This window comes from Candidatus Accumulibacter sp. ACC003 (assembly GCF_907163085.1).
Lineage (GTDB): Bacteria > Pseudomonadota > Gammaproteobacteria > Burkholderiales > Rhodocyclaceae > Accumulibacter.
This window is the reverse complement of sequence record NZ_CAJQTX010000006.1, coordinates 56715-114385: the sequence shown is the minus strand read 5'-3', so window position 1 is coordinate 114385 and position 57671 is coordinate 56715. Positions and strand designations below refer to the sequence as shown.

Genomic DNA, 57671 nt, shown 5'->3' with positions numbered 1-57671 from the left:
CACAACGCCGGCTGAATCTCGCAGGCCAGGGTACGCGCACGCAAGCCCTTGATGATGTCGGCCTCGTCCAGGTCGCCCTGCTCTAGGTACTTGTCCATCAGCTCTTCGCAAGACTCGGCGGCAGCCTCGACCATCTTGCTGTGCCATTCGTCAGCGCTGGCCTGCAGCTCGGCGGGAATTTCGCTGTAGTCGAACTTCATTCCCAGCGAAGCCTCGTCCCAGATGATCGCCTTCATCTTGATCAGGTCGACGACGCCCTCGAAGTACTCTTCCTTGCCGATCGGGATGACCACCGGCACGGGATTGGCAGACAGGCGCAGCTTCATCTGCTCGACGACCTTGAAGAAATCAGCACCCTGCCGGTCCATCTTGTTGACGAAGGCCAGACGCGGCACCTTGTACTTGGTGGCCTGACGCCAGACGGTCTCGGACTGCGGCTGCACGCCGCCGACCGCGCAATAGATCATGCAAGCGCCGTCGAGAACGCGCATTGAGCGCTCGACCTCAATCGTGAAGTCGACGTGACCCGGCGTGTCGATGATGTTGATTCGGTGCTCCGGGCGATCGAACTGCATGCCCTTCCAGAAGCAGGTCGTCGCCGCTGACGTAATGGTGATCCCGCGCTCTTGCTCCTGCGCCATCCAGTCCATGGTCGCGGCGCCGTCGTGCACCTCACCGATTTTGTGGTTAACACCCGTGTAGAACAGGATGCGCTCGGTCACCGTCGTCTTGCCGGCGTCAATGTGAGCGCTGATACCGATGTTACGGTAGCGCTCGATAGGGGTTTTACGTGCCACAGTAATCAACCTTCACGAATAAAGAGCGGTCGTCGACCGGAAAACGGCGACGCTTTGGACTGCGACCTAGAAGCGGAAGTGGGCGAAGGCCTTGTTGGCTTCGGCCATGCGGTGCACTTCGTCACGCTTCTTGACCGCACCGCCGCGACTCTCCGACGCCTCGAGCATTTCAGCAGCCAGGCGCTGCCCCATCGACTTCTCCGAACGCTTGCGAGCAGCTTCCCGCAGCCAGCGCATGGCCAAAGCCATCCGGCGGCTCGGACGAACCTCGACCGGAACCTGATAGTTTGCGCCACCGACGCGGCGACTCTTGACTTCGACCAGCGGCCTGATGTTCCCGAGAGCCAGGCTGAACACCTCGAGCGGGTCCTTGCTGGTCTTGGTTACAATCTGCTCGAACGCACCATAGACGATGCGCTCGGCGACCGACTTCTTGCCGCTCATCATGATCGTATTGACAAATTTCGAGACATCGACATTGCCGAACTTGGGATCCGGCAGAATGTCGCGTTTTGGTACTTCACGGCGACGGGGCATAACAACCTCTCATGGTCACAATTCAGTTGAAGAACCAGGCGGCACGCCCGCTTCTCCCGGCCGCCCATCTGGAGCGGCCCTTACTCGGACGGAAATCAAGCCGCTTTTTGGCGCTTGGTACCGTACTTGGAACGACTCTGCTTGCGCTTCTTGACGCCCTGGGTATCCAAGGAGCCGCGCACGGTGTGGTAACGCACACCCGGCAAGTCCTTGACACGGCCGCCACGAATCAGCACCACCGAGTGCTCCTGCAAGTTGTGCCCTTCACCGCCGATATACGAAATGACTTCGAAGCCATTCGTCAGACGGACCTTGCAGACCTTGCGCAATGCAGAGTTCGGCTTCTTCGGCGTGGTGGTGTACACGCGCGTGCAGACCCCCCGTTTCTGAGGGCAATTTCCCAGCGCGGGGACTTTGCTCTTGGTGCGAATAGCCTCTCTAGGCTTGCGCACCAGCTGGTTAATGGTTGGCATCTTTCCACCTTATGTTCAGTGCAGCGACCATCGTGAGGTCCACACGGCGTCTGCAAAAAACCAAGGCGGACCCTAAAGGCCGCCTCGGCGATTTCAGTGACAAGCCGACGCAGCAAGGGCGTCGGCGACAAAGACCGGCGATTCTATGGCCTATCACGCGCCAAGTCAAGCAATCGGCTCGTCTTGAGCGCTCTCTTCGCTGCTGGGTAGATCGTCGCCGACCAGTCCGCTGCCCGCAGCCAGATCTTCACCAGCGGCATTCTTCTTGCGTGTGTTGTGGTAAGCCAGGCCGGTGCCTGCCGGAATGAGGCGACCGACAATGACGTTCTCCTTGAGGCCGCGTAGTTCGTCACGCTTGCCCATGATCGCCGCCTCGGTGAGCACCCGCGTCGTTTCCTGGAACGAAGCCGCGGAAATGAACGAATCCGTTGACAACGACGCTTTGGTGATGCCCAGCAGGACATGCTCGTAAATCGCCGGCAGCTTACCCTCGGCAGTCATGATGTCGTTTTCATCGAGCAGATGAGCACGTTCGACCTGCTCGCCCTTGATGAATTTGGTATCGCCCGGATCGGTTACATTGACCCGCCGCAGCATCTGACGAACGATCACTTCGATGTGCTTGTCGTTGATCTTGACGCCCTGCAGCCGGTACACATCCTGAACCTCGTCGGTGATATACACCGCCAGCGCCTCGACGCCCAGCAAGCGCAAGATGTCGTGCGGGTCGGGAGCGCCATCGACGATCGACTCGCCCTTGTTGACCACCTGACCGTCATGCACCAGGACGTGCTTGTCTTTCAGGATCAGATATTCATGGGCGACACCTTCGAAGTCGGTAATCACCAGCCGCTGCTTGCCCTTGGTATCCTTGCCGAAGGACATCGTCCCGGTGAACTCGGCAAGCATGCCCGCGTCCTTCGGAGTCCGAGCTTCGAAGAGTTCCGCTACGCGTGGCAGACCACCGGTAATGTCCCGCGTCTTGGCCGACTCCTGCGGCAGGCGAGCCAACACATCACCCACGGAAATCTGTTGGCCGTCGTAAACGTTGATAATCGCGCCGACCTGGAAGGTAATGGTCACCGGGTGATCGCTGCCGTGCATCCTGACTTCTTCGCCGTCGGGGTCGAATAGCCGGACCTGCGGCCGTAGGCCCTTGCTCGGAATCTTGCCACCGCGCTTGGGATCAATCGCCACCAGCGTCGACAGGCCGGTCACGTCGTCGATCTGTTTGGCGACGGTGACCCCCTCCTCAACGTTCTCGAACTTCACCAGCCCCGAGTACTCGGCGATCATCGGCCGCGTATGGGGATCCCAGGCGGCCAGCCTGGCGCCGGCTTTTACCTGTTCGCCGTCAACGGCCTTCAGGGTGGCGCCGTAGGGTACCTTGTGCTTTTCGCGCTCGCGACCGCTATCGTCGACGATCAGGATTTCACCGGAGCGCGTAATGACGATCTTCTCGCCCTTGGCACTGGTCACGTAGCGCATCGTCGAGGTGAAACGCACGACGCCGGCACTGTGTGTCTCGACCTGGCTGGCAACCGCCGCACGCGAGGCCGCGCCACCAACGTGGAAGGTGCGCATCGTCAGCTGTGTGCCGGGCTCGCCGATCGATTGCGCGGCCATGACGCCAACCGCTTCACCAACGTTGACCGGCGAACCACGCCCGAGGTCGCGACCATAGCACTGGGCGCACAGGCCGTAGCGCGTGTCGCAGGTCAGTGGTGTGCGGACCTTGACTTCGTCGATTCCCAGGCGGTCGATCAGATCGCAGTGGTCCTCGCAGATCAGCGTCCCCTGCTCGATCACCGTCTCTTCGGAGTCCGGGTCGACGACGTCGGCAGCCGTCACCCGACCGAGAATCCGCTCGCGGATCGCCTCGATGACTTCGCCGCCTTCGATCAAGGCTTTCCGGGTGACGCCGTTGCTCGTTCCGCAGTCGTTCTCGATGACCACCAGGTCCTGCGTCACGTCGACCAGCCGGCGCGTCAGATAACCCGAGTTGGCGGTCTTCAGGGCGGTATCGGCCAGGCCCTTGCGCGCGCCGTGCGTCGAGATGAAGTACTGGAGAACGTTGAGACCCTCACGGAAGTTGGTGGTGATCGGTGTTTCGATGATCGAGCCGTCAGGCTTGGCCATCAAACCCCGCATGCCCGCCAACTGGCGAATCTGCGCTGCCGAACCACGCGCCCCCGAATCGGCCATCATGAAGATCGAGTTGAATGACTCCTGCCGCTCCAGTTTGCCATGGCGATTGGGGACTTCCTCGTGGCCAAGCTGATCCATCATCACCTTGGCGACCTGATCGCCGGTACGCCCCCAGATATCGACCACCTTGTTGTAGCGCTCACCATTGGTGACCAGGCCGTTGGTATACTGGTTTTCGATTTCTTTGACTTCTTCTTCGGCAGCGGCAATGATCTCGCGCTTCTGAGCGGGCACCAGCATGTCGTCCGAGCAGATCGAAATACCGGCACGAGTCGCCAGGCGATAACCATTCTGCATCAGCTTGTCGGCAAAGACGACGGTCTCTTTCAGACCACAGCGGCGGAAGGCCGCGTTGATCAGCTTTGAGATTTCCTTTTTCTTCAGCGGCTTGTCGATCAGGCTGAAAGGCAGGCCCTTGGGCAGAATCTCGGAGAGCAGAGCGCGACCAGCGGTCGTCTGGTAACGCGTGATCTTCTGCTGCCAGCCGCTCTCGGCGTCGCCGTCGTATTCGGTAATGCGCACCGCTATCCGGGCGTGCACGTCGAGCTCGCCGGCCTGCATGGCGCGCGTCACCTCGGCGAGGTCAGGGAACATCATGCCCTCGCCTTTGACGTTGATCGCCTCGCGGGTGGCGTAGTAGAGGCCGAGAACGATATCCTGCGAAGGAACGATGATTGGCTCGCCGTTGGCCGGCGACAGGACGTTGTTGGAGGCCAGCATCAGCGTCCGCGCTTCCATTTGCGCCTCGAGCGACAGCGGCACGTGAACGGCCATCTGGTCGCCGTCGAAGTCGGCATTGAAGGCCGCGCAGACCAGCGGGTGGAGCTGGATCGCCTTGCCCTCGATCAGCGTTGGCTCGAAGGCCTGAATTCCCAGACGGTGCAGCGTCGGTGCCCGGTTGAGCATGATCGGGTGCTCGCGGATGACCTCTTCCAGGATATCCCAGACGACTGCCTCCTGCGTCTCGACCATCTTCTTGGCCTGCTTGATGGTCGTCGCCAGGCCCATGCCCTCGAGGCGGTTGAAGATGAAAGGCTTGAACAGCTCGAGCGCCATCAGCTTCGGCAAGCCGCATTGATGCAGCTTCAATTGCGGACCGACGACGATGACCGAGCGACCCGAATAGTCCACACGCTTGCCGAGCAGGTTCTGGCGGAAACGACCGCCCTTGCCCTTGATCATGTCGGCCAGCGACTTCAGCGGACGCTTGTTGGCGCCGGTCATTGCCTTGCCGCGGCGGCCGTTGTCGAGCAGCGAGTCCACCGCCTCCTGGAGCATCCGCTTTTCGTTGCGAACGATGATTTCCGGCGCTTTCAGCTCGAGCAAGCGCTTCAGGCGATTGTTGCGGTTGATCACCCGACGATAGAGGTCGTTGAGGTCGGAAGTCGCAAAACGGCCACCGTCGAGCGGCACCAGCGGGCGCAGATCGGGCGGCAGTACCGGCAGGACTTCGAGCACCATCCACTCCGGCTTGATCCCCGACTTCTGGAAGCCTTCGAGGATTTTCAGTCGCTTGGAGAACTTCTTGCTCTTGGTTTCCGAGGTCGTCGTCTCGAGTTCCGAACGTAGCGTTTCGACTTCACGCGGCAGGTCGATCGAGCGCAGGAGTTCACGGATGCCCTCGGCGCCCATCGCTGCATAGAAGTCGTCACCGTACTCTTCGACCTTCGCCAGGTAGTCGTCTTCGGTCAGCAACTGCGCGCGAGCCAGCGGCGTCATGCCCGGATCGAAGACCACGAACGCCTCGAAATAGAGCACCCGCTCGATGTCGCGCAGGGTCATGTCAAGGACCATGCCGAGACGACTCGGCAGGCTCTTGAGGAACCAGATATGCGCCACCGGACTGGCCAGATCGATGTGCGCCATTCGCTCACGGCGAACCTTGGCGAGCGTAACTTCGACGCCACACTTTTCACAGATCACACCACGATGCTTCAGCCGCTTGTACTTTCCGCAAAGGCACTCGTAGTCCTTGATCGGGCCAAAGATCTTGGCGCAGAACAGGCCATCGCGTTCGGGTTTGAAGGTCCGATAGTTGATCGTCTCCGGTTTCTTGACTTCGCCATAAGACCAGGAGCGAATCTTCTCCGGCGAGGCCAGACCAATGGTGATCGCGTCGAACTGCTCTTCCTGCGTCACCTGCCTAAACAAATCAAGCAGTGCTTTCATCTTTTGCTCCAGTAAGGAGTGAGGTGTCCGGGGGCAGGAATGGCGAGGCGGGAAAATCCACGCGCCTCACCGTTCCAGGCCTTGGCAAACAATCAGAAACGCTCGAGGTCGATATCGATCGCCAGCGACCGGATTTCCTTGACCAGGACGTTGAAGGACTCGGGCATGCCGGCCTCGATCTTGTGGTCACCCTTGACGATGTTCTCGTACACCTTGGTGCGGCCATTAACGTCGTCTGACTTGACGGTCAGCATTTCCTGCAGCACGTAGGAGGCGCCGTAAGCCTCAAGTGCCCACACTTCCATTTCGCCGAAGCGCTGACCACCGAACTGCGCCTTGCCGCCCAACGGTTGTTGGGTGACCAGCGAGTACGGGCCAGTCGAACGCGCGTGCATCTTGTCGTCGACCAGGTGGTGCAGCTTCAACACGTGCATATAGCCCACCGTCACCTGCCGCTCGAACTTTTCGCCGGTGCGACCGTCGTAGAGCGTCATCTGACCCGATTCAGGCATCTCTGCCAGCGCCAGCATGGCCTTGATTTCCGATTCCTTGGCGCCGTCGAAGACTGGCGTCGCAAACGGTACGCCCGCTTCGAGGTTGCCGGCCATTTCAATGATCTCGCCGTCGCTGAGCTGATCGAGATCTTCGGACTTGCCGGTGCTGTTGTAGATCTGCTCGAGGAAGCCACGCACTTCCTGCGCAGTGGCCTGCCGACGCCGCATTTCCTCGATCCGCTGGCCCAGGCCCTTGGCGGCCAGTCCGAGGTGGACCTCGAGAATCTGGCCAACGTTCATCCGTGACGGTACGCCGAGCGGGTTGAGGACGATATCGACGGGCCGACCATCGGCCATGTACGGCATATCCTCGACCGGCACGATACGCGACACGACACCCTTGTTACCGTGCCGTCCGGCCATCTTGTCACCGGCCTGCAGGCGGCGTCTGACGGCCACGTAGACCTTGACCATTTTCTGCACGCCGGGCGGCAACTCGTCGCCCTGGGTGAGCTTCTTGCGTTTTTCCTCAAAAGCGACGTCGAAGCCCTTGCGGGTCTGCTCCAGACCGTCACGCAGAGACTCGAGCTGATGGGCAACCTCATCGTCGGCCATCCGGATATCGAACCAATGGTGCGGATCGATACCATCGAGATAGTCCTGAGCGACCAGCGTACCCTTGGCCAGGCGCTTGGGTCCGCCGTTGGCCGGCTTGCCGATGATCATCCGCTCGACCCGCGCGAAGGCATCACGCTCGACGATCCGCAGTTGGTCGGCGAGGTCGAGCTTGTAGCTGCGCAGGTGGTCATCGATGATCGACTGCGCGCGCTTGTCACGCTCGATACCCTCGCGGGTAAACACCTGCACGTCGATAACCGTGCCGGCGATGCCTGACTGAACGCGCAGCGAGGTGTCCTTCACATCGGACGCTTTCTCACCAAAGATCGCCCGCAGGAGTTTCTCTTCGGGGGTCAATTGCGTTTCGCCCTTTGGCGTCACCTTGCCGACCAGTACGTCACCGGCTTCAACCTCGGCGCCGATATAGACGATTCCCGATTCGTCGAGCCGCGACAGTTGCGACTCACCGAGCGAGGCGATGTCGCGCGTGATTTCCTCGGGGCCGAGCTTGGTATCACGAGCGACAACAGTCAGCTCTTCGATGTGGATCGACGTGAAGCGATCTTCGGCGACGACGCGCTCGGAGATCAGGATCGAGTCCTCGAAGTTGTAGCCGTTCCAGGGCATGAAGGCGACCAGCATGTTCTGGCCGAGCGCCAGCTCGCCCTTGTCGGTCGACGCACCGTCGGCGACGACGTCGGCCTTGGCAATGACATCGCCGACGCGGACCAGCGGCCGCTGGTTGATGTTGGTGTTCTGGTTGGAGCGGATGTACTTGACCATGTTGTAGATGTCGACACCGACTTCACCCGGACCCGTCTCGTCATCATTGACGCGGACCACGACGCGTGCCGCATCGACGTAGTCGACGACGCCGCCGCGCAAGGCCTGCACTGCCGTACCCGAGTCGACCGCCACCGTTCGTTCGATGCCGGTGCCGACCAGCGGCTTCTCCGGACGCAGGCAGGGAACCGCCTGGCGTTGCATGTTGGCGCCCATCAATGCGCGGTTGGCGTCGTCGTGCTCGAGGAAGGGAATCAGCGACGCCGCCACCGAAACGATCTGGCTTGGCGCAACGTCCATGTACTGGACGCGCGCCGGCTCGGCAAGAATCGTCTCGCCCTTTTCGCGGCAGGTCACCAGGTCGTCGGTCAGGACGCCGGCGTCGCCGAGATCGGAGTTGGCCTGGGCGATGATATAGGCGCCCTCTTCGATCGCCGACAGGTACTCGATCTGGTTGGTCACCCGACCGTCGACCACCTTGCGGTAAGGCGTTTCCAGGAAACCATACTCGTTGGTGCGCGCGTACAGCGCCAGCGAGTTGATCAGGCCGATGTTCGGTCCTTCCGGCGTTTCGATCGGGCACACCCGGCCGTAGTGGGTCGGATGCACGTCGCGCACTTCGAAACCGGCACGCTCGCGGGTCAGGCCACCCGGGCCGAGCGCCGAAACGCGCCGCTTGTGCGTGATCTCGGACAGCGGGTTGGTCTGGTCCATGAATTGCGACAGCTGGCTGGATCCGAAAAACTCGCGGACGGCAGCGCTGATCGGCTTGGCGTTGATCAGATCGTGCGGCATCAGATTGTCGGACTCGGCCTGCGACAAGCGCTCCTTGACCGCGCGTTCGACGCGTACCAGGCCGGCACGGAACTGGTTTTCGGCCAATTCGCCGACCGAGCGAACGCGGCGATTACCGAGATGGTCGATGTCGTCGACTTCGCCGCGGCCGTTGCGCAACTCGACCAGCAGCTTGATCACTTCGACGATATCTCGGGGCGACAGCGTCAGCTGTTCGCGCGCCTCACCGGTCACACCGGCCGCTTTTAGCTGGTCGAAGAGCGCCACGGCGGTCGCTTCGGTCAGGTTTTCGGCGACCGCGCGCGGACCATGGCCCAGCTCGCCGAGGATCTGTTCAGCCGGGGCCACCGAGTTGGTCAGGGCTTCGCTGAGCAGCTTGACGATCGCCTCACGCTTGGACGGCACATGCTTGACCATGATCTTGTGTTCGACGACGTCCTGGCGGCCGACGCGGCGATTGAACTTCATGCGACCGACGGCAGAAAGGTCATAGCGGTCGTCGGAGTAGAACAGGCCGTGGAACAGGATTTCGACCGCATCTTCGGTCGGCGGCTCGCCTGGCCGCATCATCCGATAGATGGCAATGCGCGCCGCCTGCCGGGTAGCGGTGTCGTCGGTACGCAAAGTCTGCGAGATGAAGCCGCCGCGGTCGAGGTCGTTGATGTACAGGGTATGCAAGGACTCGATCCCGGCTTCGACCAGCTTGGCCACCAGCGTTTCGGTAATCTCGTCATTGGCGTTGGCCAGGATCTCGCCGCTGCTCGGGTCGATGATGTCTTCGGCGACTACCCGGCCGATCAGGAAGTCATCCGGGACGGCAACCTGTTTCAGTCCGGCCGCATCGAGTTCACGAATGTGCTTGGCGGTAATCCGCTTGTCTTTGGCGATGATCAGCGTGCCGGACGCGTCGTTGAAGTCGAAACGCGCCACTTCACCACGCAGGCGCTCGGGTACCAGTGCGAATTCGATCACGTTCTTGCCGAGCAGGAAAGTGTCAAACTCGAAGAACTCGCGCAGAATCTGTTGCGGCGTCAGGCCAATGGCTTTCAGCAGCGTCGTTACCGGCATCTTGCGGCGACGGTCGACGCGGAAGAACAGCAAGTCCTTGGGGTCGAATTCAAAATCCAGCCAGGAGCCACGGTAGGGAATCACTCGCGCCGAAAAGAGCAGCTTGCCCGAGCTATGCGTCTTGCCGCGATCGTGCTCGAAGAAGACCCCCGGCGAGCGGTGCAACTGCGAGACGATGACGCGCTCGGTGCCGTTTATGACGAAGGAGCCGGTGGTCGTCATCAGCGGGATTTCGCCCATGTAGACTTCCTGCTCCTTGACTTCCTTGATCGTGTCGGGCGTTTCGCGATCGAGAATCACCAGGCGAACCTTCGCCCGCAAGGCCGACGCGAAGGTCAGGCCACGCTGGTGACATTCCTTGACGTCGAAGGCCGGTTCGGAGAGGGCAAAGCTGACGAACTCCAGGCGCGCGTTGCCGCTGTGACTGACGATCGGGAAGATGGACGAAAACGCAGCCTGCAATCCCTGATTCTTGCGCTGCGCTACGGGAACCGTTCGCTGCAGGAAAGCAGAGAAGGACTCCAGCTGGGTTGCCAGCAAGAACGGCACTTCAAGCACGCTGGCGCGCTTGGCGAAGCTCTTGCGGATACGCTTTTTCTCGGTGTAGGAGTAGTTCATGGTTGCTCCGAACTCAGAATGCAAATCCTCTAGTGCACACCAGCGACGGTCGAGAGACCGGCTGGTGGGCAACGGACAAACGCAATACGATTAGCACGCAACACCACAGAAGACGACAAATGCTGGATCGCCGTGGCCGCTCTACTCATTCTTGCGTTTGCGCGCTGCAGCCGCCCGCGTTGGCGAAACGCGGCGACGTAAACATGTTTCCGGAAAAGCACAAACGGGCTGACAGCCGAAAGGCTGTCAGCCCGAAGCGCACGGCCGGAATTACTTGACCTCGACCTTGGCTCCAGCGTCCTCAAGTAGCTTTCTGAGTGCGTCAGCATCGGCCTTGGAAACGCCTTCCTTGACCGCCTTCGGTGCGCCATCGACGAGGTCCTTCGCTTCCTTCAGGCCAAGGCCGGTAGCGGCGCGGACGACCTTGATCGTTTCGACCTTCTTCTCACCGCTAGCCATGAGCATCACGGTGAATTCGGTCTGCTCCTCGACCACTGCCGCGGCGGCGCCTGGCGCAGCGACGGCCATCGAAGCGGCGGAAACGCCGAACTTCTCTTCGAACGCCTTGACCAGATCATTCAGGTCCATGACCGTCATCGCGCCAACGGCTTCCAGGATCTCTTCTTTACTAATAGCCATAATCAATAAACTCCTAAATCTCTAAATCCGAATACTCGAAAAAACCAACGGGCGATCAGGCGACCACTTCTTCTCGCTGTTTGGCCAGCGCCGCCAGCGCACAGGCAAAACCGGTCACCGGCGCCTGCATCATCCCCAGCAACTGCCCGAGCAGCTCTTCGCGACTTGGCACCGAAGCGAGCTTCTGCACGCCGGCCTTGTCGAGCAGCTCACCGGCGTAGCTGCCGGCTTTCAGGATCAGCTTGTCGTTGGTCTTGGCAAAGTCATTGAGCACTTTCGCCGCTGCCACCGGATCCTCGGAGATGCTGTAGATCAGCGGTCCCGTCATCTGCTCGGCCAGACAAGCAAAGGCACTGCCTTCGACCGCCCGCCGCACCAGAGTGTTTTTCAGCACGCGCAAATAGACACCGGCAGCGCGCGCCTGCGCCCGCAGACGGGTCAGGTGAGCAACCGGCATACCGCTGTACTCGGCCACGACCACCGTCTGGGCGGCAGCTATTCTGGCCGACACTTCGGCCACAACAGCTTTCTTTTCATCAAGATTAAGACCCACAGGCCCTTCCTCCCTTCAAGTCAACAGACGACGCATCCGGCTGGACGCGCCGCACCCACGGCGACCTTGGATCAGGGCTGGCGGCAACCGGCTTACGCCGTTCACCGCGAAATCCTTCTCGGGGCACACCGTCTATGCAGGCTGCTTGCGCGCTTAAGCCTCTGGCCATGATGACCGTCGGCACCTGCGGTCTTTGACGATCCGTCAGCGGCGCTGCAAGGCACCGCCGACAGCCCAACAAAGTTCCTTGCCGGAGCACGTCAAAAACGTTCTCCGGAACATTTTTCACAGCGTGGACGCGTCCACGCGAACGCCTGGGCCCATCGTGCTGGATACCGCGATCTTTTGCAGGTACTGGCCCTTCGCGGTGGCCGGCTTGGCCTTCATTAGCGCCTCGACCAGCGCCTTGAGGTTGATCGTCAGCTTATCGACGTCAAAAGACGCGCGGCCGATGGTGCTGTGGATGATGCCGCCCTTGTCGGTACGGTATTGGACCTGACCGGCCTTGGCGTTCTTCACGGCGGTGGCCACGTCCATCGTTACCGTACCCACCTTGGGGTTCGGCATCAGGCCGCGCGGCCCGAGGATCTGACCCAACTGGCCAACTACCCGCATCGCATCCGGGGTGGCAATGACGCGATCGAAATTCATCACGCCCGCTTTGATCTCGGCAGCGAGATCCTCAAAACCGACGATATCGGCGCCGGCCTCGATAGCCGCCGCTGCCTTCTCACCCTGGGCAAAAACGGCGACACGGATGGTTTTGCCGGTACCCGCCGGCAGGACCACCGAGCCGCGCACGATCTGATCCGATTTGCGCGGGTCGACGCCGAGCGAAACGGCGACATCGACGGATTCGTCGAATTTGGCCGTCGCCAATTCCTTGACCAGTTTCAGCGCGTCGGCGACGGCAACGCTGGTACCGCGGTCAACCTTGCCCGCAAAAGCTTTTTGACGCTTGCTAAGACTTGCCATTTCAGACTCCCTCCACCGTGACGCCCATCGTCCGGGCGCTGCCGGCGATGGTGCGAACTGCGGCGTCCATGTCGGCAGCCGTCAGGTCAGGCATTTTCTGCGTGGCGATCGCCTCGCACTGCGCACGCGTCAAGTTGCCGACCTTGTTGGTCAGCGGCTTGGCGCTACCCTTCGCCAGAGCAATCGCTTTCTTGATCAGAACGGTCGCCGGCGGCGTCTTCATGATGAAGGTAAAGCTCTTGTCCGCGAACGCGGTGATCACCACGGGAATCGGCAGACCCGGCTCCATGCCCTGCGTCTGGGCGTTGAAAGCCTTGCAGAACTCCATGATATTCAGGCCACGCTGACCCAGTGCCGGGCCAATCGGTGGCGACGGGTTCGCCTTGCCCGCAGGCACCTGTAGCTTGATGTAGCCAGTGATTTTCTTTGCCACGGTAGGACTCCTTTAGACGGGTTCAAGCGCGCTCGTGACAGCGCTCCCCAAATGACAAACGCGGCCCGCGAGCCGCACTACTGCAGTGCGTCATAAAAATCGCGCACCGCAACTTGCTTGCAGCGTCAGGCCTTCTCGACTTGAGCAAACTCCAACTCGACAGGCGTCGGGCGACCAAAAATGGTCACCGATACCCGCAGACGATTCTTCTCGTAGTTCACCTGTTCGACGGCACCATGAAAATCGGTAAAAGGCCCTTCCTTGACGCGAACAACCTCGCCCGGCTCGAACAAGACCTTCGGACGCGGCTTTTCGACGCCTTCCTGGATTTGCTGCATGATTTTTTCGACCTCTTTTTCGGAGATCGGTGTCGGCTTGTTGGCAGTGCCGCCGACGAAACCGGTAACTTTTGGCGTGCTCTTGACGAGGTGCCACGACTCGTCGTTCATTTCCATTTCGACCAGCACATAGCCCGGAAAGAACTTCCGCTCAGAAATGCTTTTCTGACCCATCTTGAGCTCGACCACTTCCTCGACGGGCACCATAATCTTGCCGAAGGCGTGCTCCATGCCCTGTCGCTGGATGCGCTCGAGCAGGGCGCGATGGACGCTCTTTTCGAACCCCGAATAGGCATGTACGACATACCAGCGCATGCTCATAATTGTCTCCAGCCAAGAACCAGGTCGTACAAAACCCACTCCAGACCCTTGTCGGTCAACCAGAGAAAGAGCGCCATCACTACCACAAAGGCGAACACCAGGCCGGTGGTCTGGACGGTTTCCTTACGCGAAGGCCAGACGACCTTTTTTCCCTCGTTGCTCGCCTCTTTGGCGAAAACGAAGAAGTTACGGCCCGGCTCGGTTTGCCAGGCGACAGCGGACGCAAGCCCCGCACCGACGAGGACCGCGAGGACGCGCAAGATCATTGCCTGCTCGGCGAGCAGGTAGAAGCCAGCGATGCCGGCGACGAGTAGCAATACCGCCAACGCAAACTTTAACTTATCGGCCATGTGGTCCGCTTTGCTTACTTCTTGCATATTGTGGCAGGGGCAGAGGGAATCGAACCCCCAACCTTCGGTTTTGGAGACCGACGCTCTGCCAGTTGAGCTATGCCCCTGCAGCAGAGACCAGAGCGTACCGCGAACAGCCCGCCCCGTGTCTTGAACTGACCTGTTGTTACTCGATGATCTTGGCGACGACACCAGCGCCGACGGTACGACCGCCTTCGCGAATGGCGAAACGCAGACCTTCTTCCATGGCGATCGGTGCAATCAGCTTGACCGTCATCTGGATGTTGTCACCAGGCATCACCATCTCGACACCTTCCGGCATGGAGATCGCGCCGGTCACATCGGTCGTGCGGAAATAGAACTGCGGACGATAGTTGTTGAAGAACGGCGTGTGACGACCACCCTCCTCCTTCGACAGCACGTACACTTCACCCGAGAAGTGGGTGTGCGGCTTGATCGAACCCGGCTTCGCCAGCACCTGTCCGCGCTCGACGTCTTCGCGCTTGACGCCACGCAGCAGAACACCGACGTTATCGCCTGCCTGACCTTGGTCGAGCAGTTTGCGGAACATCTCGACGCCGGTACAGATGGTCTTCAGAGTCGGCCGAATGCCGACGATCTCGACTTCCTCACCAACCTTGACGATGCCGCGCTCGACACGACCGGTGACCACCGTACCACGACCGGAGATCGAGAAAACGTCTTCGATCGGCAACAGGAAGGGCTTGTCGATGGCCCGCTCGGGAGTCGGGATGTAGTTATCGAGAGCATCCGCCAGCGCCATCACCGACCCTTCGCCCTGCTCACCGGTATCGCCTTCGAGCGCCTTCAACGCCGAACCCGGGATGATCGGTACGTCGTCGCCCGGAAAGTCGTACTTCGACAGCAGCTCGCGCACTTCCATGTCGACCAGCTCGAGCAGCTCGGCATCGTCGACCATGTCGCACTTGTTCAGATAGACAATGATGTACGGCACACCGACCTGACGCGCCAGCAGAATGTGTTCGCGGGTCTGCGGCATCGGGCCGTCGGCCGCCGACACGACCAGGATCGCGCCATCCATCTGCGCAGCACCGGTGATCATGTTCTTGACGTAGTCGGCGTGACCCGGGCAATCGACGTGCGCGTAGTGCCGCTTGGCGGTCTCGTACTCGACGTGCGCGGTGTTGATCGTGATGCCGCGCGCCTTCTCTTCCGGCGCTGCGTCGATCTGGTCGTAAGCCTTGGCGGTACCGCCATATTTCTTCGACAGAATGGTCGTGATCGCCGCCGTCAGCGTCGTCTTGCCGTGGTCAACGTGCCCAATCGTGCCGACGTTAACGTGCGGCTTGTTACGTTCAAATTTTCCCTTGGCCATTACCGGTACCTCAAGACGTTAGAAGTTAATGAATCTACAGCAGCAAGCAGTGGTGCCCATGGACAGAATTGAACTGTCGACCTCTCCCTTACCAAGGGAGTGCTCTACCGCTGAGCTACATGGGCGTCGCGCAAGATACTTGAAGCAATTCCGCGGCCGCAGCGTGGAGCGGGTGAAGGGAATCGAACCCTCGTCATAAGCTTGGAAGGCTTCAGCTCTACCATTGAGCTACACCCGCAAAACCATTACCCGAAACACGATCAATCAAGCTTGCCAACAGCGGCATAATTTGGTGGAGGGAGAAGGATTCGAACCTTCGAAGGCAGAGCCGTCAGATTTACAGTCTGATCCCGTTGGCCACTTGGGTATCCCTCCAGCTCAGAGCCGACAATTCTGACGCCCAATCAGAATGCTGTCAAATGATTTTTCGAGCAGGGCAGTAGTATATTGCAGAATGCATGCCGCCTTACGCTTCTTTCGCTGGCTTCGGGCACTCTCGGCGTAGAATCGCGCCTTGCCCGCCAGCCACACGGGAAGCATCCGCCGGAGGCCGCCATGAACACCCCCTACCCTGACCACCAGCCCCTCGCCGACGAGCTCGTCGCCAGCCTGAAAAGTCGTTTTGGCATGCGTTTCTCGCAGGGTGAGTCGATCCGCGTGCAACACGGGCGAGACGAGTCCGCGCACCCGCCAGCGCTGCCCGATGGTGTCTTCTTTGCCGAGACCACCGACGAAGTCGCCGAGGTCGCTGGCCTTTGCCATCGCTATCGCGTGCCGATGATTCCCTACGGCGTCGGCAGTTCGGTCGAGGGACACGTTCTGGCGATCCACGGCGGCATCACCATCAGCCTGGCCGGAATGAACCGGATTCTCGCCACCCATGGCGACGATCTCGACGCCAGCGTCGAGGCCGGCGTCACGCGCCTGCAACTGAATGCGGCACTCAAGGGGAGCGGCCTGTTCTTCCCGATCGACCCGGGTGCCGACGCCTCGCTCGGCGGCATGGCGGCGACCCGCGCATCGGGGACCAACGCCGTCCGCTATGGCACCATGCGCGACAATGTGCTGGGCATGACGGTCGTTCTCGCCGATGGTCGGATCATCAAGACCGGCGGCCGGGCGCGCAAGTCTTCTGCCGGCTACGACCTGACCCGCCTGCTGATCGGATCGGAAGGAACGCTCGGGATCATCACCGAATTGACGGTCAAGCTGCAGCCGCTTCCCGAAGCCACCGCGGCGGCGGTGTGCGCCTTTCCTGACGTCGAGTCGGCGGTCAATACCGTTATTCAGACCATCCAGCTGGGCGTACCCGTAGCCCGCAGCGAACTGCTCGACGCGCTGACCCTATCGGCGGTCAATCGCCATAGCGGCACCGCTCTGAAGGAACTGCCAACGCTGTTCTTCGAGTTCCACGGCAGTCCAGCGGCGGTCAGAGAACAGGCGCAGATCGTCCAGGAAATCGCCACCAGTCTGGGCGGCGAGGATTTTGCCTGGGCGACTCGTGGCGAAGATCGTTCGCGCCTGTGGCAGGCGCGGCACAACGCCTATTTCGCCTGCCTGCAACTGCGACCGGGCTGCCGCGCTTTCCCCACCGACGTCTGCGTACCGATTTCTCGCCTCGCCGAATGCATCCGCCGCACCACCGAAGACATCGCCCAGGTTGCGCTGCCGATCGCCTTGTTCGGCCATGTCGGCGACGGCAACTTCCATCTGGTGGTCCTGGTCGACCCGGCCAGCGCGGAGGACCTGCGCGAAGCCAAATGGATCAACGAGCGCCTGGTCGAACGCGCGCTGGCGATGTCTGGCAGCTGCACCGGCGAACACGGCGTTGGTATCGGCAAGACGCGCTTCATGGTCCGCGAGCACGGCGACGGCGCGGTCGACGTAATGCGCGCGCTCAAGGCGGCGCTGGACCCCCGGCAGCTCCTCAACCCGGGCAAGATTCTGCCAGCCGACGACGCGCCGCCAGCCGCGGCGAACGGCCAGGTCGCGCGCTGAGCCGGCGCAGGAACGGGAACAGCGCCTTGTCTTTGCCGCCACCCGAGCCTACCGACACGACGCCGCGGCTGTTCGGCTCACAGCTGCGTCAATTGGCGCTGCAACTGGCCGCGGTACTTGCCGTTGTTTCGCTGGCCTGGCCCTACTACGGCATCCGCACTGAACAGCTGCCCTGGCCGCAGACCGCTTTCGCCATCGGCGGCGTCGCCCTGTCCTTGGCCGCATTGACCCGCCAGCGCTGGTGGTGGTGGCTGATCCACGCGCTCTTTGCGCCGCTCGCCTGGGCGGCATCGCAACTGGCCATCGACCCCGGCTGGTATCTGCTGTCACTGATCATGCTGCTGCTTGTTTATCGCGGGGCGCTTGACGGTCAGATCCCCTTGTACCTATCCAACCGGCCGACCGCCGCGGCGCTCGCCGAGTTCACCGCCGACCTGCCCGGGATGCGCTTTATCGATCTCGGCGCCGGCATCGGCAGCGTCCTTGGCCCGCTCGCCAGGCAGCGCCCGGACGGCCGCTTCGCCGGCGTCGAGAACGCACCGGCGACCTGGCTGGTCGGTCGCCTGCGAACTGCCGGCCTGGCCAATTGCGACTGGCGCTGGGGCGACATCTGGCGAACCGACGTCGCCGACCAGGACGTCGTCTACGCCTTCCTGTCACCAGCACCGATGGCCGATCTATGGGAAAAACTGCAGCGCGAGATGCGCCCTGGGAGCGTCTTCATCAGCAACAGCTTTGCCGTACCCGAAATCACCGCCGAGCGTGTGCTCGAAGTTGACGACGCGCGCCAGACGCGGCTCTACTGCTATCGTTTGTGAAGCGCCGCCGACGGCGACACTCGGCGCAATGAAACACCACCGACCGCTGCGCAAACTTTGCTAAGATGGCCGATCCCAATACGACTGGAGTACCAACAATGTCCGATCACGACTCGATGACCGATCCCATGAGCTTTGCCAAGAAAATGTGGGGAAGCATGGGCTTCTCCTCTCTGCAAGGAATGGTCACGCCGACCTTCGACGCTGATGAGATCGAGAAGAAGGTGAAGGATCTCAAGGCCGTCGAGAGCTGGCTGAAAATGAACCTGTCGATGCTGCAGATGACCATCCAGGGCCTGGAAATGCAGGCCGTGACGCTCAACGCCGTCCGGGCGATGAGCCACATGGGCAGCAATCTGGCACCCGGCGCGACCGTTGCCGACGACGCCCAAGGCGCCGCAGGCAGCGCTGACGGACTCAAGCAGGCGGCGCTGTTTCCCTGGACGATGATGCAGCAAATGCAGGAGCAAATGCAGAAAGCCGCCGCCGCAGTCCGCGAAAAGCAGTCGCCGGACGAGCCGAAAACCTGAAGCCACGCTAGCCGATCGGCTCGCACCGGTCGGTAAGCTGGCAACCGGCAACAGCGCCAACAAAGATCCAGATGGCGGCCGCCGCGCCTCAGATAATCGCCGCCGCGCGCAGGCCGCTGATCTCGGCGGCAGACCATCCGGCCTCAAGCAAGATCTCGTCGCTGTGCTCGCCGCGTTCAGGGGCGGCGCGCTCGACAGCGAAAACCCAACCGGAAAGTTTCACCGGTGGCGCGTACTGGGTCAGCCCGTCGGCGCGCAAAACCATGCCGCGGGCGCGAAAATGTGGATGTTGGAGGGCCTCGGCGACGTCGAGCACCGGCGTTACACAGCAATCGATCGCGGCGAAGAAATCGACCCAATAAGCCTGCTCGTGGGCGCTGAAAACGCTCGCGATTTCGTCAGCCAGTGCTCTGGCAGCAGCCCCACGCGCCGCGTGCGAGGCTTTCCAGTCGGGACGTGCGAGAGCGTCGCAAAAAACGTCCCAGAACTTCTTCTCGAGCGGCGCCACGGCCATGTAGCGCCGGTCGGCCGTGCCATAGACGCGGTAGCCCGGGTCGCCACCGGTCAGCGCATCGGCGCCGCGCGCCGGCACCGCGCCAGTGCTCTGCCAGGCAAACATCGGGAACAGGTTGTGCGCCAGCACGGCCTCGCTCATCGCCACGTCGACCAACCGACCCTGGCCGCTGCGCTGGGCGTCGAACAAGGCCGCCAGGATGCCCATCACGGCGCTCATCGCGCCACCCAGCAAGTCACCGATCTGCAGATTGGGAATCGCCGGCGGGCCACCATCGACGCCGATCTGATCGAGGACGCCGGCCAGGCCGATGTAGTTGAGGTCGTGCCCGGCAGCCATCGCCAGTGGCCCACTCTGACCGTAGCCGGTGATCGCACAATAGACGAGCCGCGGATTGAGCGCCTGCAGATCCTGATAGCCGATGCGCAGCCGATCGCTGACCCCCGGCCGAAAGCTTTCGACGACGACGTCGGCGGCCGCCGCCAGACGCAAGAAAACCTCGCGCCCTTGCGGACGTTTAAGGTCGAGGCGCAAACCGCGTTTGTTGCGATTGACGCTGCGATAGAAGGCGCTGACGCCGTCCGGGCCAGCACCGAGCAGGCGCGCGTAGTCACCAGCGCCATGATCCTCGATCTTGACGACGTCGGCACCCAGATCGGCGAGATGCAGCGTCGCCACCGGGCCGGGAAGCAGGCGCGTCAGGTCGAGTACGCGCACGCCACGCAAAGGTGCGCCGCTCATCGGCCCGACTCGCAGCGCTCGAACCAGGCCGCATCGACGTCGATCAGCGCACCTTTTTCCAGCGGCTGGTCGAGAAACTGCCCGCGGTACAGCCATCCCGTCGTGCCGTGCTGCGGCGACCACGGCGTCTCCCAGTCAGCAACCCGCAAGCGCACGCGCAGCACCTCGACAGTAAGCGGAACGCCACCGGCAAGCTCTGCTACGCAGGGCATCGCGGCGGCCAGTAGCGCGTAATCGGCTGGCGTATAGGCCGCCGCCGGCTTGCCGATGCGCGGGCAAAGCCCGAGCTGGCGCTGCTCGCGGGCAATCGCGGCGATGCTCCCCTGCAGCCAGTAGGTCGGCGTCTTGAGCAGCAAGCCCGCAGCGCCTTCGCGAAAGATCACACAGTCGCCGACCTGCGGGCCAGGCGCGGCGCCCGACGTCGCCGCTGGCGCCACTTCTGCCGCCCCTACTGCAGCCACCAGCAAGCCGGCGGCGACCGCCACGAGAGCGCGCCTCACGAGTACTCGCGCAGGTCTTCGATCACCTTGCCGTCATTTGGCAAAGCGCCGGGAGCATGGAAGACGACCTCGCCACGCAGCTTGGTAAGGTCCCGAATGCTGTCCACAACGGCGGCCATGAGCTCGCCGGACGGCACCGCGACGGCACAATGCAGAGTCATCCGATCGTCACCGCCGGGGTTGTCGACGACCAGCCGCGCGACGCCGATTGGTGCGTGCCGGGCGACGATGGCAGCAACCTGCGATGGGCGAACGAACATCCCCTTGACCTTGGTCGTCTGATCGGCACGTCCCAACCAACCCTTGATACGAACGTTGGTCCGGCCGCAGGAGCTGCCGCCGGGCAAGAGCGCCGAAAGGTCGCCGGTGGCAAAGCGAATCAGCGGGTAGTCGGCATTGAAGCTGGTGACCACCACCTCGCCGACCTCGCCCTCGGCAACCGGGTCGCCGGTGCCCGGGCGAACGATTTCGAGGAGAACGTCTTCCTCGACAAGCAGCCCCTCGTCGCTCGTCGTTTCGTAGGCGATCACGCCGACGTCGGCCGTCGCATAGGCTTGACGAACGACCACGCCGCGGTCACTGAACAGCTTTCGCAGCGCTGGCGGCAAGGGCTCTCCCGAGACGACGGCCTTCTGCAGCGAGCCGACGTCGGCGCCCAGCTCATCGGCTCGGTCGATGATGATGCGCAGGAACGACGGCGTGCCGACGTAGGCCACCGGCCGCAGATCGGCGATCGCCTGCACCTGCAGGTCGGTCTGTCCGACGCCCGCGGGAAAGACCGGGCAGCCCAGTTTCTGCGCCGCGCCTTCGAGCATGAAGCCGGCCGGCGTGAAGTGGTACGAGAAGGTGTTGTGCACCAGCTCGCCCGCTCTGAAGCCGGCGGCGTACAGGACCCGGGCAAAACGCCAGCAGTCCTGGCCACGGCCCTGCGGATCGTAGATCGGGCCCGGCGACGCGAAGACGCGTGCCAGCTCGGCCAAGGGCGTCGCCGTCAGCCCGCCGAACGGTGGTTGTGCCCGCTGCAGCTCGGTCAGATCGCTCTTGCGCGTCAGTGGCAGACTCGCCAGCGCGGCACGCGAAGTCACCGACTCCGGCGCCTGCTCGGCGAACAGCCGGCGAAAATAGGGCGACTTCCTTTTGGCGTGCGCGACCTGCTGCGGCAGACGCGCCATCAACCAGGCTTCGCGCTCTCGTGGCAGGCGCGTTTCCAGCGAATCGTAGTAGCTCATGGACTTGTCACTTACACCCCGGGAAAGTTTGCGCCAGACCAGCCGGACACGGCGTCGGGGCACACGGAAAAATGGCTGATCAGCTGCAAGACCGCGTGTCCGGGCGACGACTCAGGAAAGCCAGCGCTTGCGCCGCCGATAGTGCTTGACGTCGCGGAAACTCTTGCGCCCGACCGACGAAAGACCCAGGTAGAACTCCTTGACGTCTTCGTTGGCCGCCAGATCGCTGGCTGCCCCCTCCATCACGACACGGCCGTTTTCGAGGATGTAGCCAAAATCGGCGTAGCGCAGCGCCATGTTGGTGTTCTGCTCGGCGAGCAGGAAAGTCACTCCCTCCTTCTGGTTCAGGTCTTTGACGATGGAGAACACCTCGTCGACGATCTGTGGCGCCAGCCCCATCGACGGCTCGTCGAGCAACACCATGCGCGGGTTGGCCATCAGCGCCCGACCGACAGCGCACATCTGTTGCTCGCCGCCCGAGGTGTACGCCGCCTGGCTGCCACGACGCGTCTTCAGGCGTGGAAAGTACGAATACACCTTCTCCAGCGTACTATTGATCGCTCCCTTGCCATCGCGGCGGGTGTAGGCGCCGGTCAGCAGGTTTTCTTCGATACTCAGATGGCCAAAGCAATGCCGCCCCTCCATCACCTGAATGACGCCGCGCTTGACCAGATCGGCCGGCGTCAGCGCTTCGATGCGCTCGTCGCGCAACTCGATGGTGCCTTTGGTCACTTCACCGCGCTCGCCGTGCAGCAAGTTGCTGACGGCGCGCAGGGTCGTCGTTTTGCCGGCACCGTTGCCCCCCAGCAGGGCCACCACGCCGCCCTCGGGAACGCTGAACGAAACGCCTTTGAGAACCAGGATCACGTGGTTGTAGATGACCTCGATGCTGTTGACTCGGAGAAGAATGTTGGCGGTGCTCATGGCGTCTCGTCGCTTGGCGTTCGGCTTCGCCCTGCCGCATGCGGCAGGGCGAACACAGGATTCAGGGCTCGCCGTGACGAGCCCGGCGGGACTTAGGCGATTTCTGTCAAAGAACATACCACCTTGCTTGTCTTTTCACCCGTCTTCTGTGTTGCGACAAACAGTTGCATAGTTCGACTATGCGCCTGTTGTCGCGCCTTGAAGACGACCGAAAATCCGGCGCAATCTGGTACGTCCTTTTCCGGCAATCGCCTTACTTGTTACACTCCTCGGGAGTGCGCGGCGCCTGCTTCTTCTCCTCCGCATACTTGCCGGAGGCCAGCATCACCATCGGGCGCAGCGTATTGGCATCGGCCTGGTACCAGTCGGGTGACAAAAACTCCCACTTCTTGCCGTTCCAGGTGTGAATGCGCACCCACGACGATCCCATGTGGTCAAGGCACGAGGTCTGCACCGGCCGCATCACGCCGGCAAAGCCCATCGCATCGAGCGCTTTCTGGTCGAGATCGAGATGCTCCAGCCCCCAGCGCACCTGCTCGCCGGTCATCACCTTGCCCTTGCCGTAACGCTCTTGCGCCTTGCGGACGCCTTCGACGGCGAGCATCGCCGAAATCAGGCCACGCATGTAGAGCACGTCACCCACTTCCTCTTTCGGCCCGGTGCCCAGTCCCTTGGCGTGCAAGGTCGCGAGAATGTCCTTGACGACCTTCGAATCGGGCTCGGCGCCATGCTGCAGGGTCATCGCGCTATACCCTTTGGCACCTTCACCAACGTCCCTGACGTCGGGTTCGGCACCCGACCACCAGTTGCCCAGCATCTTGTCGCGCGGATAGCCGGTCGCCTGCGCTTCACGCAAGGCGGTCAGGTTCATCACCCCCCAACCGGAAAGCAGAACGAAGTCTGGCCTGGCCTGGCGGATCTGCAGCCAGGTCGCTTTTTGCTCGACGCCCGGCGCGGCCACCGGCAGGAGTTGCACGCTGTAGCCGTATTTCTTGCTCAGCTCCTCGAGCACCGGGATCGCCTCCTTGCCGTACGGACTGTCGTGATAGACCAGCGCGATCTTCTTGCCCTTCAGATTGGCCACACCGCCCATCTTCTTGGCGATGTACTGGATGGCGACTTCGGAACCGACCCAGTAGGTCCCGAGCAGGGGAAAGTTCCAGGCAAAGACGGCGCCATTTTGCGATTCGCTACGGCCGTAACCCGCCGTAATCAGCGGGATCTTGTCCTTCGGCGCTTTCTCGGTCAGCGCGAAGGTGCCGCCCGTCGACAGCGGCTGGAACACCGTCGCGCCGCCGTGCATGCCCTTCAGGCGCTTCTTCAAAGCATTCCGACGATTTACCCGGGTCCCCGGCCCCGCGGTAACCCTCGCGCACATCCGCGAAAACGTTTCCCCTTCCCCACTCCCCTTTGAATCTCCCGCCCTCTGTCGGTTTGTTTTTTTTTCACAATTTTTGGAGGTAAATTCCGATATAACCCGTTTTCCCCAGGATTTGGGCATTCTGGGCGCGATGCCGGCCCCCGGTTTACGGGCACCACTAAACCGAATAACTGGGCTTCCCTTGGCCTGAACGCCCTGCGGGACCGCCCCGACCGCGGTTGGGCCCGCGACGACGACGACTGCCCGCCCTGACGCCGCCTGTTTTATAATGCGAAGGCTTGGCTTAAGTCTTAATTTGGTCCCCCCCCTCCTCCTATTTGAAAAATGGAACCTGGCTTGGCTGCGAACCTGCCCGAAAAACTCCCTTGACCGGGTGCCGCGGACACGCCCACCGCCACGGCCTCCGAATGCGGAAAACCGCCAGAAGCCCCCTGTCCTTTTTCCTTTGGTTTTACTTGCCGTGTGACCCCCAGACGAGCGATGCCCCCGTGGGGGCGTTCCCCTTTTGAATCAGAAAAATAACATCGGAGCCCCCGCCCAAGACGATCATTTTTTTTTCTGCGTGTTGACACGCCGGCCGTGTTTCCGAGAAAGTTCCGACCGCCAATTTCTGCCGCCAGCTTCCGGTGCATAGACGATTTCCGCCCGGAATCCTGCAAGGACCGAACCTATTGAAATCTGCCCCCGAAGAAAACTTGCCCATGAAAAATCGAAACCTATGCCCCGCCGATGAATGACGCCATGAACCACAACTGGAAAAAAAACGCGAATTCGCCCGAAAAAGCCGCCCGGCTCCCCGAAACGAGAATAAATGGCGGAAATCCCCACAGCGGGGCGGCCGGGCAGTATGGCCCGTACGCAAAACACTAATCTTGACGGCCCAAAAAACGCCGACCCAGCTTGGCCAAAAACTCAGGCAGAACAGGTACTTGCTCAACGGGTTGTTGATCTGCCAACCCATCACCTGCAAGTTCGAGACCGAAACCGAGCCCGACAGCGAGTCGTCCGTAAACCAGGTAATCCGCAGAAAAACCCAGTCGGTGAAAAACTGCGCGGCGAGCGTCGCGACGGCCAGGTAAAGACCACGCACGCGCAAGCTCGGGATGCCGAAAAAAATCCCGACGACGGCGGCAGTCAGGCCACCGAGCAGCAGCGACACGAGCAGCGGCATGCCCTCGATACGAACGTTGAAGTTGTACGCGGCGTACGCGCCGACGGCCATGAAAGCCCCGGCACCGAGCGTGATCTGGCCGCAGTAGCCGACCAGGATATTGACTCCCAGGGCAGCCAGCGAAAGGATCAGGAAGGGAATGAGAATGGCCCGGAACATGTACTCGTCGACCAGCAGGGGAACGGCGACGAAAGCAAACAGCAGCAGCCCGATGATCGCCCAGCGGTCCTGCGCAATCGGGAAAATCTGCTGATCGGCCGCGTAGGACGTCTTGAACTGACCGTTTTCTCTATAGAGCACTTGCCTTCTCCCCGGTTAAACGCGGTCGATGATCTTCTCGCCGAACAGACCCTGCGGCCTGAACAGCAAGACCACCAGAGCCAGCTGGTAGGCAAACCAGATCTCGATACCGCCGCCGACCAGCGGTCCAAGATAGACCTCCGAGACCTTTTCGCCGACGCCGATGATCAGCCCGCCGACGATCGCACCGGGAACCGACGTCAGGCCACCGAGGATGACCACCGGCAGCGCGCGCATGGCCACCGTCGTCAGCGAAAACTGCACGCCGAGCTTCGAGCCCCAGATGACGCCGGCGACCAGGGCCACGACGCCGGCCACACACCAGACGATCACCCAGATGCGATTGAGCGGGATACCGATCGATTGCGCCGCCTGATGGTCGTCGGCAACTGCCCGCAACGCCCGCCCGGTGGTCGTCTTCTGGAAAAAAAGCGTCAACAGCCCGACCAGCACGGTGGCGATCAGCGCCGCGATGAAGTCCTCCTTGTTGATCAGCAAGCCGCCTTCGAAGATCGAATCGAGGATGAACACCGGGTCCTTGGGCATCCCGACGTCGATCTTGTAGATGTCGTTTCCGAAGAGACTCGAGCCAACACCTTCCAGGACGTAGGAGATTCCCAGCGTCGCCATCAGCAGCGTCGCACCGTCCTGATTCACCAGGTGACGCAAGACCAGGCGCTCGACCAACCAGGCGACGACGAACATCAGCGCGCCAGCGACCACGAAGGCCGCGGCGGTCGCCAGGTACGAAGCCTCGACACCGAGCCAGGCCGGGAGCCACTCGGCGAAACGCGCCATCGCCAGCGCCGCGAACAGGACCATCGCCCCCTGCGCAAAGTTGAACACCCCGGAGGCCTTGAAGATCAGCACAAAACCGAGCGCCACCAGTGAGTACAGCATGCCGGCCATCAGGCCACTGATCAACGTTTCCAGGAAGAAACCCATCACTGCACTCCTCAGTGGCTGGCGCCAAGATACGCGCTGATGACTTCGGGATTGGCACGAACCGCGTCGGGGTCGCCGTCGCCAATCTTTTTGCCGTAGTCGAGAACGACGACACGGTCGGAGATATCCATGACCACCGCCATGTCGTGCTCGATCAGAACGATGGTCGTACCGAACTGATCATTGACGTCGAGGATGAAGCGACACATATCCTGCTTCTCTTCGACGTTCATCCCGGCCATCGGCTCGTCGAGCAGCAGGATGCTTGGCTCCATGGCCAGCGCGCGACCGAGGTCGACGCGCTTCTGCAAGCCGTAGGGCAGACGGCCAACCGGCGTCTTGCGAATGTGCTGGATTTCGAGAAAATCGATGACTTCCTCGACCTTGGCGCGATGCGCGAGCTCTTCGCGGCGTGCCGGTCCCCACCAGAATGCCTGCTGCAGCAGGTTGCTGCGGATCTTCAGGTTGCGGCCGGTCATCAGGTTGTCGATGACGTTCATCCCCTTGAACAGGGCGATGTTCTGAAAGGTGCGCGAGATGCCGGCCTTGGCCGCTTTGTAGGGATTCATCTTGCTGAAGTGCTGCCCACGCAGGATGATCTCTCCTTCCTGCGGCCGATAGACGCCGTTGATAACGTTGAGCATCGAGCTCTTGCCGGCGCCGTTCGGGCCAATGATTGCCCGGATCTCGTGCTCGCGGACGTCGAAGGAAATGTCGGTCAGTGCCTTGACGCCGCCAAACGCCAGGGAAACCTTTTGCAGGTCGAGAATCACCTCGCCGATCTGCCGACTCATGCTGTGGCCCTCCCGGCAACGGCGAAGGTCTTCAGGTCCCGGATCACCAGATCAGCGGCGACCTTGCCTTGCCGTCCGTCCTCGAACTTCACCGCCGTCTCGATGAACTGGCTGTCCTTGCCGCCGTACAGCGCGTCGATCAGTACGCCGTACTTCTCGGCGACGAAACCACGCCGCACCTTGCGCGTTCGCGTCAACTCGTCGTCGTCGGGATCGAGTTCCTTGTGCAGGATCAGGAAGCGATGGATTTGCGAATCGGCCAGCGCGCCTTCCCCCACCAGTTCGGAATTGATCTGCTCGATCGACTCCTGGATCAATCCATAAACCTCCGGCTTGGCCCCCAGATCGGTATAACCCGAATACGCGAGGCCACGCCGTTCGGCCCAGTTGCCGACCGCGCCGATGTCGATATTGATGAACGCGCAGACCATCTCGCGGCGGTCGCCGAAGACCACCGCCTCCTTGATGTAAGGGAAGAACTTGAGCTTGTTCTCGATGTAGTTGGGCGCGAACATCGCACCGTTGGTCAGCTTGCCGACGTCCTTGGCACGATCGATGATCTTGAGATGGCCGTCGCCGTCGAAGATACCGGCGTCGCCGGTCATGAAATAGCCGTCGGCGTTGAGCGCTTCGGCGGTCGCATCGGGCCGCTTGTAATACTCCTTGAGCAGCATCGGGCCGCGCACCAGGATCTCGCCGTTGTCGGCGATCTTCACCTCGACGCCCGGCGCCGGCTTGCCGACGCTGTCGAACTTGATTTGGCCGTCGGGCTGCAGGCAGACGTAGGCACAGGTTTCGGTCTGACCGTAGAGTTGCTTGAGGTTGATACCGATCGAGCGATAGAAACGGAACAGGTCCGGACCGATTGCCGCGCCGGCGGTATAGGCGACGCGCACGCGGCTCATACCCAGTACATTCTTCAGCGGAGCGAAAACAAAGAACCTGCCCAGCGCATAGAGCAAACGATCGGCGGTGGACACCGGCCTGCCGTCGAGGATTTCCGCACCACTGCGCCGCGCGACGCCCATGAAGTAATGAAACATTTTCTGCTTGATGGCGCTGGCGTCCTGCATGCGGATCATCACCTGCGTCAGCAGGTTCTCGAAGACGCGTGGCGGTGCAAAGTAGTACGTCGGGCCGATTTCGCGCAAGTCGTTCATCACCGTCTCGGCCGACTCCGGGCAGTTGATCGTGAAACCGGTGAGCAGCGCCTGCGCAAACGAAAAAAGATGGTCGCCGACCCAGGCCATCGGCAGATAGGAGAGGATGTCTTCGTCCGCGCTCAGCCGGTCGAACTCGGCCCCGCCACGGGCGGCACTGATGAAGGCGTGGTGCGTCAGACACACCCCCTTCGGCCTGCCGGTCGTGCCCGAGGTGTACAGCATGACGCTGACGTCCAAAGAAGCGCCCCTGGCGATCTCGGCCGCCAGCAGATCGGGGTGCTGGCGATGGTGCACCCGCCCCATTTCGAGCAACTCGCGAACGTCATGAATAAAGGGCTGCGTGTAGTGGCGCATGCCGCGTGGATCGCCATAGAAGAGGTGCTTGAGTTGCGGCAACTGCTCCTGCAGTTCGAGCACCTTGTCGACCTGCTCCTGATCTTCGACGAACAGGAAACGGACTTCGGCATCGACCAGGACGAACAGCATCTCGTTGGCCACCGCGTCCTGATAGAGCGGCAAGGGAACGCCACCGAGACACTGCACGGCGGTCATCATCATGTACATGCGAGGCCGATTGTCGCCGACGATGGCGACGTTCTCGCCGCGCCTGAAGCCCATTTCGACGAGACCGCAGGCCATCGCGCAAACCTCGTCGGCAACGTCCTGCCAGGTCCAGCACTGCCAGATGCCAAGGTCTTTCTCGCGCATCGCCGGCTTGTCGCCACGCACGCGAGCATGATTGACCAGCAAGCGCGGAAAGGTATCCAACGCTGGCGACGACGTCGTTTCCGGCATCTTGTCTCCTCCGGTGCATTGACCGCCGCTATGGGCTGACGGCACGCTCCTATCTTTTATTTTGCTTCGCGATTCTAGTCCGTTTTTGCTGATCGGTGCGACGCCGCAAGCATTCACCGCGGCACCAGCGCTGGCGGCTACTCACTGCCGAACGGACTTGCGCCGAAGTCTAAGCATCGCCAGCGATGACAATTGTCATCCATGCGACAATTTCGCTTATTTTCCGGGGAGCTGGCGCAGCGATGCACGAAGTCGAAGAGATGCTGCAAGCGTCTTGCTGGGCACGGCAACTGTCGGCCGACGAACGCGCCAGCGTGACCAGCGACATCGTCGTGCGCACCGTCCCGGCGGGCGGCTACGTGTGCATGAAGGGCGAGGCGGTCGAGCACTGGCTGGGGGTCGTCGACGGGCTGGTCAAGATGGCCAGCAACTGGAGTACCGGCAAGACCACCAGCTTCCTGGGCCTGGCCAGCGGCAGCTGGTTCGGCGAAGGCTCGCTGATGAAGGACGAGCCGCGCCGCTACGACGTCATCGCCCTGCGCGAGTCGCGGATCGCCTACATGAAACGCAGCCGCTTCCAGCACCTGCTCGACCACAGCATCCTGTTCAACCGTTTCCTGCTGATCCAGCTCAACGAGCGCCTCAGCCAGTTCATCGGCATCATCGAGCACGAACGCCTGCTCGATACCGACGCCCGCCTGGCGCGCTGCCTGGCGTCGATGTTCAACCCCCTGCTCTCCCCCGGCAGCAGCCTGCAACTGCGCATCTCGCAGGAAGAAATCGGCTTGCTCGCCGGCATCTCGCGCCAGCGCGTCAACCAGGCGCTGCAAAAACTCGAACACGCCGGACTTCTGCGCGCCGACTACGGCACGCTGACCATCGTCGACCTCGACCGGCTGCGCAATTTCGGCGCCTAGGGCCACGCACGCGGCCGGCGGCGGCGAAAATGAGCGGCCGCGCAGGAAAAAACACGCAAAAAAGTCATGGGATTGAACACCCCTGCGATCTGGGTTAGTATTCGGCGCCCCGAGGGGTGGTCTTGTCAACAGTTTTAAAATTGGTCCCAGAACTTTTTTTTGCAAGACAAAACAGGAGGATAGACAATTATGAGTAGCGTAATTTACGAGCGACTTCGGCGTAATCCGAAGTTCGATGAACTGGTTCAGAAGCGAGGGAGCTTCGCGCGAACCCTGGCAGCGATCGTGCTGATCATTTTCTACGGCTTTTTCATGCTGATCGCTTTCAACCCCAAGATGCTCGGGCAACCGATCGCCGAGGGGTCGATGTGGGCCATCGGCTATACGGCGGAGATGGTGATGTTCGTCTTCTTCTGGCTGCTGACACTGTTGTACGTCCGCCGCGCCAACGGCGAGTTTGACGATCTGACCGCCGAAATCATCAAAGAAGCACAGAAGGAGACCAAATGATCAAGCGACTCACAACGGCGCTCGCCCTGCTGGCGTTCTCGGGCATGGCCGCTGCCGCAGGGCCGGCCCTGCAAGGCGACATTCAGATTCAGCCGACCAACTGGCACGCGATCATCATGTTCATGATCTTCGTGACGATGACCATGGGCATCACCTACTGGGCGGCTGGCCGCACCAAGTCGACGGCCGACTTCTATACCGCCGGCGGCGGCATCACCGGCTTCCAGAACGGCCTGGCGATTGCCGGCGACTACATGTCGGCGGCCACCCTGCTCGGTCTCACGGCGATGACCTTCAGCCGCGGCTACGACGCCTACATCTACATGATGGCGTTCTTCGCCGGCTGGCCGATCATCCTCTTCCTGATGGCCGAGCGGCTGCGCAACCTGGGCCGCTTCACCTTCTCCGACATCACCTCGTATCGCCTCGACCCGTCCGTACGGACGATGGCGGCGCTGTCGTCGCTGGTGGTCGTGGTCTTCTACCTGATCGCGCAGATGGTCGGCGCCGGGCAGTTGATCAAACTGCTCTTCGGCCTCGAGTACAACGTCGCGATCTTCGCCGTCGGCATCCTGATGATGGTCTATGTGACCGTCGGCGGTATGGTGGCGACGACCTGGGTGCAGATCATCAAGGCCTGCCTGCTGCTCTTCGGCGGCACGCTGACGCTGATTCTCGGCTTTTCGCAGTTCGGCTTTTCGCTGACCACGCTGCTCGAAAAAGCGACGGCAGTCCATAAGCTGGGTGCCTCGTTGATGGCGCCGGGCAGCCTGCTCTCGGATCCGGTGACGGCGCTTTCGCTGGGCCTCGGCCTGATGTTCGGTACCGCTGGTCTGCCGCACATCCTGATGCGCTTCTTTACCGTCGGCAACGCCAAGGAAGCCCGCAAGTCGGTGCTCTATGCTTCCGGCTTTGTCGGTTTCTTCTTCAACGTCATCTTCCTGCTCGGCCTGGTGGCGATCCTGCTGGTCGGTCAGAACCCCGAATACTTCGAGGGCGGTGACATCAAGGGCGCGCTGATCGGTGGCGGCAACATGGTCGCCATGCACCTGGCGCATGCCGTCGGCGGCAACATGCTGCTCGGCTTCCTGGCGGCGGTCGCTTTCGCCACCATCCTGGCAGTCGTCTCGGGTCTGGCGCTGGCCGGTGCTTCGGCGATCGCGCACGACATCTACGCACGCGTGATCCGCAAGGGTGAATGCACCGACAAAGAGGAGATCAAGGTTTCGCGGATGGCGACCATCTTCCTCGGCATCGTGGCGATCATCCTCGGTATCGCGTTCGAGAAGATGAACATCGCGTTCATGGTCGGCCTGGCCTTCGGCGTTGCTGCCGCGGCCAACTTCCCGGTGCTGATTCTCTCGATGTACTGGAAAGGCCTGACCACCCGCGGTGCGCTGTGGGGCGGTTACAGCGGCGTCACTTCCGCAGTCCTCTTCGTGGTCTTCTCGAAGTCGGTATGGGTCGACGTCCTGCACAATGCAGCGCCGTTGTTCCCCTACACGCAGCCGGCGCTGTTCGCGATGCCCATCGCCTTCCTCTGCGCCTACGTCTTCTCGGTAACGGACAGCAGTGCCCGTGCGACCAGGGAACGTGAGGCGTTCGAAGACCAGTATGTGCGTGCCCAGACCGGCTTTGGCGCTTCCGGTGCCAGCCACTGAGTAGTCTGCTCGCTTCGACGCAAGCAAAAACCCTGGCGGTGCGACAAGCCCGCCAGGGTTTTTTTTCGCCACGACGATCTTCGCCGCGCCACTGCCAACTCCAGGCGCCGACAGTGTTGGCCCGATGCAAGACGGCTCGGTCGGCAGTTCCGGCAGGCAAGGCGGTGCGAAACCTGGCGCAATCTCGCCTAAAGTTTCCCGCTAATTTCCCGTCAAAGAGAGTGATGCCACGTCCGGACGGTCATGGCCGCGCGCTCGAATTGCCGTGCGCATGCCGACTGGCACGCCGCAATCGTTCGACGGCGAGCGCGCCGGCGCGCTCGCCGTCTCACCCCGACCCTTCTCCCGCCAGGCGCAGAAGGAAGCTTCGCGAGTCGCAGCAGCGACTTCCCCATCAACCACTGGAGCCCCCGCATGCATCCAGACCTCAGGCGCCTTGCCCTATGTCTCATGGCGATCCTGCCGGCAACGGCTGCCGCTGCCTGGCAGCTGATCTCTGCCGAACCGGGCCGGCGCGTCGAAATCGACAAAGCCAGCATCCGGAAGGTAGACCGCGGCAAGACCGAGGCGCACGGACGAATCGTCCTCGACAAGCCGATCGTCGATCCCAGGACATCGTCGTCTTACCGGATCGTCGAGGCCGTCAACCACTACGACTGCGCGTCGCGCAACTACAGCACACTCAAGCGCAGCTACTTCAAGGACGAAGGCGAGTTGCTCCGCGAGGAGGAGGTCAAGGTCCCGATCGAGATGCCGGTGCGCAGCGGCATGCTCGACGACAAGCTGCTGCGTGAAGCCTGCCGCCCGAAAGCGGGCAACGACGCCGCGCTGGCGGCGCGGCAGACCGCCGAAAAGGTCAGCGAGGCCGCTGGCGAGCTGCGCAAGGCCAATGAAGCGCTGGTCCGAAAGGACGTCAAGCGCGCCAACCTGCGAACGCTGGCCGCCGAAAAGAGTGCCGCCGAGGCGACACCGGCGAGCGTCAACGAGCCGCTCGCCAACGCGCACGCGGCGTCGCCACCGACGCTGCTCGCCGCGCGAACGCGCCGCGCCGCCGCCCGATCGTCGGCGCCGAGCAGCGAGCCCGACGAGCTGGCCGCCGCCTACGCGCACGCCAACATCCACTGGTCTTACGAAGGCGAAGGCCGCCCGGAGAACTGGGGCAGGCTGCGAGCCGAGTTTGCGACCTGCGCCAGCGGCGAACGACAATCGCCGATCGACATTCGCGATGGCTTTGGCGTCGACCTCGAAGCGATTCAATTCACCTATCGGCGGTCCGAGTTTCGCGTCATCGACAACGGTCACACCGTGCAGGTCGAGGTCGGCGGCAGCAACCTCAGCCTGCTCGGCAAGACCTACGATCTGATCCAGTTCCATTTCCACCGCCCGTCCGAGGAACGGATCAACGGCCAATCCTTCGACATGGTCATCCATCTGGTACACAAGGCCGAGGACGGCCAGCTGGCGGTAGTCGCCGTGCTGCTCGAGCAGGGCGCAGAGAACCCGATCATTCAGGCCGTGTGGAACAACCTGCCGCTCGAGAAGAACGACTATGTGGCGCCGCCTGGACAGGCCATCGACCTCGCGCAACTGTTGCCCGAGGAGCGCAGCTACTACACCTACATGGGTTCGCTGACGACACCGCCGTGCACCGAAGACGTGCTGTGGCTGGTGCTCAAGAAACCGCAGCAAATCTCGCTCGAGCAACTGAAGATCTTCGCGCGGCTGTACCCGCACAACGCCCGCCCGGTGCAGCCCAGGTTTTCCCGAATGATCAAGGAATCGCGCTGAACGCTGCGCCGGCAGCGGCTCGTCGGCGCCGTGCCCGACACCCCGGCAAGCCATACCAGCCGGACGCCCGCCCTTTCCGGGGAAATTTGATTTGCAGCAAGTTTTTTGTGTGGCGCTGAAATACGCCGGCGCAGCAAATTGCCGCAGCGCTGCGGCGACCTTGAGCACGCCAACTTTCCACAGGCGTTTCATACTCGCTTCGCGCTCGCCAGCGATCCGCGCAATTCGCCGTGGCGACCAGATTTCCCCGTATCGGCAAGGCCTCGTCGGCACACGACCGCTGGAATGCCTTGATTGCGACGCGGAAGCTGCCGATACTCGCGGTGGTCAAGCGCATTTTCACCGGAGACCACGCCCCATGAACGAGCACGAACAGCAAGCCATCCTGACCATCAGCCTGATGGCGGCCTTCGCCGACGGCAGCAAGGACGACTCCGAGCGTGCCGAGATCAAGCGCATCGCCGACGCGCTGGCTGGCGAGGGCTCGATCAATATCGCCAAGCTCTATCAGGACGTGTTGCTCAAGCGCGTCTCGCTGGCGACTGCGACGGCGGCGCTGACGACACCCGAGGCGCGCCAGCTGGCGTTTGAAATGGCGGTCTGCGTGTGCGATGCCGATGGCCTTCAATCGCCTGCCGAAAAGCTCTTCCTCGGCGACCTGCGCGAAGCCCTGATGCTCGACGCGCAGCAGGCGGCGGAGTATAGCCGGCAAGCCGAAGCGATCGCCGCGCTGCCGGTAGAAAGCGGCGAAGTGGCGGCGACGGACGGCGACCGCCGCACGGCGAAGCCGCCGACGGCGCCGGCAACGAGCGTTGGCACGCTGGCGTCGACGATGAGCGCCGCCGCGATCGACCAGGCCATCCTCAACGCCGCGATCGTCAACGGTGCCCTGGAACTGCTGCCGGAATCGCTATCGACGATGGCCATCATCCCGCTGCAGATGAAGCTCGTCTATCGCCTCGGCAAGTCCTACGGATTCGAACTCGATCGTGGGCACATCAAGGACTTTCTGGCCACCGTCGGCGTCGGGCTGACTTCGCAATACCTCGAACAGGCCGGGCGCAAGCTCCTTGGTGGCCTGCTCGGCAAGCTCGGCGGCGGCTTGCTGCGCGGGCTGGGCAAGCAGGCGCTCAGCTCGGGGATGAGCTTCGCCAGCACCTATGCCCTCGGTCACGTCGCCAGGCACTACTACGCCGGCGGCCGCAGCCTGTCGACGCAGAGGTTACGCGAAGCCTTCGACAGCATGCTCGGCGAGGCCAGGGGACTGCACAGCCGCTATCTGCCGGAAATGCAGGCCAAAGCCAGCTCGCTCGATCGTGGCCAGATCATCGAACTGGTCAGCAACGCTTGATCGCTCGCCGCGCACTTCGCCAACACCTGCGGGCCGTCGACAGCCGATGCTGAATTTCGATAACCGCTTCGTCCGCGAGCTGCCGGGGGACCCCGACCGGCACAACACGCCACGGCAGGTCTTTGGCGCGTGTTGGTCGCCGGTGACACCGACGCCGGTCGCTGCACCGGTGCTGCTCGCGCATTCGCGCGAGGTGGCCGCCGCCCTCGATCTTGACGACGAGGCGATGGCCACGCCGGCCATGCTCGCTGCGCTGGCCGGCAATACGCTGTTGCCCGGAATGGTCGCCTACGCCACCTGCTACGGCGGCCATCAGTTCGGCCAGTGGGCCGGCCAACTCGGCGACGGTCGCGCGATTCTGCTCGGCGAAGCGATCAACCGTAGCGGCCAACGCTTCGAGCTGCAGCTCAAGGGCGCCGGCCCAACGCCCTACGCGCGCCGCGCCGACGGGCGCGCGGTCTTGCGTTCGTCGCTGCGCGAGTTTCTGTGCAGCGAGGCGATGCATCACCTGGGAGTGCCAACGACGCGCGCGCTGAGTCTCGTCGGCAGCGGCGAAACCGTCGTCCGTGACATGTTCTACGACGGCCATTCAGTCGCCGAACCGGGCGCCGTGGTCTGCCGGGTGGCGCCTTCGTTCATCCGCTTCGGGCACTTCGAGCTGCTCGCCGCGCGTGGCGAACGCCAACTTCTGCAGCGCCTGGTCGACTTCACCATCGCCCGCGACTTCCCCGAGTTGGCCGGCCTGGCGCGCCAGCCCGAGCAGCGTCTGGCGACGTGGTTCACCGAGGTCTGCGAGCGCACCGCCCGCCTGATGGCGCACTGGCTGCGCGTCGGCTTCGTGCACGGCGTAATGAATACCGACAACATGTCGATTCTCGGACTGACCCTCGACTACGGTCCCTACGGCTGGGTAGACAACTTCGACCCCGGCTGGACGCCCAACACCACCGACGCGGCGAGCCAACGCTACTGCTTTGCCCGGCAGCCGGAGATCGCCCGCTGGAATCTCGAACGGCTGGCAGCGGCGCTGGCCACGCTGGGGACCAGCGCGGACGACCTGGCGGCAGCTATCGCGCGTTACGACGTGGTCTACTCCGAGGAATTCTGCACGGCATTTGCCGGCAAGCTCGGCCTTCTCGGCTGGACGCCCGACGATGGCGACTTGCTCGACGAGCTCTGCAAACTGATGCGACTGGCCGAGATCGACATGAGCATCTTCTTCCGCCAACTCGCGCAGCTGGACATCAACGATCCGCAGCCGCGAGTCTTGCAGCAGGCTTTCTACCGTGACGAACTGCGGCAGCAATTTTCGGCCGACCTCGAGCGCTGGCTGGCGCGCTACGCCGCGCGCCTGCGCCTCGACGGGCAAACCGCCGAGCAACGCAGGCTAGCCATGAACCAGCGCAACCCGCGCTTCGTGCTGCGCAACTACCTGGCGCAACAGGCCATCGACCGCGCCGAACAAGGCGACACCGGGATGCTTCATGACTTGCTCGAGATCTTGCGCCGACCCTATGACGAGCAGCCCGGACGCGCGGCTTTCAGCGCCAGGCGACCCGATTGGGCGCGCCACAAGGCCGGCTGCTCGATGCTCTCGTGCAGTTCCTGACGGTGGCGGCTGCCGCTCGCGTTAGAATGCAGACCTGCCGCTCAACAGCGCTTTCACCCACGAGGACTTGCCATGCCCTATACGCCCGATCTGGTCAATGAACTCAACACCCTGGTCCGCTTCGATCTGGCAACTACGCAACTGGGCATCAAAATTCACAAGATCGCCGATCCAGAAATCATCGCCGCGACGCTGCGACTGCACGCCAAGGGACTGGTCACACAAACCGATGGAGGCTATCTGACCAGCCTCGGGCGTGACGCCGCAGAACACGCGCACGCCGCCCTGACCATTCTCACCTCGCTCCCGGTCAGCACGCAGGAATAGCAAGCGCGCCGGCAGAGCATGCTGGCGACCTGCCGCAGTGCCGCGATGGCACGGTTGCGCGCAAACGCTTCATGGTGATCGCCGGCACGGGCAGCGGCGCTCGAGCCGCTCAATCGGGCGGCCGGCCGTGTACAATCGTCGCCTTGCTCACGACGCCCTGGCCGATGGCTCGCGCCTGATCGCCCCGGCAACACCCCCTGCGGAGTACGTGCAGAAATGCAATCCACCAGCAACCCGTGGCAATCCTCATGGTCAGCATGCTGGCGACGCTGAGGGCCGCAGGTGCGGCTACGGGCGGACAGCCGAAGGGCACCGGCAAAGGCCTGATCCTCGCTGGCCGAGTCACGTTCAAGCCGCTCTTGCCGACCTATCAGCTGACCGACCGAGGACTACTCTTGCAAGCCAACCGGGGAGACGTAGGTTAGCAACTGAACCGCCAGGCGGACGCCGCGCGGACCGCTTTGTCGCCTGACGACCGGCTTGCCGGCGAGGAAATGATTTCGCTGGCGTCGAGCCGGCAAGGAGAAGGAAGTGAGTGCAGTTCGAAGGGATTGGGCAGCCAGCCGCGCACCCTGGCGCGTTCTGCTGATCGTCGGAGTACTGGTTTCTGCCGGCGCAGCTACCGCCTCGCCGGCCGCGGCGGGCGATCCCGTCCGGCCGCGGGTTGGCCTGGTGCTTGGCGGTGGCGGCGCGCGCGGCGCGGCGCATATCGGCGTCCTCGAAGTACTCGAAAAACTGCGCGTACCCGTCGACTGCGTTGCCGGTACCAGCATGGGAGCGCTGGTAGCTGGCGTATACGCCAGCGGCCTGCCGCCGGCAACGATGCGCAGCAAGCTCGCAGAAGCCGACTGGGACGACCTCTTCCGCGACGACCCACCGTTGACCGAGCAGAACTTTCGCAAGAAGGTCCTGGACAAGCGTTTCCTGCCGGGCTCGGAGACGGGCGTCGGCCGGCAAGGCGTCAAGGGTCAGCCGGGAATCGTCATGGGGCAGAAGATCAAGCTTTTCTTCAACACCCTGGTTCGTGATTATCTCGGTGAGCGTGACATAGCGGCGCTGCCGCTGCCACTGTCGATCGTCGCCACCGACATCGTCGGCGGTGAGAAAGTCGTCTTTCGCCAGGGCAGTCTGTCGCAAGCGATGCGCGCCAGCATGTCGGTTCCCGGCCTGATGGCGCCGGTCGACTTCGACGGCAAGAAACTGGTCGACGGCGGCCTGGTCGACAACGTGCCGATCGGCGAAGCGCGCGAGCGCTGTCAGGCGGACGTGATCATCGCCGTCAACGTCGGCTCGCCGCTGCTCAAGGCCGACGACATCAGCGGCCTGCTCAGCGTTTCGGCACAGATGGTCAACATCCTGACCGAACAGAACGTCACCCGCTCGCTGGCGACGCTCAAGCCAACCGACATCTACATCAAGCCCGATCTCGAAGGGATCACCGCCGGCGACTTCAAGCGCAGTTCGGAAACCGCCGATCGCGGCGTTGCCGCAACCGAAGCGGTCGCTGATCGCCTGCGCGCCCTGTCGGTCAGCGAAAGCGCTTACAGCGCCTGGACGGCACAGATACAGCCGCCGCTGCGCGCCGCGCCGCGGGTTGACGAAGTGCAGATCGCCGGATTGAAGCTGATCAACCCGGCGGTCGTCGAGCGCTACCTGCAGATCAAGCCGGGCGACACCGTCGACCCGGCGAAACTCGACGCCGATCTGATGCGCGCCTATGGCGATGGCTACTACCAGCAAATCGATTACGCGCTCGACAACACGCTGCGCAACCGCGAGATTCTCCGCGTCTTGCCGGTCGAGAAGGGCTGGGGTCCCGACTACCTGCGCTTTGGCATCAACCTGGACAGCAATTTCCGGACCGATTCGACCTACAGTATTCGCGCCGCGTACCAGAAGACCTGGCTCAACAGCCTCGGCGGCGAACTCCTGGCCTATGGCGAATTCGGCTCGCGAAGCGGTGTCGGCGTCGACTTCTATCAGCCGATCGACGCGCGCCAGCGCTACTTCGTCGAGGCCAACCTCAACTATCTGAACCGCTTGACCGGCATTTACGAGAACGACCAGCAGCTCGCCCAGTACTCCGTCGGCCAGACCACGCTGCGACTGGGAGGGGGAGCAAACGTCGGGCTGCTCGGCCAGGCACGTCTCGGCTGGGAGGAAAGCTGGCGGAAGAGCGACCTTGAGACCGGCTCACCGATCCTGCCGCAGCAGTCGAAGACCTTTGGTGGCTGGTTTGCCGCGCTCGATTTCGATCAGACCGACCGCATCTATTTCCCGACCCAGGGCTGGTCGAGCAGCGTCAAGTACTTCGACTCGCCGGCCGAAGGCTTCAGCAAGCTCGACGCCGGCGCCAGCGGCTACGTGCCGATTGGCGACTGGGTTCTCGCCAGCCGCCTGTCGTATCAAGGCTCGCCGGTCGGGCAATTGCCCAGCTACGACCTCGGACAGCTGGGTGGCATGCTCAACATGACGGCCTTTGCCGTCGGACAGTTGAAGGGCGACGACATCAGCTACGGCAGCATTCGTGCCGAGCGGATCATCGGCCGCCTGCCGCTTGGCCTGCGCGGCGACCTGCGTCTGGGAGCGGCGCTCGAAACGGCCAAGGTCCGCCGGCCGTTCACCGAAACCACCCTCAAGGGCTGGATTCCTGGCGCCGCGATCTACCTCGGTGGCGAAACGCCCTTTGGGCCGGTGTACCTGGGTTACGGCTACTCGAACGCCGGCTCGACCGGCGGCTATTCGAACTTTTACCTGTTCCTCGGGACGCCTTGACGGGGGTAAAATTGCCCGTCCGAAGCACTCCCAGGGGCCGCCTTGCTGGCGCGGCCCGCTGCCCGCGCGCGGTATCGAGGGCTTCCGATACGGACCAGATGAACGAAATCAGAAGCCATTCGAGGACTTGAGCAATGAAACGCAGGAATATTCCCAACGCCACCCAGCTACTCGGAGCGCTGTCGCTGCTGGCAGGAATCGCGTCGCCGGCAAACGCCGAAATGAGCGCCGAGGAACTGGCCAAGCTCGCCCAGAACCCGGTCGGCAACCTGATCAGCGTACCGTTCCAGAACAACACCAACTTCAACGTCGGTCCGCGCGACGGTACGCAGAACGTCCTCAACATCCAGCCGGTGATCCCGATCGAGGTCAACAGCGAATGGAATGTCATCACCCGCACGATCGTGCCGGTGGTCTCGCAACCGGCCTTCGTGCCGGGCGGCGACCGGATCAACGGCATCGGCGACATCCAGCTCACCGCCTTCCTGTCGCCGGCCGTGCCGACGGGTGCGATCTGGGGCGCCGGCGCGATTGTCCAGATGCCGACCAACAGCAACAACGCCATCGGTAACGACCGCTGGGGACTCGGCCCTTCCTTGGTGATACTCAAGCTCGAGAAGGGCGACCCCTGGGTATACGGCTTTCTGGCGAACAACATCTGGTCGGTCGGTTCGGGAAGCGACGCCAGCTACAACAACTTCCTGCTGCAGCCCTTCCTCAACTACAACTTCGAAGGCGGCTTCTATCTCACCTCGGCGCCAATCGTCACCGCCGACTGGAAAGCCGACAGCAGCCAGCGCTGGACGGTACCGCTGGGTGGCGGCGTCGGCAAGATCTTCCACTTCGGAAAATTGCCGGTCAACACCCAGCTCAGCGCCTACTACAACGTCGCGCATCCCGATAACGCCGCCAACTGGCAGTTGCGCTTGCAGGTGCAGCTGATGTTCCCAAAATAGTCAGCTTGTCGGCAGCGCCGGCCGGCAAAGCCGCTGCCGCCCGGCTCGCCGTCTAGCGGCCTGCCAGTTCGGCCACCAGCTGTTTGACGTTCTGGTCGTTCGGCAACAGCTCGGCGGCTTTTCTCGCGTAACGCAGGGCGGCCTGCCGGTCGCCGGTCTCTCGACTGATCGAGATCAGCGCGCCGAGAATATCGAGATCGTTCGGGTGGCGTTGCCTGGCCTTGCGAAGCAGCGCCAGGGCGTCAGCCGGCTTGCCGGCGGAGTTGACGGCAATCGCCTCGACGTAGGCGTAACGCGCGTTGTCCGGCGCCAGGCTGGCGGCTTCTGCGAATTCCTTCAGCGCCGCGGCGCTCTCGTGTTGGCGAGTCAACAGCAGAGCAAAAGCGTGGTGCAGATCGGCGGCGCCCGGCACTACCGCGAGGCCCTGCCGCAAGACCTTTTCCGCGTCGGACTCGCGCCCCTGCTGGCGCCAGGCGTCGGCCAGATTGACATAAGCGCCGACCAACTGCGGGTCGAGCGTGATCGCCCGCTGGTAAGCGGCAACGGCCTCGTCGACGCGCCCCTGGCGCAAGCGCAGATTGCCGAGGTTGACGTTGGTCGACGGCCAGTCGACCTCTTGCTCGAGTGCCGCCTCGTACTCCTGCAAAGCCGCAGCGCGGGCAGCGCGCCGATCCGCCGGGAGCTGATCGTCGGGCACGTCGGCGAGGACTCTTGCGGCCTCGATCCGTACCCCGCGCACCGGGTCGGCGAGCAGCGGCGAGGCGCTCAGCACACGGTTCAAGGGGTCAAGCGGCGCGATCATTCCCAGCGCCGCGATGCGCACCGACGGGTCGGCGTCGTGCAATAGCACGCGCGCGGCCGGCAAGGTGCCCGGACTGGCGTAGGGCTGCGCCAGCGTCGCCGCGGTCGCCCGGACGATCGCCGGCGTGCTTGGGCTGCTGGCCAGTTCGAGCAGGCCGGGCAGAGCGCGTACGCCTTGCGTCTCACCGGCGTGCAGGGTGGTACCGTAGTGCGGTCGCTCGCGCCACGCCTTGCCGTACCACTTGTCCATGGCGCCGGCAGCCCACTCGGGCTTCTTGTCGCTGTGGCACTGGGTACAGGAATTCGGGCTGCCCAGCGACAGCGACAGGTCGGGGCGCGGAATGCGCAGGCTGTGGTCGGGCCGGGCGTGGATGACCATGTAGTTCTGCGTCGGCATGTGGCAAGTCACGCACTGCGCGCCCTCGCCGCCGGCCCGGTGTCGATGATGGCTGGGCGCGTCAAATTCGCTGGCGGCATGGCACCGCGTGCAGAGCGCGTTGCCTTCGGCACGTAGCTTCTGCGAGTGCGGCTCGTGGCAGTCCATGCACGTCACGCCGTTCTGATGCATCTTGCTCTGCAGGAAGGAGCCCCAGACATAGACCTCCTCGCGCTGCTGCCCATCGGCGTGGTAGTTCGGTGCGGTGAGCATTGCCAGGCGATGCGTATCTTCCAGCGGCGCACCGGCCTGGCCGCCCTCGTGCAGCGTCGAGCGACGCGAGTGGCAAGCGGCGCAACTGTTCATCGCGGCTGGGTCAGCGGGCCGGTCGCGAACGGCAAACCTGGCGCCGTCGTTGGGGAACTTCCATGCCTCGTGCCAGCGGCTGTTCAGCGATACCAGGCCCTTGTTATCGGCGGCGGTGTAGGGTGGCTTGGTGCTGCCGGCCCAGGCCACGTGCGCGGCAGCTGGGCCATGGCACGATTCGCAGGCGACGTTGATTTCCTCGTAGGTCGTCTGGTAGCTGTTGCTGTTGGCGTCGTAACCCTTGCGCAGATTCGTCGAGTGACATTCCGCACACTGCAAAGCCCAGTTCTGATAGATCCCGGTCCAGTGAAGAGGGTCCTGGTGATCGACGTTCTGATCAGGATAGAGATGGAACCAGCGCTGCCCGCCCTCGCCTTGCGGCCGCGAATCCCAGGCGATTGGCAATACCTGATAGCGGCCGCCAGGAAAAGCGATCAAATACTGCTGCAGCGGATAGACGCCGAAGGTGTAGCTGATCGGATAGTCGACCAGCTTGCCGTCGGGGCCGTCGGTACGGACGATAAACTTGTCGTCGCGCTTGAAGAACGACGATTCGACACCGTGGTAGTCGAAGCGCGCGTCGGTGAAGTCGCCGAGCACCGTAGACGCGCTTGCCTCCTGCATCGCCAACTGGTGATGCGAACCCGACCACGCCTTGAATTCGCTTTCGTGACAACTCTTGCAGGCATTGGCACCCACGTAGCTCGCCGACGCGGCGATGGCGGGGCTGGCGGCGGTCGCTGCAAGCGCCGCCGCCGACGATGCCGGCAGTGACAATACTGGCGCTCGCGACGACCAGGCCCAGACGACCAGGCCGCCGATCAGCAGCGCCAGTGCCAAGCCGATGAGCAGCAGGCGATTTCGCCTTGGCGACGGCTTGCCGGTGGCGGCGGCCTCTGGCGGGGCAACTGCAACACCCGCCTGGGCGGCCGGGAGCTTGCTCTTGGGGGACGATCGTCGGGTCATTCTGGCTGGCGCAGCGCCGGTTTCAAGTGGGGTCGGCAAGCCAACGGCTGTCGGTAGGACCGCGGCTCATGGTGCCGCGGCAAATCCTAGCGTGGGCTGGCCATTCCTGGTGGCGGCGGAACGGCTGGCGGTGGCAGAGCACGCGGCGGCAACAGACCGAGCATGCAGCGTACGCCAGGCGAATCGGGTTTCGCCCCGTAAGCGCCTTCGAGGCTGCCGAGGTAATTCGCCTGGCTGCTCTCGAGGTTGAAGAAGCGCGAGGTGATGTCCAGGAAATACGGGTCCTGCAAGAAGTCCGAGTTGATTTCCACGCGCCCGATACGCTGGTAAGAACATTGCTTCTGGACGTTGTTGAGATACGTTTCAAACGGTGCGTCGGGTCGCCAGGCGTCGGGCGCGCAAGCGCCCAGAACGAGAACGAGCAGCGCGGTGGAGGCCAGCGCCTTGAGCGGCGATGCCGACGAGTCGGGCCGCTGGCGACCGTGCTCGCCGCCCGGCAATGTATTTGACATCTGCAACTCTCTGGAAGCAGGTTATCGGGCGCCTGGAGCACCCGATAACCGAGGTGAAGACCGCTTGATGTTTAACGCGGAACGACGCGTGAGCCCTCGCCGTTACCTTCGATATAGACGCGCTGGCCCGGACGCAGGTTCGCATCAAGCGGTTGCGTGATAGAAACCAGGACGCCGCTGGCGGTACGAACGATGATCTGCTGGCCCGGCACCGGCTTGTCGTACTTCTTCTGGACTTCGTTACCAGCCAGCGCGCCGCCGATGGCTCCCGCGACCATCGCCACGTCGCGGCCGGTACCGGCACCGATCAGGCTGCCGATGCCGATACCGGCAAGGCCGCCGACGACGGCGCCGACGCCGCGATGCTGATTGGTCGCCAGCTCAACAGCGGTGATCTGTTCGATGACGCCGGTCCGAATATCCATTGCACCGGGCTGCTGCCCCGGCGCGGCGCAAGCGGCCAGTGCCAAGGCCAGGAGCAGAGTCGAAAGGTAGGACGAAATTTTCTGGTACATGAAACACTCCTTGATCGATAGTGCCTGGCGACACGTCAACGGTCGCCGCGTGGGTAAAAGTCCGGACCAGCGGCCCGGCCGCAGAGCGATTGACGCTCTGTCACTGGTAAATGCGACGGCGGCGAAGCTGGCACAGCAATAGCGATGCAGCTTCCACACCAGCCGCCGCTTGGCCGTTCAATGCGGTCGAATTGTACTGCAGGTCTCCGTCACTGCGCAGCAGATTGCGCGGCGCCGAAGCAAAACGATCGCCGAATCACCGGCAGCCGCGGCTATCAGTCGGGCGAGAGCGCCGGCGGAGCGGTGATCTGTTCGGGAGAGAGAGCGGCGTCGGGAGCCACCGCGTCCGACGAGCGAACACGCCGACCCTGGTCCTGCTCCGGCGACAGCGCCGCGTCTGGCCGTACCGCGTACGGCGACAGCACTGGCGGCGGGTTGATTTGCTCGGGCGCGAGCGCCGCGTCGGGAGCAACGGCGTCTGGTGACAGAGCCGGGTCCGGAACAACCGTGTCCTGCGCAGCGACGCCGCCGGACGCCAGCAGGCCGACCAACAAGCCAGCAAGCGCCACGCGCCTGCAAGGGTGATTAAAACGTGTCATGGCAGCATTTCCTTTTTTCATCATCGCCGTCGGGCGTCGGTGCGTCGGGCAGCCAGACGCAAGCTCGAAGAACAGCTACTTGACAGCCGCAGCGTCGGCGCGTTCCTGCTCCGCGGGTGCCACGTACCACTGGTCTTTCTCGACCAGCTTCGGCTGCGGCGTGTCGGTGACGTAGTTTGGCGTCATGATCTGGACGCCGTACTCGTTGAAAATGTCGAGAATGTTGCGCTGCAGCTCGGCATTGACGCTCGGTATCGTCCTCGCGTCACGACAATAGGCATTGATCTCGTAGGTAATGCAGAAATCGCCCAAGCCCTTGTAGAGTACGAAGGCTGGCGGCTCGGCGAGCAGGCCCGGCGTTCGTCGCGCCGCCATCAGCAGCATCGCCTCGACCTGTCGCCATGGCGTTTCGTAGCCGATGCCGACCGTGCCGTGCAGGATCAAGCCATGTTCCTCGGCCAGCGAACTGTAGTTCACCACGTAGCCGTTGAGGATCAGCGAGTTGGCGATGGTCACTTCCTCGTTCTTCAGCGTGCGCAGATGCGTCACCTGCAGCCTGACGTCGACCACGTCGCCGACGACGTCGCCGATCATCACCCGGTCGCCGACCTTGAAGGCGCGCCGGTAGGTGATCATCAGGCCGGCGATCAGGTTGGCGATGACTGACGAGGAGCCGAGCGAAACGACCACGCCGACGAGCAGCGAGACGCCCTTGAACGCCGCCGAGTCCGACCCCGGGATGTACGGATAGGCGATGATCACCGCAAAGATCAACACCGTCACGCGCACCAGCTTGTACGTCGGCCAGGCCCACTCGACCTCGAAGTTCTCCAGGGTCACCGAACCGTGCGCGACGGCGTTGAAGAACACCCGGATCAGGCGCAGGATGAAGCGAACCAGCAACCCCAGGATGACCAGAAACACCAGGTCGGGGAAGTAGGCGAGAAAGGCTTCGCCCATGGTGACCAGGGGGCGAACGACGACGCCGGTCAGTTCTCTGGCGAAACTACGCGTCCAGGGAAAGCCATTGAGGACGAAATCGAGGCAGCCGACGCTGGCGACGACGATGGCCAGCAAGCGCAGTGCCGACACGATGGCGCCGAGCACGTACCAGATACGCTCGGCACGGACGATCTGGAACGACTGGATTCCCAGACTGCTGATGCGATTACGGAAGTGCTTCTCGAGCAAGCCGTTGAGCCGGCGCGTCAACCAGATCAGCAGCGCCACCACCGCCGTCAGCGCGAGCACCGCGGCGGCGGCCTCGACGGCATGCCGCAGCACCACCTCACGGCTGCGCTCACGGCGATAGTCCGTAATCGCCACGCCAATCCGCTTGGCGGTCGCCTCGACGAGTTCATCGCGCTCGACCTGCTCGATGCGCGCGTCGGCGTCAAACAGCACCATGATCGGGCGCTCGCCGAGCATGATCGCCGAATGGTCGCCCGCCTCGACGACGTGGATCTCACTGGCGTTGAGTGCCGGATCGCTCGCCAGGCGCGCGATGCGATCGGCAATCGCGGCCGCCCGGTCGGCGGCTGGAAAGCTGCTTACGCCGCGCACGCGCAGCAGCACTCGGCCGTCGACGATAATTGGCGCGGTAACGATTTCGGCATCGGGATGCGTTTCGCCCGCCAACGCCCCCTGGTCGGCCAGCGCCGCGGTCGACGAACCCGCTGCCGCGGCCACCATCGTCCACAGCAGAAGCCATCTCAGCCAATCGCTGACGTCCTTCACGAGTCCTCCCCGGCCGCGACTCAGCGCGTCAACCCGGGCTGGCGCGAAATTGCCTTGAGCGTGTTGGCGATCGCCACAGGCGTGGTCAAGTGGCTGATGAACAGCGTCAGTGGGTAGCATGCAGACGTCCAGAATCGAGAAAAGAAACGCGCTTCGACGACACGCCGGCCAGGCCAAAGGCCTGCCGGAGGGAAGCAAGCGCGAGGCTATCACAAGCACTCGCCGGTCGACACACGATCAGCGGCTTGACCACGTTCAGCGACCGCCGTTCCGCCAGAAGCTCGCCGATCCCGGCCATTGACGCCCGCTTCGTCGGCCGCCAGCCAATGGACGAGTGCAGCGGCCGCAAGAGCAAAGCGCGACCGCGCGCCTTGACCCGCTCGCGGCGGACGTCTCATACTTCGCCGCATGTTCTTCGACCTTCTCACGCTTCTTCATTTGCTCGCGGTGGTGGCGGTTTCGCTGCGCATCTTTTCTCGTCGAACGGCGCACGGTACGGCATTGGCGTGGCTGCTGCTGATCATCACCCTGCCCGCCGTTGGCGTCCTGATGTACCTCATGATCGGCGAACGCCGCCTCGGCAAGACCTGGATGGATCGGGCGATCGCCATGCAGCCGCAGATGCTGCTGTGGGCGAAGGACATTCCGGCGTCGACGTTGGCCGACCCCGGCGCGCTAAGCACGGCGGCGGAGAGCGTCAGCCGGCTGGCCACCGGCTCGGCCGGACTGCCACTGATGGGTGGCCACCGGTTGCAACTACTGGCCGACAGCACTTCGAGCATGCGCGCACTGATTGCCGACATCGACGCGGCCCGCAGCTCGGTCCACCTCGAGTTCTATATCTGGAACGCCGGCGGCTTTGTCGACGACCTGGTCGCGGCCCTGGTGCGCGCGGCCCAGCGCGGCGTCGCCTGCTGCACGCTGATGGATTCGCTGGGTAGCCGGCCGTTTTTCAAGAGCGAGTCGATCGGCCATCTGCGCGCCGCCGGCGTGACGATTGTCGAGATCCTGCCGGTCAATCCACTACGCGCCCTGTTCGTCCGCCTGGATCTCCGCGACCATCGCAAGATCGCCGTCATCGACCGCCGCATCGGCTATACCGGAAGCATGAATATTGCCGACCCGCGCTTCTTCAAGCAGGACGCCGGCGTCGGCGAATGGGTAGACGCCATGGTCCGCATCGAAGGTCCGGCGGCGTGGGTGCTCGAAGCGGTGTCACTATCGATCACCACGCTGCAGACCGGCGACGACTTCGCACCGCCGCCACCACCCGACCTGGCCGCTGCCGGCGACAGCCAGGTCCAGATCTATCCGTCGGGGCCGCAGTCGGCGCTGCGCCACATCGAGCAGCTACTGCTGGCAGCGATCTACGCCGCCCGCCACGAGATTGTCCTGACGACACCGTATTTCGTTCCCAGCGAGACGCTGCTGACCGCGCTGCGCTCGGCCGCCATCCGTGGCGTGCGGGTGATCCTGATCGTCCCCGAGAAAATCGACTCGCGGCTGGTCCGTTACGCCGGCAACTCCTACATCGAAGACCTGCTCGCCGTCGGCATCACCATTCTGCGTTTCGGCGACGGCCTGCTGCACACCAAGAGCATGGTCGTCGATGAAGAAATCACGATCTTCGGAACCGTCAACCTCGACCTGCGCAGCTTCGAACTGAACTTCGAAGTCTCGATGATCACCTACGACCGTGCCTTCGCGGCTGCCGCACGCGCCATGCAGCGGCAGTACGAAAGCCGATCACAGGCCGTACAGCTGGCAGCCTGGCGCGCCCGGCCAAACTGGCGTCGCCTGCTCGAAAATGCCGTGCAGGTGCTCAGCCCGCTGCTCTAAGGCATCTCAGGCCGACATCTTCGCGTCAACGAGGACCTCGATTTCATTGACCGAATCAACCAGGTCGACATCGAACTCGAAATCGGAGAAATCCAGAGCGAATGCTTCTTCCAGGTACATCACGAGATTCATCATCGAAAACGAATCCAGCCGGCCGCTGACAAAAATCGATTCGCTATCGGCAAGCTCGCCCTTGTCAGCGAGCTTGGCCAGGCTTTCCTTGAGAAATTCACGTAACTTCTGCTTTGCGTTTGCGTCCATTAACCCACTCCAAAAAGACTCGCCAGGAACGAGAGTCGCTCGCCCAGCGTGTGATTGCGCGACTCGTCGCCGAAAAGATGCAGGCAGACGACGAACGACCAGACGAGAAGGAAGGAGTACAACCTTCCGAACAAGGTCGCCGACGGGCGGATGCCCATGTTCGCGCGGACCTGTGATAGACCGATTCCGGTCGCCAGAATGACACTGTAGAAAATGTAGCTGCTGAAGGTCTCGAGCGCAGTGGCCAGCCCCATCGTCGCGACGAGATGAATTTCCCTGAAGAAATGCCAGAGCGCGTTGCCGACGCCAGCGGCCATGAAGGTGGCGAAGAACATCCGCAGCCGCGGGTGACTGCGGAAGACCGCGAAGAACGTCGGCACAAAGAAAAAATCGACCAGCAGTTCCTTGAAATAGAAATGAAAGCGATTGAAGTAATCCATCAACGTTCGCGATTCGAGCGGTCGCCAGCAGCCGCGCGGCAGCCGGTAACCCGCCAGCCGGGCGATGCCGATGAACAGGCCGGTCCACAGGGCGATCTTCAGGCCGTAGTTGGCCGTCGACCAGACCAGCGCCGACCAGCTGGCGAGCAGCGGGTACGCCTGCCCCGCCAGGAAGGCATCGAGCGCGCCTTCGACGCTCGGGATCTTGATCTGCTCGTCGAACAGCCAGGCCAGCGCCGTCTTGATCGCCAGCAGCACATTCGACCACAGCAGCAGCTTGACCGCCTTGAGCTGCGTGACCGCCAGTTCGCTGGGCGTCTTCGCCAATTTCTTGCGCAGGAAGGCCGCGCCCTTGCCGAAGGGCAGATAGGTCGGACTCCAGAACGGCCGCAGCACAGCCAGTTGCAGCAAGGGCGGGCTGGCGTCGCGGGCGCGCTGATCGACGATGGCATAGGGCAGAAACCAGACGTAGGGCGTCAGCACGATCAGCATCGACCAGAGAATCACACGCGGCAGGCCGTCCATGATCGCGAAGGTACTCAGACCGCACAACAGCACCTCCAGGAGCAGGAGCGTCAGCAGCGGTCGCCGCGCCAGGAGCGACTTCGGCTGGCGGCGGACGACGGCCAGGGCGGCCCAGGCAGCCATCATCAGCAACAGCAGAAAAGCGGTGGCCAGGATCATCGGCGAGACGCTGGCGACGTGCTCCTGCTCGATGACCCTCGCGATGTCGCGCTGGATGTGGTTCTCGGCGAGCCCCATTTCGAGAAACGCCGCTACCCAGGTCGCCGTGAACAGAATCGCATTACGGAACTTCGGCGCATACGCCGCGGCCATCGCGGCGCTGACCATCAGCGCCGATTCCCACCACGGAAAGTTGCTGGCGACGGCGACAATCGCCACCGCGTAGATCAGCAGCCGGCCGCGCAGCGTTTGCGCGCCGGCGATGCAGGCCGCGCGCTCGTCGATGGCCAGGAAGCGGCGCCACGAGCTGCCTCCCGCCGCGCTTGGCCGCGCGCCCGCGCCCGGGGCGGCCGCGCTGGCCGTTGCTGCCGGCGGGTTCAAGCGGCGTCCGTGTCAAGCAAGCGATGCAGCGCTCGCCGGTCGACCTTGCCGCTGTGGTTCAAGGGCATCTCCGCCAGCGCGATAAGTCGGTTCGGCACCATGTACGCGGGCAGCCTGGCCTTGAGATCGCTGATCAGGCGATCGGCGTCGATCGTCGGCACGCCGACGAAACAGACGATGCCACGCGCCATCCCGTCGACCAGCGGCCAGGCCACCGAGCCGACCACATCGACGTGGCTGACGAGGCGCAGATGCGCGTCGATTTCCTCGAGTTCGACGCGGTAGCCGAGAACCTTGACCTGATTGTCGATGCGGCCGAAGCAGTGAAAATTGCCGGCGGCATCGCGCGTCGCGACATCGCCGCTGAGGTACCAGCGCTGGCCGTCGATGACGGGAAAGCGCGACGCCGTCAGGTCGGCCGCGCCGAGATAGCCATCGGCCAGCTGCACGCCGGCAATCGCCAGTTCGCCCGCCGTCCCGTCGGCCAGCTCGACGCCATCCTCATCCACAACCTTCGCCGCGCTCCCCGGCAGCGGCGTGCCGATCGCCAGGACGCCGCGCCCGGGCGTCACTGGCAGCGGCTGACCAATGGTCTGCGCCAGACAGAAGACTGTTGCCTCGGTAGGCCCGTAAAGATTGACGATGACGCTGTTCGGCGCGGCGCTCTGCCAGGCGGTGACCGTGGCCTCGGGCAACTGTTCGCCGCCGAAGACGGTGATCCGAAGCCCGGCCAGACTTCCCGCCTTGAGGGCATTGACCTGGCGCAGCATGCCGGCCAGCGACGGCACCGAATTCCAGACGGTCAATTCCGAAGTGCGAGCAAACTTGACGGCGTTCATCACCGTCGTCGCCGGCAGGATGTGCAGCGCGGCGCCGACTTCCCAGGTCGAAAACATGTTGTGCACCGAGAAGTCGAAGCCCAGTTCGCAGGTCTCGAGGGCACGGTCGCTGCTCCGCAAGCCGAGGCGCTCGGCGATCATCGCCGCATAGTGGCGGGCAGCGCCGCTCGAAATCACTACGCCCTTCGGGACGCCGGTCGTTCCCGAGGTGAAGATGATGTACGCCGTCTCGTGCGCCGCCATCAACGTCGGCTCCACCACCGTCACCGGCGGCAGCGATGCCATGCTGAGCACTTCGACCGCGTCGTCGCGAGCGCTGAGCGGCGTCCGCGAAGCGTGAATGACGATCGGCGGGCACGCGTCGAGCAGACGTTCGGTCAACAGCCTGGCGCCGTCTTCGTCGGCGATGATCGCCGAGAGATCACACAGCGAGAGCAGCGTCAGCGTTCGCTCTTCGGGAAGCTTCAGGCCAATCGGCACATACGCGGCGCCCGCCCAGCACGCCGCCAGCAAGGCCACGCAAGCGTCGATGCCGCGTGACGCCAGGATTCCCACGCGCAGCGGCGAGCGCTCGCGGCACTGCCAGGCACGACTGCGCCGCAGGCCGTCGGCCAGAGACGCGGCGCGCGCGGCGATCTCGCCATAGGTCAGGGATTGCCCCCTGGAGACCACCGCTACGGCGTCGGGTGTCGTCAAGCTATGGCGATATACGGCAAGCGCCAGGTTGTAGTTGGTGGCCATTTTCACTCAAATATCATACGGCGGCGGCGACTCGACGGGCAGTCGGGCAAGGCGGCAGATGGGTGGGGGAAATTCAGAATTGGGCAAGAACCCGGCGTCGGCCAGGTCACGGGCTTCGGCCGCGCATTGCATTGACACGGCACGCGGGCTACAAAAACCCGAAATCGGGCGAGGCCGCTATGCTAACGGATAAAATCGATCGTGACAGCTCAGAGACCGTGCAGACAGCCCTGACGCATGACCTCCCCGAATCGACAGCACTTGCCGGTTACGCCCACTTTCGCCGCCGAGGCGGCCAGATGGGGGTTGGCTAGCGGCAAGGGAGCGCTTGCGGCGCGGGGGTTTGGTGTTCAGTCAGTGGGACAGGAGAGGTCGAGGGAGCTCCGTTACGATCGCCAGGCGAGCCTTTCCCGGCGCGGGGTGCGCCGCGCTTGGGAAGATGTGTTGGGCAGGCCTGGGCAAGGTTATTCGAGTTGCAGCAGGAACGGTTCGGCGAGAAGCAGACGCAGGCGTGCTGGGTCAAGCCAGGGCGCAGCACAGGAATTACGGATGAAGGCGATGGCGCCGCGCACACCGAGTTCTTGATAGAGGTTGCGTAACTGCCGGGTGAAACGTGCCAGGGTATTGAACACATGCGCCAGGCGCATGAGGAGGTGATAGCCTTTCATGGCATTCCAGTCGAGGGCAAAGGCATGCTCGTAGTGGTAGCCCTGATGTTTTTCGACGAGGAAGCCCGCTTCGATGCCCCAACGGTGGCGGGCACCGAGGTTGCAGCGCTCATGGACATTGTCTTGTCTGAGCGGTTGGCTGGAGAGCCAGGCGTGGCGCGATGTTTCGGTGACGGTCCTGGCCTGTTCATCGATCTTTTCCCAGCTTTCCTCACAGACCACCAGGTTCAGCTTGAGACGCTGACGCCCGTTGGCCGCGAAGGCGTAGTCGATGTCGTTGACCCAGCTGAAGTGTTGTCGGCGCCTTCCCCAAGCGCGCTGCACGGCTTGTGGCTTCAGGGCGTGGAGTGCGCGGAACTCCTGCCAGACCGTGGACAAATCCTTGTCCTTAAGCACGATCATGAACTGCCAGTGGGCGCGCAAGCAGCGCTGCATCACCGGCCCGTTGGCGTAAAGGCCGTCGAGCAGGAGCAGGATCGGCAGGCGGGGGAACAGCGTCTTGAGCCGGTCGCTCAAGCGCACAAAGCCGCGCAGCTCGCAGTCCTGCTTTTGCGCTTCGGTATCGCCCAGCGCGTGTTCGAGGAACTCGCTGAGCAGTGGGACGACCAGGCCGTTGTGGAAAGCCAGGCTGGCCTCGAGGACGTAGACGAAGTACTGGGTGTGGCGGGTTTCCTCCTTGCCGACGGTGCGCTGGAGGAGTTCCTCCGCCCAGAGGGTGTCGCCGGCGACCTTCTGCGAGCCGTCGATGGCGATGGGGTAGCAGTGGTTGATCAGATAGCGGCGGAAGCTCTTGCCGCGGATCAGCCGCTTCACCAGATCGACGTGGGCCTGCTCAAGGTGGTCAAGGTCGATGTCGCGCAGCAGCCGAAACAGGGTGTCGGCGTGTGGCAGGGTCTCGATCTCCGGGAACAGCAGGTGGAGGTTGGCCATGAACTGGGGACGGGATATTTCGCGGTTGGTCTCGCGCCGAGAGGAGAACTGAAAGACGAACATCAGCAGACCGTAAAGCAGCAGCGCGGTCAGCTTGTGGCGGCGCTTCCTGGGGTCTCTCGGGTCGGGAATTTGTTCCAGTTGCTCGAGCAAGGCGGGTAGCTCTTTGCGCAGGAGACGCGTCTTTTTGCTCACGGCGTCCTCGCGGGCCTCCCTTTCCTCGCCGACGGTCGCGAAGGCTGAGCATCGGTTGGGCAGAGAAGTGGGGGAGTGGAGGACTTGTCCACTCGCGCGCCGTTTCGCGTTCAGTGCCTTTTCCTGCCGTTTCTTCTCTGAGCGCAGCTCCTTGAGGGCAGCGCGTGTCGGGCGACGGCAGGGTTTGCTCATGGCCGGGAGCTCCCAGGGGCGGCACACAGCCGGTCGCGACAATCGGCGCTCAGCGGTTTGAGCCACACCTGGCGGGGCGTGCTGCGATACGACTGGCCGGGGCGGGCCAGCCCGCGCCCGCTGGTTGCCCCGAGCAACTGCCAACCGGCCGCGCGGTAACAGGTGCCGGTATAGTGACGAGGATCGACGAAAGTCTCCAGCAACAGGGGCTCGAAGCCCCAGTGATCGAGCCAGTCCGCGCGTGCGCGGCGCGCGAGTTGTCCGAGCACATGACTGGCCAGATGCGGCACCCGGACGTGGGGAAAGATCAGGAAGCGGCTGTTGTTCACCACCCGCGCCAGGTTCTCGCGGCGGGCCTGGGCCGTCCAGCCGATCCAGCGGTCGCGCACGGCGACCGCGCGGGCAGCGCCGGCCAGCAGGACGCTGCCGAGCCGCCGGTCGCCCGCCGTGATGAAGTAGCGCAGGCGGTAGCCGAAGGCCCCCTGGAAACCCAGTGGGTGCCAGCGCGCCACCAGCGCATCCCACTGCGCCACCAACGCCGCGTCGCGAACGACTTCCAGGCAGACCGGTGCGAGTGCCGACAGGGCGCAGTGCACGGGAAGCTCCCCGGTGACCGTATCTACGGGTGCCGCGGGCGGCGCGCAACGGCGTGCTGACGACGGCCTTATCGCCGGCAGTGTCAGCAGCCCGGCCGCCTGCAAACGCTCCAGAAACTCCAGGCAGGCGCTGATCTTCGCCGTCCCTGTCAGAGTGGTCCACCCCAGGTGCTCGCAGACCGTCGCCGCCAACTCCTTGCGCGCCAATCCCGGCAGCCACGCCACCGTCCCGCACACCTCGGCGATCTCCGCGGCGCTGAATACGCGACCGCAGTGCACCCACTCCCCTTCGCTCGTTGCAACCACCACGATACCTCCGGCTGAAACGTGGACCAATGACCCTCCACCTATCCTGCCAGAAGTCCCCCCGGCTGTCTAGCTCCCTTGTGCGAAACCTTTTTTGCCTGCCCACCGCAACGCCTTGCCAGTACTGGGCTGGCGCAGTCATGCTTCAGCGCTGCCGTGCAGACCCGATATTGACCGACCCAGGACGGCCCTCCATACTGCGCCGTCGCGCTCGCCACAGCCCATTTATTGCCCTCGCGGAGGACCAAACGATGAACGTAGCCAAACCCCGATTGCTCGCCTGCCTGCTTGGCGCCATCATCGCCGGCCCGATCGGCTGCGCCAGCCAGCAGGCGGCGCCAATTCCCGGCGACGGGGCCGCAGACACGACGATGCCGCTCACGGTCAACGCCTTGCTCGACCCGCCCTTGGCGGTGGTCGACCCGACGACCCCGGCCGCACCGGGCGCGGGCGCCGCAGCCGAGCCGCCGGCCGCGCCGCAGCCGGCCAGCGACGCCTGGCCACGCCAGGTCGAGCTGGTCGGCGCGACAGCGCTGGTCTACCTGCCGCAGGTCGATAGCTGGCACGGCAACCAGCTCGCTTTCCGGGTGGCAGTCGCGATCAGGAAGGCCGACGCGAAGGACGAGATTTTCGGCGTCGTCTGGGGGACCGCGCGTACTGGCGTTGATCGCCTGACGCAACGAGTCGCTCTCGAGGACCTCCGCCTCGGCCGCGCCAGTTTCCCGACGCTGCCCGATCACGGGCTCGATTACCTGCGTCAGTTGCGCACGCCGTTGCCGGCGGCGATGGCGACAATGTCGCTGGCGCTGCTCGAAGGCGAACTCGCCGCCTCGGGGACGGTAAAAGCGAAGAGCGTCCAGGTCAACAACGATCCGCCGCGCGTGATCATCAGCACGACGCCGGCGATCCTCGTGCCGATCGATGGCCAGCCGGCGATCAGGCCGGTCGCCGACAGCCGCTTCGAACGTGTCCTCAATACCCAGGCGCTGCTCGTCCGCGAGCGCGGGCAGAGCGCCTGGTACCTGCACGTCTTCGACGGCTGGCTGACAGCGACCGCGCTCGAGGGCCCGTGGAGCAGAGCCGCTGGCGAGCCTTCGGGATTGAACGAGTTGGCCGGGCAACTGGCCAAAAAAGGCCTGGTGGACCTGCTCGACGGCGGTCCGCACGCCAATCCCAAGCCGTCGCTGCAGAACGGCGTGCCGACCATCTACGCCAGCCAGGTGCCGGCCGAACTGATCGTCTTCAAGGGCCAGCCGAATTTTGTGCCGATCACCGGCACCGGCCTGCTGTGGGCCGAGAACACTACCGCCGACGTGCTGGTGAATACCGCCAACAACGACTACTACACGCTGCTCTCGGGACGCTGGTACCGCGCTTCTGCGCTGACCGGTGCGTGGACCTACACGCCGGCCAACGCGCTACCCGCCGACTTCAGCCGCATTCCCGGGAACGCACCGGCCGGCGCCGTCCTGCCGTCGGTGGCCGGCACGCCGCAGGCGCAGGAAGCGCTGATCGCCAACTCGATTCCCCAAACCGCCGCCATGCCGCTCGCCAAGGGTCCGAAGTTCACCCCGGTATTCGATGGCGCACCGCAGTTCCGGCCGATCGACGGCACCCCCTTGCGCTACGTCAGCAACGCCGAGGTGCCGATCATCGCGGTGGCGCCGAACAACTATTACGCCGTCGAGGCGGGCGTCTGGTTCACCGCCAGCGGCCTCACCGGCCCGTGGTTCGTGGCGACCAGCGTGCCAGCCGTGATCTACGACATTCCGGTCAGTTCGCCGCTGCACTACGTGACCTACGTGCACGTCTACGGCGCCAGCAAGGAGGTCGTCTACGTCGGCTATACGCCCGGCTACCTGGGCAACGTCGTGACCACCGACGGCGTCGTCGTCTATGGCACCGGCTACTACTACACGCCGTGGATCGGCTCCATGTGGTACGCGCCACCCTACACCTGGGGACTCGCCGCGGCGCCGATCTACAACCCCTACGTTGGTTATGCCTACGGCTTCGGCCTCGGCCTGGCGACCGCCGCCTGGGCCACCGACTACTGGGGCGGCGCCTGGTATCACCCCGGCTACTGGGGCTATCCGTGCTGCGGCTCGACCAGCGCCAGCGTCTACGGGCGTTGGGGCAACACCGTCTACGCCGGCTCGCGCAGCTGGTACGCCAACGCCGACGGCAAGGCCGGCAGCCGGGCCAGCGGCTCTTACACCAACATGCGCACCGGAACCAGCGGCTCGTACGCCGCTGGTCGCAGCTACAACGCCGACACCGGTCAGGCGCAGCGCGGCTACGACCGGACCTTCAATACCGCCGGCGGCGCCACCGGCAACGTCGCCCGCGGCACTTCGTACAATACCGAAAGCGGCCAGCGCTCGTACGCGTCGAGTGCCTCGGCAAGCGGCCCCGGCGGCAGCTCAATCTCGAAAACCGCCGGTGCGACAGCCGGCCCGGACGGCGTCGGCGCGCAGCACACGACCACCGCCTACGACGCCAGG

46 protein-coding genes and 4 tRNA genes (2 of these 50 cut by a window edge) are annotated in these 57671 nt (G+C 63.4%); 14 read left to right on the top strand and 36 right to left on the bottom strand.

Going from position 1 to position 57671, the window contains the following annotated elements:
- The 16 genes from fusA to QZ656_RS13660 form a co-directional block, all read right to left on the bottom strand.
- A protein-coding gene (fusA, locus tag QZ656_RS13735) for an elongation factor G (RefSeq protein WP_291993940.1) crosses the window boundary here: on the bottom strand, positions 1–797 show its 5' portion. The gene continues 1297 nt to the left of window position 1, outside the view; only the first 797 of its 2094 coding nucleotides appear in the window; the start codon lies at positions 795–797; the stop codon falls past the left edge of the window.
- 66 nt (positions 798–863) lie between these two features.
- Complete coding sequence (gene rpsG / locus QZ656_RS13730) at positions 864–1334, bottom strand: 30S ribosomal protein S7 (RefSeq protein ID WP_291993939.1); 471 nt, start codon at positions 1332–1334, stop codon at positions 864–866.
- A 95-nt stretch (positions 1335–1429) separates the two neighbouring features.
- The gene (gene rpsL / locus QZ656_RS13725) at positions 1430–1807 is read right to left on the bottom strand and encodes a 30S ribosomal protein S12 (protein WP_291993938.1); all 378 of its coding nucleotides are present in this window, start codon (positions 1805–1807) and stop codon (positions 1430–1432) included.
- A 165-nt stretch (positions 1808–1972) separates the two neighbouring features.
- Positions 1973–6184 (bottom strand): DNA-directed RNA polymerase subunit beta', encoded by a 4212-nt coding sequence (gene rpoC, locus QZ656_RS13720; RefSeq protein ID WP_291993937.1) that lies wholly within the window; start codon positions 6182–6184, stop codon positions 1973–1975.
- A 92-nt stretch (positions 6185–6276) separates the two neighbouring features.
- A complete protein-coding gene (gene rpoB, locus QZ656_RS13715; RefSeq protein ID WP_291993936.1) occupies positions 6277–10560 on the bottom strand; it encodes a DNA-directed RNA polymerase subunit beta in 4284 nt (1427 codons plus the stop codon).
- A 270-nt stretch (positions 10561–10830) separates the two neighbouring features.
- Positions 10831–11199 carry a 50S ribosomal protein L7/L12 gene (gene rplL / locus QZ656_RS13710; RefSeq protein WP_291993935.1) on the bottom strand — a complete coding sequence of 123 codons (369 nt, stop codon included), beginning with the start codon at positions 11197–11199 and terminating at the stop codon, positions 10831–10833.
- Between the two features lie 55 nt (positions 11200–11254).
- A complete protein-coding gene (rplJ, locus tag QZ656_RS13705) occupies positions 11255–11752 on the bottom strand; it encodes a 50S ribosomal protein L10 (RefSeq protein ID WP_291993934.1) in 498 nt (165 codons plus the stop codon).
- A 285-nt stretch (positions 11753–12037) separates the two neighbouring features.
- On the bottom strand, positions 12038–12727 hold the full coding sequence (gene rplA / locus QZ656_RS13700; protein ID WP_291993933.1) for a 50S ribosomal protein L1: 690 nt from the start codon (positions 12725–12727) through the stop codon (positions 12038–12040).
- Position 12728: 1 nt separating this feature from the next.
- Positions 12729–13160 (bottom strand): 50S ribosomal protein L11, encoded by a 432-nt coding sequence (gene rplK / locus QZ656_RS13695; RefSeq protein WP_291993932.1) that lies wholly within the window; start codon positions 13158–13160, stop codon positions 12729–12731.
- A gap of 125 nt (positions 13161–13285) precedes the next feature.
- Entirely contained in the window at positions 13286–13819 is a 534-nt protein-coding gene (gene nusG / locus QZ656_RS13690; RefSeq protein WP_291993931.1) for a transcription termination/antitermination protein NusG, read from the bottom strand.
- Complete coding sequence (gene secE, locus QZ656_RS13685; protein ID WP_291993930.1) at positions 13816–14169, bottom strand: preprotein translocase subunit SecE; 354 nt, start codon at positions 14167–14169, stop codon at positions 13816–13818. Before secE ends, nusG begins: the two co-directional genes overlap by 4 nt.
- 31 nt (positions 14170–14200) lie before the next feature.
- Positions 14201–14276, bottom strand: a tRNA-Trp gene (locus QZ656_RS13680).
- A 59-nt stretch (positions 14277–14335) separates the two neighbouring features.
- Positions 14336–15526: an elongation factor Tu gene (gene tuf, locus QZ656_RS13675; RefSeq protein ID WP_291993929.1), complete on the bottom strand. Its 1191-nt coding sequence runs from the start codon at positions 15524–15526 to the stop codon at positions 14336–14338.
- Positions 15527–15576: 50 nt separating this feature from the next.
- Positions 15577–15651 (bottom strand) — tRNA-Thr (locus QZ656_RS13670).
- Between the two features lie 39 nt (positions 15652–15690).
- Positions 15691–15764 (bottom strand) — tRNA-Gly (locus QZ656_RS13665).
- A 52-nt stretch (positions 15765–15816) separates the two neighbouring features.
- A tRNA-Tyr gene (locus tag QZ656_RS13660) sits at positions 15817–15901 on the bottom strand.
- 180 nt (positions 15902–16081) lie between these two features.
- Here QZ656_RS13660 and QZ656_RS13655 point away from each other — a divergent pair.
- The 3 genes from QZ656_RS13655 to QZ656_RS13645 all read left to right on the top strand — a co-directional run bounded on the left by QZ656_RS13655 (position 16082) and on the right by QZ656_RS13645 (position 18872).
- Positions 16082–17524: an FAD-linked oxidase C-terminal domain-containing protein gene (locus tag QZ656_RS13655; RefSeq protein WP_291993928.1), complete on the top strand. Its 1443-nt coding sequence runs from the start codon at positions 16082–16084 to the stop codon at positions 17522–17524.
- A gap of 26 nt (positions 17525–17550) precedes the next feature.
- The gene (locus tag QZ656_RS13650) at positions 17551–18342 is read left to right on the top strand and encodes a class I SAM-dependent methyltransferase (RefSeq protein WP_291993927.1); all 792 of its coding nucleotides are present in this window, start codon (positions 17551–17553) and stop codon (positions 18340–18342) included.
- 98 nt (positions 18343–18440) lie between these two features.
- On the top strand, positions 18441–18872 hold the full coding sequence (locus QZ656_RS13645; protein WP_291993926.1) for a PhaM family polyhydroxyalkanoate granule multifunctional regulatory protein: 432 nt from the start codon (positions 18441–18443) through the stop codon (positions 18870–18872).
- Positions 18873–18960: 88 nt separating this feature from the next.
- Here QZ656_RS13645 and QZ656_RS13640 read toward each other — a convergent pair whose 3' ends face one another.
- The 9 genes from QZ656_RS13640 to QZ656_RS13600 all read right to left on the bottom strand — a co-directional run bounded on the left by QZ656_RS13640 (position 18961) and on the right by QZ656_RS13600 (position 29329).
- Entirely contained in the window at positions 18961–20127 is a 1167-nt protein-coding gene (locus QZ656_RS13640) for a CaiB/BaiF CoA-transferase family protein (RefSeq protein ID WP_291993925.1), read from the bottom strand.
- On the bottom strand, positions 20124–20627 hold the full coding sequence (locus tag QZ656_RS13635; RefSeq protein ID WP_291993924.1) for a hypothetical protein: 504 nt from the start codon (positions 20625–20627) through the stop codon (positions 20124–20126). The genes QZ656_RS13640 and QZ656_RS13635 overlap by 4 nt, the downstream gene beginning before the upstream one ends.
- A complete protein-coding gene (locus QZ656_RS13630) occupies positions 20624–21856 on the bottom strand; it encodes an AMP-binding protein (protein WP_291993923.1) in 1233 nt (410 codons plus the stop codon). The genes QZ656_RS13635 and QZ656_RS13630 overlap by 4 nt, the downstream gene beginning before the upstream one ends.
- Before the next feature lie 111 nt (positions 21857–21967).
- Complete coding sequence (locus QZ656_RS13625) at positions 21968–22780, bottom strand: ABC transporter ATP-binding protein (protein WP_291993922.1); 813 nt, start codon at positions 22778–22780, stop codon at positions 21968–21970.
- Positions 22781–23033: 253 nt separating this feature from the next.
- Positions 23034–24083: an ABC transporter substrate-binding protein gene (locus tag QZ656_RS13620; RefSeq protein ID WP_291994212.1), complete on the bottom strand. Its 1050-nt coding sequence runs from the start codon at positions 24081–24083 to the stop codon at positions 23034–23036.
- A gap of 529 nt (positions 24084–24612) precedes the next feature.
- Complete coding sequence (locus tag QZ656_RS13615) at positions 24613–25632, bottom strand: hypothetical protein (protein ID WP_291993921.1); 1020 nt, start codon at positions 25630–25632, stop codon at positions 24613–24615.
- Between the two features lie 15 nt (positions 25633–25647).
- On the bottom strand, positions 25648–26577 hold the full coding sequence (locus tag QZ656_RS13610; RefSeq protein ID WP_291993920.1) for a branched-chain amino acid ABC transporter permease: 930 nt from the start codon (positions 26575–26577) through the stop codon (positions 25648–25650).
- Between the two features lie 11 nt (positions 26578–26588).
- On the bottom strand, positions 26589–27371 hold the full coding sequence (locus tag QZ656_RS13605; protein ID WP_291993919.1) for an ABC transporter ATP-binding protein: 783 nt from the start codon (positions 27369–27371) through the stop codon (positions 26589–26591).
- Positions 27368–29329: an AMP-binding protein gene (locus tag QZ656_RS13600; RefSeq protein WP_291993918.1), complete on the bottom strand. Its 1962-nt coding sequence runs from the start codon at positions 29327–29329 to the stop codon at positions 27368–27370. The genes QZ656_RS13605 and QZ656_RS13600 overlap by 4 nt, the downstream gene beginning before the upstream one ends.
- Before the next feature lie 242 nt (positions 29330–29571).
- Between QZ656_RS13600 and QZ656_RS13595 the strand changes: the two genes are divergently transcribed.
- The 9 genes from QZ656_RS13595 to QZ656_RS13555 all read left to right on the top strand — a co-directional run bounded on the left by QZ656_RS13595 (position 29572) and on the right by QZ656_RS13555 (position 41223).
- Positions 29572–30246: a Crp/Fnr family transcriptional regulator gene (locus tag QZ656_RS13595; protein ID WP_291993917.1), complete on the top strand. Its 675-nt coding sequence runs from the start codon at positions 29572–29574 to the stop codon at positions 30244–30246.
- A gap of 189 nt (positions 30247–30435) precedes the next feature.
- A complete protein-coding gene (locus QZ656_RS13590) occupies positions 30436–30756 on the top strand; it encodes a DUF485 domain-containing protein (protein ID WP_291993916.1) in 321 nt (106 codons plus the stop codon).
- Positions 30753–32417: a cation acetate symporter gene (locus tag QZ656_RS13585; RefSeq protein ID WP_291993915.1), complete on the top strand. Its 1665-nt coding sequence runs from the start codon at positions 30753–30755 to the stop codon at positions 32415–32417. The genes QZ656_RS13590 and QZ656_RS13585 overlap by 4 nt, the downstream gene beginning before the upstream one ends.
- 414 nt (positions 32418–32831) lie before the next feature.
- The gene (locus QZ656_RS13580; RefSeq protein ID WP_291993914.1) at positions 32832–34205 is read left to right on the top strand and encodes a carbonic anhydrase family protein; all 1374 of its coding nucleotides are present in this window, start codon (positions 32832–32834) and stop codon (positions 34203–34205) included.
- A gap of 109 nt (positions 34206–34314) precedes the next feature.
- On the top strand, positions 34315–35556 hold the full coding sequence (locus QZ656_RS13575) for a DUF533 domain-containing protein (RefSeq protein ID WP_291994211.1): 1242 nt from the start codon (positions 34315–34317) through the stop codon (positions 35554–35556).
- Positions 35557–35602: 46 nt separating this feature from the next.
- Complete coding sequence (locus tag QZ656_RS13570; protein WP_291993913.1) at positions 35603–37165, top strand: protein adenylyltransferase SelO; 1563 nt, start codon at positions 35603–35605, stop codon at positions 37163–37165.
- 72 nt (positions 37166–37237) lie between these two features.
- Positions 37238–37492 carry a TIGR02647 family protein gene (locus tag QZ656_RS13565; protein ID WP_291993912.1) on the top strand — a complete coding sequence of 85 codons (255 nt, stop codon included), beginning with the start codon at positions 37238–37240 and terminating at the stop codon, positions 37490–37492.
- Positions 37493–38023: 531 nt separating this feature from the next.
- Positions 38024–40267, top strand: coding sequence for a patatin-like phospholipase family protein (locus tag QZ656_RS13560; protein WP_291993911.1), 2244 nt, complete (start codon positions 38024–38026; stop codon positions 40265–40267).
- Positions 40268–40401: 134 nt separating this feature from the next.
- Positions 40402–41223 carry a neuromedin U gene (locus QZ656_RS13555; protein WP_291993910.1) on the top strand — a complete coding sequence of 274 codons (822 nt, stop codon included), beginning with the start codon at positions 40402–40404 and terminating at the stop codon, positions 41221–41223.
- Positions 41224–41275: 52 nt separating this feature from the next.
- On the opposite strand, the gene QZ656_RS13550 is transcribed toward QZ656_RS13555, so the two are convergent.
- From QZ656_RS13550 to QZ656_RS13525, 6 genes are all read right to left on the bottom strand, one after another.
- On the bottom strand, positions 41276–43732 hold the full coding sequence (locus tag QZ656_RS13550; RefSeq protein WP_291993909.1) for a tetratricopeptide repeat protein: 2457 nt from the start codon (positions 43730–43732) through the stop codon (positions 41276–41278).
- Positions 43733–43818: 86 nt separating this feature from the next.
- Positions 43819–44244: a hypothetical protein gene (locus QZ656_RS13545; RefSeq protein WP_291993908.1), complete on the bottom strand. Its 426-nt coding sequence runs from the start codon at positions 44242–44244 to the stop codon at positions 43819–43821.
- Positions 44245–44315: 71 nt separating this feature from the next.
- Positions 44316–44759 carry a glycine zipper 2TM domain-containing protein gene (locus tag QZ656_RS13540; RefSeq protein ID WP_291993907.1) on the bottom strand — a complete coding sequence of 148 codons (444 nt, stop codon included), beginning with the start codon at positions 44757–44759 and terminating at the stop codon, positions 44316–44318.
- A gap of 275 nt (positions 44760–45034) precedes the next feature.
- Positions 45035–45358, bottom strand: coding sequence for a hypothetical protein (locus QZ656_RS13535; protein ID WP_291993906.1), 324 nt, complete (start codon positions 45356–45358; stop codon positions 45035–45037).
- 75 nt (positions 45359–45433) lie between these two features.
- Positions 45434–47095: a mechanosensitive ion channel domain-containing protein gene (locus tag QZ656_RS13530; protein WP_291993905.1), complete on the bottom strand. Its 1662-nt coding sequence runs from the start codon at positions 47093–47095 to the stop codon at positions 45434–45436.
- A 106-nt stretch (positions 47096–47201) separates the two neighbouring features.
- Positions 47202–47393 (bottom strand): hypothetical protein, encoded by a 192-nt coding sequence (locus tag QZ656_RS13525; protein WP_291993904.1) that lies wholly within the window; start codon positions 47391–47393, stop codon positions 47202–47204.
- A gap of 110 nt (positions 47394–47503) precedes the next feature.
- On the opposite strand from QZ656_RS13525, the gene cls reads away from it, so the two are divergent.
- Entirely contained in the window at positions 47504–48934 is a 1431-nt protein-coding gene (gene cls / locus QZ656_RS13520) for a cardiolipin synthase (protein ID WP_291993903.1), read from the top strand.
- 6 nt (positions 48935–48940) lie between these two features.
- Here the strand turns inward: cls and QZ656_RS13515 are convergent, their stop codons facing one another.
- The 5 genes from QZ656_RS13515 to QZ656_RS13495 form a co-directional block, all read right to left on the bottom strand.
- The gene (locus tag QZ656_RS13515) at positions 48941–49195 is read right to left on the bottom strand and encodes a hypothetical protein (RefSeq protein WP_291993902.1); all 255 of its coding nucleotides are present in this window, start codon (positions 49193–49195) and stop codon (positions 48941–48943) included.
- Entirely contained in the window at positions 49195–50700 is a 1506-nt protein-coding gene (locus QZ656_RS13510) for a hypothetical protein (protein WP_291993901.1), read from the bottom strand. The genes QZ656_RS13515 and QZ656_RS13510 overlap by 1 nt, the downstream gene beginning before the upstream one ends.
- Positions 50697–52280 carry an amino acid adenylation domain-containing protein gene (locus tag QZ656_RS13505; RefSeq protein WP_291994210.1) on the bottom strand — a complete coding sequence of 528 codons (1584 nt, stop codon included), beginning with the start codon at positions 52278–52280 and terminating at the stop codon, positions 50697–50699. Before QZ656_RS13505 ends, QZ656_RS13510 begins: the two co-directional genes overlap by 4 nt.
- Before the next feature lie 464 nt (positions 52281–52744).
- Entirely contained in the window at positions 52745–54265 is a 1521-nt protein-coding gene (locus QZ656_RS13500; protein ID WP_291991619.1) for a transposase family protein, read from the bottom strand.
- On the bottom strand, positions 54262–55170 hold the full coding sequence (locus QZ656_RS13495; RefSeq protein ID WP_291991618.1) for a DUF4338 domain-containing protein: 909 nt from the start codon (positions 55168–55170) through the stop codon (positions 54262–54264). The genes QZ656_RS13500 and QZ656_RS13495 overlap by 4 nt, the downstream gene beginning before the upstream one ends.
- Positions 55171–55418: 248 nt before the next feature.
- On the opposite strand from QZ656_RS13495, the gene QZ656_RS13490 reads away from it, so the two are divergent.
- Positions 55419–57671, top strand: the 5' portion of a protein-coding gene (locus QZ656_RS13490; protein WP_291993900.1) for a carbohydrate-binding family V/XII. Its footprint extends 309 nt past the window's final position; the window shows 2253 of its 2562 coding nt (coding positions 1–2253); the start codon lies at positions 55419–55421; its stop codon lies off the right edge, out of view.

Excerpts from the sequence above, each read along its gene's own strand:
- rpsG (WP_291993939.1), bottom strand. The coding sequence starts at position 1,334 with ATGCCCCGTCGCCGTGAAGTACCAAAACGCGACATTCTGCCGGATCCC.
- rpsL (WP_291993938.1), bottom strand. The coding sequence starts at position 1,807 with ATGCCAACCATTAACCAGCTGGTGCGCAAGCCTAGAGAGGCTATTCGC.
- rpoC (WP_291993937.1), bottom strand. The coding sequence starts at position 6,184 with ATGAAAGCACTGCTTGATTTGTTTAGGCAGGTGACGCAGGAAGAGCAG.
- rpoB (WP_291993936.1), bottom strand. The coding sequence starts at position 10,560 with ATGAACTACTCCTACACCGAGAAAAAGCGTATCCGCAAGAGCTTCGCC.
- rplL (WP_291993935.1), bottom strand. The coding sequence starts at position 11,199 with ATGGCTATTAGTAAAGAAGAGATCCTGGAAGCCGTTGGCGCGATGACG.
- rplA (WP_291993933.1), bottom strand. The coding sequence starts at position 12,727 with ATGGCAAGTCTTAGCAAGCGTCAAAAAGCTTTTGCGGGCAAGGTTGAC.
- nusG (WP_291993931.1), bottom strand. The coding sequence starts at position 13,819 with ATGAGCATGCGCTGGTATGTCGTACATGCCTATTCGGGGTTCGAAAAG.
- secE (WP_291993930.1), bottom strand. The coding sequence starts at position 14,169 with ATGGCCGATAAGTTAAAGTTTGCGTTGGCGGTATTGCTACTCGTCGCC.
- tuf (WP_291993929.1), bottom strand. The coding sequence starts at position 15,526 with ATGGCCAAGGGAAAATTTGAACGTAACAAGCCGCACGTTAACGTCGGC.
- QZ656_RS13655 (WP_291993928.1), top strand. The coding sequence starts at position 16,082 with ATGAACACCCCCTACCCTGACCACCAGCCCCTCGCCGACGAGCTCGTC.
- QZ656_RS13645 (WP_291993926.1), top strand. The coding sequence starts at position 18,441 with ATGTCCGATCACGACTCGATGACCGATCCCATGAGCTTTGCCAAGAAA.
- QZ656_RS13640 (WP_291993925.1), bottom strand. The coding sequence starts at position 20,127 with ATGAGCGGCGCACCTTTGCGTGGCGTGCGCGTACTCGACCTGACGCGC.
- QZ656_RS13630 (WP_291993923.1), bottom strand. The coding sequence starts at position 21,856 with ATGAGCTACTACGATTCGCTGGAAACGCGCCTGCCACGAGAGCGCGAA.
- QZ656_RS13625 (WP_291993922.1), bottom strand. The coding sequence starts at position 22,780 with ATGAGCACCGCCAACATTCTTCTCCGAGTCAACAGCATCGAGGTCATC.
- QZ656_RS13620 (WP_291994212.1), bottom strand. The coding sequence starts at position 24,083 with ATGCACGGCGGCGCGACGGTGTTCCAGCCGCTGTCGACGGGCGGCACC.
- QZ656_RS13610 (WP_291993920.1), bottom strand. The coding sequence starts at position 26,577 with ATGGGTTTCTTCCTGGAAACGTTGATCAGTGGCCTGATGGCCGGCATG.
- QZ656_RS13605 (WP_291993919.1), bottom strand. The coding sequence starts at position 27,371 with ATGAGTCGGCAGATCGGCGAGGTGATTCTCGACCTGCAAAAGGTTTCC.
- QZ656_RS13600 (WP_291993918.1), bottom strand. The coding sequence starts at position 29,329 with ATGCCGGAAACGACGTCGTCGCCAGCGTTGGATACCTTTCCGCGCTTG.
- QZ656_RS13595 (WP_291993917.1), top strand. The coding sequence starts at position 29,572 with ATGCACGAAGTCGAAGAGATGCTGCAAGCGTCTTGCTGGGCACGGCAA.
- QZ656_RS13590 (WP_291993916.1), top strand. The coding sequence starts at position 30,436 with ATGAGTAGCGTAATTTACGAGCGACTTCGGCGTAATCCGAAGTTCGAT.
- QZ656_RS13585 (WP_291993915.1), top strand. The coding sequence starts at position 30,753 with ATGATCAAGCGACTCACAACGGCGCTCGCCCTGCTGGCGTTCTCGGGC.
- QZ656_RS13580 (WP_291993914.1), top strand. The coding sequence starts at position 32,832 with ATGCATCCAGACCTCAGGCGCCTTGCCCTATGTCTCATGGCGATCCTG.
- QZ656_RS13570 (WP_291993913.1), top strand. The coding sequence starts at position 35,603 with ATGCTGAATTTCGATAACCGCTTCGTCCGCGAGCTGCCGGGGGACCCC.
- QZ656_RS13565 (WP_291993912.1), top strand. The coding sequence starts at position 37,238 with ATGCCCTATACGCCCGATCTGGTCAATGAACTCAACACCCTGGTCCGC.
- QZ656_RS13555 (WP_291993910.1), top strand. The coding sequence starts at position 40,402 with ATGAAACGCAGGAATATTCCCAACGCCACCCAGCTACTCGGAGCGCTG.
- QZ656_RS13550 (WP_291993909.1), bottom strand. The coding sequence starts at position 43,732 with ATGACCCGACGATCGTCCCCCAAGAGCAAGCTCCCGGCCGCCCAGGCG.
- QZ656_RS13545 (WP_291993908.1), bottom strand. The coding sequence starts at position 44,244 with ATGTCAAATACATTGCCGGGCGGCGAGCACGGTCGCCAGCGGCCCGAC.
- QZ656_RS13540 (WP_291993907.1), bottom strand. The coding sequence starts at position 44,759 with ATGTACCAGAAAATTTCGTCCTACCTTTCGACTCTGCTCCTGGCCTTG.
- QZ656_RS13535 (WP_291993906.1), bottom strand. The coding sequence starts at position 45,358 with ATGACACGTTTTAATCACCCTTGCAGGCGCGTGGCGCTTGCTGGCTTG.
- QZ656_RS13525 (WP_291993904.1), bottom strand. The coding sequence starts at position 47,393 with ATGGCCGGGATCGGCGAGCTTCTGGCGGAACGGCGGTCGCTGAACGTG.
- cls (WP_291993903.1), top strand. The coding sequence starts at position 47,504 with ATGTTCTTCGACCTTCTCACGCTTCTTCATTTGCTCGCGGTGGTGGCG.
- QZ656_RS13515 (WP_291993902.1), bottom strand. The coding sequence starts at position 49,195 with ATGGACGCAAACGCAAAGCAGAAGTTACGTGAATTTCTCAAGGAAAGC.
- QZ656_RS13505 (WP_291994210.1), bottom strand. The coding sequence starts at position 52,280 with ATGGCCACCAACTACAACCTGGCGCTTGCCGTATATCGCCATAGCTTG.
- QZ656_RS13500 (WP_291991619.1), bottom strand. The coding sequence starts at position 54,265 with ATGAGCAAACCCTGCCGTCGCCCGACACGCGCTGCCCTCAAGGAGCTG.